The following is a 54,319-nucleotide window of genomic DNA, read 5'->3' on the forward strand; positions in this document are numbered from 1 at the left end:
ACGACACCTTGATTCGGGATAAGGCGGTGCCTGACGGCGTGATACTGCCAGTGTCGGCCACCATCACCAGTTCGATCGACTTCAGGGCCGGCTACGATCGTACGCTCGAAGCGTTCTCGCGGCCGTTCATGCGACGTTACGCAACGGACTACCGGTTCGGCGAACTCGTGACCTACGAGGACGGCACTCCCAGCAACTTCATCTTCGATGAATACGAGGACGCGTGCTTTGCCTGGCGGTATCCCGATCTGACCGAACACGTCCTGTACACCGCACGCGTCGTCGAGCACACGATTCGAAAGGAAATGGCGGATGAAGCCCGAGTACTGGTGATTTTTCAGCGAGCGCAGGAGCAGCTGAAAGAGGTACTGGAGATGCCAGACCAGGATGCAAACCGCATCATCCGCTCCATCAAGGAGAATGGCTGGACGGTATCTGGCAAGCTAAAGAAAGGGTATCCGCAGCTTGAAGATGAGGGCACGGCGAAACGCGTCGTCGAGGCCGTGCGTTCCGCGTTTGAGAATCGGGAGATGGGGGCTGGCGAAGAGTGATTTCCGGCGAATCCGGATAAGGTGCTCTCGAGCCTCCAGCCCTGCCCGCGCTCTTCGACGCGAAGAATCCTCACGCTTCCAGCCGCCGATAAATGCGGGAGCAGATCAGCGCGAAGATGCCGCCAGATCCTCTTCGACGAAGCGCAGCATCGCCTCCGCCAGTGCCTCCCGCGGATAGGCATTCTGTGTCACCAATAGTGAACCTAGGGTGGAATGCGTTCGGGCGATCGGCACTGCCAGTGCCCAATGATCGGCGTTGATATAGCCCATCAGTCGGCTGCCGGGCACAACCTGATCGTAGAAGATCACTTGGCTGTCGTTGCGGGCATCGATGCGCGCCAGCTTGTTGTAACTCGATTTCAGCACGGCCGAGATGTGATCCGGCTGCGGGAAGGTCACGAGCGAATAGTAGTTCAGTTCGGACGGCAGCCGGTTCTGCGCCAGCCAGTTCTTGCGCGTTGCGGGTCGAAGGCTGTTGATCGCGCCACCGTCGCCCGAATCGCAGGTCGCACCGGGAAAGTGCCGCAACAGGTCCGCCTGGTACTGCTCGGCATCGTTGGCCAGCGCCGAGCCGCCGACCGAGCCAGCTGCGCTGATCACTGCCGCCACGCGGCCGCGGACTTCCGGGTAAGCGACCATCGCTTCGAGGATGTCGGGCGCGCCCTTTGAATAGCCGATGAGGACGAGGCGCGGCGGTCCGGCGTCGGCTGGCATCGCCATGATCGCGTCGCGTATTTGCCGAGCGTTCTTTGCGGAGCTCGATAAGGCGTCGACCTTGATCTGCACCAGGTCATATCCGAACTGGCGCAGATGAACCGCTACGCTGCCCGGCGCTTGCAGCCATTGCTCGAAGCATTCGTAGCCGACGCCGGCCACCACAGCGCCAACCAGACGGCGTTTCGATTGACCGAGATCGACGGGTTTGCCGGTGCCACCCGGTTCGCTACCGACGCGCGTCAATGCCTCCTCGCAAGGGCGGCTATCGGGCAGGACGCTTGCTCGCGTGTCGAGGATCGAGCAGAAAATCTCGCGAAAGCGCGCCCGCTGGTCCTTCACGCCGGCCTGCGACGCAGGGACCAGTACCAGCGGCGGGGTGTCCGCCGAGTAGGCAATCAGCGGCGCGGGTGTGCAGGCGGTGAGCGCATGGCAGCCAGCGATCATCAGCCATGCCATGCCAGCGCTGCACAACAATGGGTGGGTACCGCACAAACGGCCGGCCGAGTCATCCGGCCTGCCGAACAGGTCACTTGCGGGCATCATCGACCTCCTTTTGTGCAGGCGAGTCGCGCCGGTCCAGATACGGTTCCCAATCGAGCAGCTTCACCTGCGACAGGCTGAGCGGCCGCGTCGCAAAGAACATGACCGCACGCAGACCGTCGCTGAAGTAATGGGCGCCGCTGAACGTCGTTCGCGAGTGTGCCTGGGACGCGGGACCGACGCCGGTGACGAACCCGAGCTTGTCCAGACCGGCCGAATACATCATGTCCTGGATCAGGAGATTTCTCGCCTCATCGACATCTGCATGCAAGACGAGGTTTTGCGAATCGCGCGGTGCAAAGCGTCCGCCGGTCGGTCTTGCGACCTGCGCGAGATAGACGGATTGACCTTCGAAGCGCATTGGCGTGTTCCACACGCGCACCCAGGTCGCCGGCGCTCCGGCTTGCGATCGCTTGCGAACCACGGCATCGGGCATGCGGCCGAACAGACGTTCGGCCGCATCCGCGGGGTTCGCGGCACGCCGGTAGCCGCGACGCACAAATGCGGCGGCGATATCGGCGAACTCGCCGACGAGAATGGCATTGATCGGATCGCCGGGCGCCTTGCCGTTCGCGTCAGTGGCGCAGCAGGGAAGGCGCTCCAACGCGGAACGCAACGCGGCCAGATCGTCATAGTCCTTGATCTCGGAACCATGATGCTGGAACAAGCCTTCGGCAAACCATTTTTCCCCGGCATCGTCCGGCACCCGCAAGAAAAGGGAGAACGGGATCAGCGTCTTTCTCTGCAGCAGATCGATATTCAGCAGCCGCGTAACGCGCTCCGGGTTGATGAACAGCACGCCGGCTTTCGTTTCGCCTGGCAGGACGGGATTCTTGAACCCCAGTTGGTCCAAGTGTGCATTGATGCGTGCGTTCGCGGCCGGGGCGAATATCCCGTGCATGGACCAGGCGACTTCGAGTGGCGAGAAATAGTCGGGATCGGTTCCCGGTCGCAGCAACAAGAGCGGATCGGCAGTCTGGTTCTGGACTTCGACCCACACGGGCTGCACGCGTGTCTTGTCCAGCTCCACACCCAGCATGCGCTGCCTGTCTTCGGCACTGAGCACGGCGGCGCTGACGCGCACCTGATGCCTGGTGGCCGTCTGCGCACGTTCACGCAACTCGGCAGTACTTAAATCGGCGGGTGCCTGCCAGGTCGTACAAGCAACGACGAGCGCAAGAATCGCTGCACAACCCAGGGTGCACAAGCAGCGTGTTGCACACCGCAGAGTCCCCCTGGCGGGTGGCGCCGACGGCAAGCGGCTCATGGCTTGACCCGCCCCGGTGATTGTCCGTCATTCTCATAGATGCCCTTCGATAGAAAGAACTCTATTTGCGCCAGGGAGGTGTGCATGGGATCGAATACCAGGACACAGCGCAGCCCATCCGTGTAGTAAGGATCGGTCGTCAGGTTCTCGCGCGGCGCGCTCTTGGGCGCGGCCCCCACACCCTTCACGAATCCGAACTTGGCCAGCGTCACCGAATACGCCATATCCTGCGTCAGCGCACTGCGCGCTTCGTCGACATCAGGGTCGATCTTGTGCGTCGTCAGCGTCGCAGTATGCAGGGTCAACCGGCTGCCGATATCACGGCTGATCTGTCCGATCCACACCTTCTTGCCGTGATATTGCATCGGACTCAGCCACAGCCTCAGATGATTACGCTGGTGGACGTTGTCACGCGCCTTTTGCAAGGCAAGGTCCTGGGCTCGCCCGAACAGATAGAGATCGCTCACCGGCGCATAGGGATAGCGCTCGCCGGCAAGCGCCGAATGAACCATTTTCATGATCGCCCCCGACCACTTTTCCTCGGTTCCGCGCCAGCCGCGACGCGCGAATGCGGGGAAGGCATCATCGAGGCCGCCGACGATCACCAGGTTCAGCGGATCGCCGTTCCTGGAACCCTCCTCGTTGGTGACGCAGCACGGCAGCGCCTCCAGCGCCGCCTGGAAACTGGCGTCATCGGTGTAGTTCACAATGTCTTCGGGCGGATAGATGCCCTGCCTGAACACTTCGCTGATGTGGTAATCGGTGCGCAGGCCCGGCACGATGGCCAGGACAGAGAAATGCCTCGACCGCCCGTCTGCCACCAGATCGAGGTTAACGAACTTGAACCCCTCGTCGAGATGGGTCAACACGAAGCCCGAGGTTGTCGCGCCAGGTGCGACAGGGTTGCGGAAGGCCAGCCGACGGAAGTGCCGGTCGAGCGCCGTCCGCTCGTCCTGCGTGCCCCCCGGGAAAAATGCTTCGGCCGCCTCGGATGCAGGGAAGAAATTTGGATCGAGGCCCGGCGAAAGCAGATAGTAGGCGCGGTCTTCCCGGTTTTTGACTTCGACCCAGACTGGCTGTATCGATTTATTCGCCAGGGGCACGCCGTAGACCACTTCGCTTTCTGCGGCCGACAATACGGCGGTCGACACCCCCAGGCCGCCATCGCTGCGCGTCACCGCGCGGCTTTTGTAGTCAAGGCTCGTCGTTGACTGAGGCTGGGAGGCGCAGCCGACGAGCGCGGCTGCGATGGCCATTGCTGCGAGCGCGTGTCTCACCATGCGATGCATCGCGTAACCTCATCAACTGAGCTTCGCTGCCCTGCCTGGGTAATCCGTGGCGACTGCGCACATCGGTTTCCATGTCTCAGCCTTTCATTATGAACCGCCCCGGGAATTGCGCAGGTTTTTTGTATCTGTAGCAGGGACGCTGTCATCTACGCTGAAATTTGTTAGCGTTTTTTTCACATATCACGGATTCAGTATCAAATTTCATCCAGCATTAGCGTTTTCACACCGACGAAAATTATCGTTTTCGCATAAAACTGCTGTTCTGTTAGCGTTTTTCTTGCCCCAGTAAAGGATTTCGTCAATGCAAGTCGGTTTCAGGCACCTTGCAAACCGTTACGACATCGCACTGGCACAACCTCTGCGCGTCGAGTCAATGATTGGCACTGTTCCACCCAACCGCTGCACTCACTGCTCAGCACCGCCCGTTACAGAATTGGTGCGGTGACACAGGTCCTGGAAAACCTCGCGATGCGCGGTGACATCACCACGGATTCGGTGATTCTCAGCGACTTCGCGTTGCTTTGCTGCATCCCCCTGCGTGATGGCTGTGATGTTCTGGAGGTCATTGGGCGACGTATGGATGCGCAACCGTCTTGACGTCACCAAGCAACGATTGATCCGATCAAACTCCAAATAAAAAAGACACCTGACCTTTAGCGGCACCTGTTCTTTTTGGCATCAGCGAGTCGTGACGGTAAACAACCTCGGGAACGGCAGCAGCACCAAGACCGGCTGCTGCGCCGTGTCGCCTCTGGTAACAAGTTCCTTTTGTGAGGGCCTGCAGCAGTTTTGAGCATCGGGCATCACCCGTTAAAAACTTCTGGAGAACGATGCTCAGACTGAATTTCTGAGCGTTGGAATGAGAACAGGTTTTTTAGCGGGGGAAACCAAACCGGTCCATTGTGGCCGGTTTTTTGTGGGGGTAAAAACCTGAAATACACAAATGTCCTCTTTGGCAGTCCTTGCCTTTTCAGCGCTTCAAGCCCTCCTAGACTACCTTCAAGCGAATGCGAGCCTGAATTTGGTGGTTATAGTGTTGATAACAATTTTTCAGTAGGTATAGTAACCACCTAAGCACACCACAGGGAGGTGTTGTGAATAGCCGATTTTTGATAAACCAAATCATGGCGGACGGTTGGTATCTGGTGCGGATCAGGGGTAGTCATCATCATTTCAAGCACCCTACCAAGCCTGGCCTTGTGACCGTTCCACACCCTAAAAAAGATCTGCTCAAAAAAACAGCTATCAGTATTTTGCAACAAGCACTGCTCTGATAAGCCTGTTGCGCAGGGTCCGCGGAGGATTAAACGAACATGCTTTACCCTATTGCGATATCGATGGGCGACGACGAACACGCCTGGGGCGTAGAAGTACCGGATATTCCCGGCTGTTTCTCGGCCGGTGAAGATTTGGACGACGCCATGGCCATGGCCCGCGAAGCCATTGAAGGTCACTTCGAGATCCTGGCCGAGGATGGCGCGCCGATTCCATCAGCCAACAAAGTCACTCTGCATGCGGCCAATCCTAAATACGCCGGATGTACGTGGGCATTGGTGGATATAGATGTCACCAAATACCTGGGCAAAGCCCAGAAGCTCAACATTACCCTGCCCGGCTATCTACTGACCCGGATTGACGAGTACGTGTTGCATCATCCGGAAGAGAAAAGCCGCTCCGGATTTCTGGCCTCGGCTGCACTCAAGGTGTTGCAGCAGGGCTGAGAACGGGAACGGCCGATGATGAGGCGGGTTAAGGTTCAGCGCTGAATAGAGACCCGCTGGGCAAATTAGACGGATGACGTTCAGCGTCACCTGTACATTTTTGCATCAACGGGTCGCAACAATAAACAACCGCGGGAACGGCAGCAGCACCGAGCCATCGGCCAACGGCGGATAAGCACGCTCGATGGCTGCCTGATATTGCTTGAGGAACTGCCCCCGCTCCGCTTCATCCAGCGGCTCGAGAAACGGTCGCAATCCACTGCCCTTGAACCACTCGACCACACCAGCCGCGCCGTCCGCGAGCGGATGGTGATAAGTCGTGCGCCACACATCAACCCGGGAACAGTGGGGGCGCAGCATCGAGTAGTAACCGCTGGCACTGTCCATTTCCGTCCGCTGCCCGGCGACGCCTGCCAGTTTGCCGACCCACGGCCCATCGGCCGCGACTTCGCGCATCAAGCGGTGCGAGGGCTCGTTGAGGTTATCCGGCATCTGGACGGCCAGACTGCCGCCGGGCGCCAGCTTGTTCACCAATGCCGGCAGCAAGTTCGCGTGATCCGGCAGCCACTGCAGCACCGCATTGGCAAAGATCACATCGAACGGGCCGCTTTCGTTCCAGGTATCGATGTCAGCGGTATCGAATTGCACCTGCGGCAAACGCCGGCGGGCGGCGTCGATCATGTCGGTCGAACTGTCCAGCCCTCGCACCGCGGCGTTGGCGAAGCGGTCCACCAGCAACTTGGTCGAGTTTCCGGGGCCGCAACCGATGTCGATGGCCGAGCGCACGTCAGTGCCGGGAATGGCCGCCAGCAGGTCACGGGCCGGGCGCGTGCGTTCATCTTCAAAAGCGACGTATTGTTTGGCGGACCAACTCATTGCGTTCTCCTGTCTGTGCGTTTCTGCAAAACGGGTCACCAAGATACAGCGCCCCTGTCGATCTGACCTCCCCTGAAGGATCCATCTGTCAACATCATGAAAGGATGTCCATTATGACTTCCGAACCGAGATCCCCTTCAGCCAGTACCGCGACAGCCAACAATGCATTGCTGATCGTCGACGCCGAATCGCTGCTTTCACGTAATCAGCAGTCCGGCATGGATTCGCAAAGTCCGACCGTAAATGAACAAGGCCTGATTTTTTAATCAGTCGCGGCTCAACATCACCAACCACTGAAAATGACAGCCTGACAACACTTGGCACCAGCAACGGAAAGCATTTCCACATCCGCAACAGGACCATTCGCTTGCTCGCCGAACACAGCGTGGTGTTCTACGGATACTCAAAAAAAACCGGCCTCCAGGGCCGGTTTGTGGTCGCCGATCAGTCATCGTGGTTAGTCGTAATACCCTACAGTTTTCTTCAAGTGGTCCGAATAATCGTAGATTTCATCAATTGAGCCAATCGGATGCCGCGTCTCGTTTTTTCCTTCGTCAAAGATTCCGATGTACTTCTGTGAGCGATTGAAGTGCAGACGGCAAATTGGTTTGCGGTTGTTATCGTCGAGTAGAATGCCGAAATAACTCTGGGTGTCGCGCTGAACAATTCGCTTTGCATCGACTACAGATCGAACCACGGCACGGACGATGTGATAGCCCTCTAATTCTTCCAACGTCGTCAGAACCTTGTCCTCTGATTCATCCCGCGCATCTGGCTGTGCAGCACCACTGGAAGAAGCTGGCAAAGAAGCTAACGCTGGTTGAATGGCACCACTCATAGCCGACTTGAGCCGGTCATTGATTTGGTCGTTCAGAAACTGCACGACCGCTTTTCTCGTCAGTTCATGAAACTGCTCTCGGACTTTCTGCGTGATGACACCGTCGTACACTCGAGAAGCGAAGACTTTCACAAAGTCGTCATCGGGCTTGCTGACCTGCGAAGCAATGACCTTTTTGATTTGACTGACGTACTTCAACTCCCCTGCAGCGCTGATGATCGAATCCACATCGAATGCAGATTTGGTGAGCTTGACCAGTTCAGGGACGGAGTACTCGTCAATGTCCAACAAATCGAGTTCAAGGAAGGGTTTCTCATCCATCTTGTTGGGCGCATCCAGGTCAGTGAAAAACTTGTATACCTGGCCGTTGGTAAGAATGGAGATTCGGGCGCTGGTGACATGGAAATAACGGAAAAGCTGCGAGGCGTGATTGATGTGCAACGACTCGCCTATTTTTTTGCACTCGATGAGGATCTGAACCTCTCCTCCTTTCATGATCGCGTAGTCAATTTTTTCCCCTTTTTTCGTTCCAATATCGCAAACGAATTCTGGAGTCACCTCAGTCGGATCGAACACATCGTAGCCCAGTACCGTACTGATAAAGGGCATGACAAACGCGTTCTTCGTCGCTTCTTCCGTTTGAATTGCGGCGCCTTGCAAACGAACTTTGGCGGCTAAACTTGCTAACTTTTCGAAAAATTCCATAAGCGGCTTCTTCCTGGTTCGATCCGTGTGTTTGCATGCTGGCAAATTGACTTCCCTTGATACTAGTCACAAACCGTCACAAAGAAAGATTCAGGGGGAAACATTCAGCAATCAGAAAGCGTCTCCTCAAAGGGGACACCGCAAAGACGTGGATGCTGCTTTTCGAAAACCGATTTTGGCCGAATAGAAATGTAAGCAGAATTTTCAGCATGCCGGCGCTGTCACAAAATCAGGCGCATCCCAATAAGGAACAAGGCAATGAAATTCGCAAAAATCTCGCAGAAACTCGCTCTGTGGGCCGGTAGCCCCAAGACCTTCATGGGCGCGCTGATCCTGATTGGTCTGTGGGGTCTGAGCGGTCCGATTTTCGATTACAACGACACCTGGCAGCTGATCATCAACACCTCCACCACCATCATCACCTTCCTCATGGTGTTCTTGATCCAGAACACGCAGAACCGCGATACCGACATTCTGCACCTGAAGATCGATGAATTGCTGCGGGTCAACAAGGAGGCGCGCAACGCGATGCTGGGGCTCGAATTGCTCGATCTCAAGCAGCTGGAAGCCTTGCGCAAACACTATCGCGCCATGGGCGAAAATGAGGTGTTCGACCTCGAAGGCCTCGTCTCCAAGGGCAAGCAAAAACCCAAGTGGGACGAGTGCTGAGCAAAAAAAAGGCGCCTGACCTGAGTCATGCGCCGTGCGTTTAACACTGCCCACTCCTAGCGACTGGCTTGCAGCGCCTTGGCCATCTGCAGATGGTTTTGCAGTTTGGGCAGGGTTTCTTCAGCGAAGGCTTTGATTTGCGGCACATCGGTGGTCTGCGCGGCCTGCTGCAGCTGCTCGATGGCTTCCTGGGTGGTTTTCACCTGGCTGGCCGCGTAGGTCTGGTCGAAGCTTGCGTCAGCTTTCACTTCCGGCATCAGGGCCTTGGCCTTGTCGACCACTTCTTCGCGCGGGGCGACTGGCAAATCCAGTTGCTTGGCGATTTTCGCCAGATGCTGGTTGGCGGTGGTGCGGTCGTTGATGACGACGATGGTGTAATCCTTGACCTGTTTGGACTCGGACAATTGGTGCGCCAGGCGACTGGCTTCGATGTCGGCCATGCCTTTGGCCGAGGCATCATTGATGAATTCGGCAGGGGACTGGGCAAAGGCACTGCTGGCACACAGGCCCAGTAACGTGGCAAAACTGGCATTGCGTAATCGGGTGGCCATCCGGCTCATGGTCGCGCCCTCCTTCTCGTAAAATTCAAGCGGGAGCTTGCGCCCCCGCCTCTCAATCAAAACTACCTCAGCGACTATTTCGATTTCTGACCGCCTTTGCGGCCCATATCGGGTTTCGCAGGGTCTTTTTCGACAGTCGTAGTGGTAGTTTTCCCACCTTTGCGACCCGCTTCAGACGCCTTCGTTCGATCGTTGGCGAAGTTTCCCGAGTTCGAGTTTCTTGAGTTAGGCATGATTTTCTACCTCTTTTGATGAGCGCAGCGAGCATAAGCCCGCATAGAATCAGAATTTCGAACACCGCAAAGGTTTAGAAAAACATCGGGTCGACGCGACGAACGGTGGCGGCTTTTCAGGCATCCGGTGGCAGATGCCGCTGGCGTTTGGCGCTGTACATCGCCTCGTCGGCATGCCTGAACAACTGATGTTCCTCGGTGCCATGCTCGGGGTAATGCGCAACGCCGATGCTCGGCTGGATGTTCACGCTGTGCCCGTCCAGGCGCAAAGGCTGGGAGAGGACCTGGCGGACTTTTTCCGCCACGTTGCCGGCGTCGTCGCAGGCGTGGATGCTGTGCAGCAATACGACAAACTCGTCACCGCCGATGCGCGCCACCGTGTCCGTTTCGCGCACGCAGTGCGTGAGCCGATTGGCGACCGCTTGCAGCAACATGTCGCCCACCGCGTGGCCGTGGGTGTCGTTGACCTCCTTGAAGCGGTCGAGATCGATGTACAGCAAGGCCATTCGGCCGCCGTCTGCCCGGGCCAGTACCAATGACGCTTTGAGTCGCTCACGGAGCAACTCGCGATTGGGCAACTGGGTGAGTTGATCGTACTGGGCCATGCGCTGCAGCCGGGCATGCAATTGCTTGCGTTCGATCGCCGTCGCGACCTGGGCGCAAACGTACTGCAACAGCTCCTTGTCCTGCTCCGTGTAGCGCTCGCCACCGGGCACGCTTTTGACGATCAGCGCACCGATGGTGCCGTTTTGAGAACTCAACGGCACGCCCAGCCAACAGGACGATTGCTGGTTCGCGACCAGCGCCTCATACCCTTCAGGCACATTGGCCAGTTCCGGGGTCAGCAGGATCGGCTGGCCGCTGCGAATGACCTCGGCGCACAGACGCCCGGTGATCGTTCCGGGCTGTTCGGGTTGCAGTTCATGGTCGTCGACGTGATACGGAAAATCCAGCTGCCCGCAATGTTCGTCATACAAGGCGACGGAGAAATTCAGCGCCGGCAGCCATTCGCCGATGAGCAAATGGATGCGCTGGAACAGCGCGAGCAAATCTTCCGTGACGTGAGCGGCTTCGGAAATTGCGTACAGCGCCGCTTGCCGGGCCTCGGCCTCCTTGCGCTCGGTAATGTCGCGGGCCACGGCGATGCGCAGTTGGTCGACTTCCGACCAGCGGGCCGACCAGAGGATGTGCACCACCCGGCCATCCTTGCGCAGGTAGCGATTCTCAAAGTTGAGCTTGGGCTCGCCGCCCATGATTTCCCGGGCGGCGTCGAGGGTGCGCTGCCGATCGGCGGGATGCACCAGATCGATCATCGGCTGGCCGATCAACTCGTCGGGGGTGTAGCCGAAAATGCGCTCGCAGGCTGCGCTGACAAAGACGAAGCGACCTTGTTTATCGACCGCACAGACAGCGTCCAGCAAGAGATCGAGGTAGCTTGCCTGAGGCGCTGAATTTCTGGTTGCCATGGTGCGTTGGGCGCTTCCCGAGAATGCAGCAAAAAAAAACCATCCCGACCGATCAGTGCCGCTGACGCGTCCGTGCCATCAGCCTCACGCCTTGTTCGGCATCAGCCCCGGCAATGCATGCACCAGGGCGTTGATGGCGAAACCGATGAACATCACCCCGCACAACCGGGTGATCGCCAGTTCATGCCGCTGATACAGGCTGCGCACCCGCCGCGCACCGACGATGCCAATGAGGATAGCGTAGGCCATGAGGCCGCCGACGAAGCTCAGAACAATCAACCACGGCAACATTGACCAATTCAGCAGTTCTGCGCGGCTCGAGAGCAGCGCGGTAAACGTCGCGACCGCCACCGGATAAGCCTTCGGATTGGTCAGGCCAAACAGAATGCCGTGCCAGAACGGCTGCCGCGCCGGGCCTTGAGGCGCCTCGACACTGCTGCGACGAGCACGCACCGCCCGCACACCGAGCCAGAACAGATAGAGCCCGCTGAGCACGCCCAACACATCGAAGGCTGTACTGCCGATTTCCCGCGCACCGACAATCGCGATCAATGCGGTGCTGCACCAGACCACATCCCCCAGCAAGTGCCCGCAGAGAAACCCCGCCCCGGCCCGCCGGCCATGCGCCGCGCCGATGCCGAACACCGCCAGCACCCCCGGCCCCGGCGTGATGCCGTAGATAAAGCCCGAGGCGAGAACGGCCAAAAGTAGCGATGGGGTCATGGGAAGTCCTTGTCGAGCCTGGATGAATGCGCGCCAGTTTATCGCAGGTCTCCGGGACGGTGGGGCGTTCCTCAAGGTCGGTCTTGACCTGGGGATGCCGCTGGTTGAACCGAGGGAGATCGGAGGTGTGGGCGGCGGAGGGGTTACAGCGGGGATACGTGCGGTCGAGCGGTCAGGTCGATGCAAAGGGCTCGCATAACGACCAACATGGCAACATCACGAGCAATCGTCCTACACATAAATCTCTCGTAACACTCAAGCTTCTCGGAAACGGCCGATTCAACGCCTCAGGCGCAGTCTGTAAAGTCTGGGTACACAAACAGTTGGCAACACTACTCAAGGACAGATACGTCAAATGGACTCAGTAAATACCTTCACCAACTATAGAAAACTGATTCACTGCGGTGAAGCGGCGCAGGCCAACTGCATCGCCGTAGAACTGGCCAACCTCGGTTTTTTCACTTCGGCAGTCTTTTTTCCGGTGGTGGCACAAGGTAATGCCGCCATCAGAATTACTCTGCGTGCCGATATGGATCCGTCGCTTATCTGCCACTTCTGCGAACTCCTCACCGAGCTTTTACGCACACACGTTGGGAGCCTCAGCGACTGAAATCCTGGGAAGACTCCATGAATACCACCCTCCTCGTCACCTGCAGCACAGTTTTTCTCGCTCAATTGGGCATGAGCATTTATCTGCCCGCCCTGCCGGAGATGGCTGGAAGCCTTTCCGCCGACGCCTCGCAGCTTTCATGGGGACTGGCGGTGTACCTGATCGGCATGGCCCTGCCGATGCTGTTCTGGGGCAGCCTGGGCCAGCGCATTGGCCGAAAGCCCGTGTTGCTCGCCGCACTCGGTACCTATGGAGCGGGCAATCTGGCGCTTCCACTGGCCGAGTCGCTTGAATCGTTCCTGGTGCTACGACTGGTTTGATGGCGGGGGTTGTAGTGCGAGTTACGTTCCCGCTACTGACCGAGGACAACGTTCGATCGTCCGCCTGGCCGAGCTACTGGCGCATTCTGTGTGATCGGGCCTTTCTGTTGCCGGCCCTCGCCGGCGGTCTCGGTTATGGCGTGATCATCGCGTTCAACACAGCCGCACCGCTGATTCTGCAAGGACCGTTCAATTGGTCGGCCGTCGAGTACGGGTTGTTGGGCTGGCCCATCAGTGCGGCGTATTTTCTGGGGGCGCTGGGGGTCAATGCCTTTGTGCTGCGTACCGGTCAACGCAGGCTGATGACAGCTGGCGCAGGGCTGGTGCTGGCTGGCAGCGCAGCGATGTTGCTGGGGAGTATCGCGGGCACTTCAGTGGCCTTGCTGTTCTGGCTGCCGTATTGCCTTGCCGTATTCGGCCAGTCGTTGAATTACCCGATCAGCCTGTCGCTGGCCAACGCCGGTTCGCCGGTCGGCGGCGCTTATGCGATGGCGTTGGGCGGTTTCATTCACCAACTGATGGCTGCCGCCATCGGCGGGGTCGCCAGCCTGATCGCCAGTCCGCAGGCCTGGCCACTGTCGCTGTTATGCACCTTGCTGGCGGTGGGCGCGATGCTTTGCGTGATGCTCGCGCCCAAGGGTAAATCCATTTAGAACGCGCTGCGGAACATTTCCTCGATCTGCCGCTGATCCGCCACCCGCGGATTGGTCAGGCCACAGGCATCTTTCAAGGCATTGCTGGCAAGCATCGGGATGTCGTTGAGTTTGGCACCGAGCTCACGCAAACCGGCGGGGATGTCCACGTCCCTGGACAGGCTGCGGATGGCCGCGATGGCAGCTTGAGCAGCTTTTTCCGGGCTGAACCCATGAGTGTCGACGCCCATTGCCACGGCAACATCGGCCAGGCGATCGGCGCACTGCAGCGCGTTGAAGCTTTGCACATGGGGCAACAGCACGGCGTTGCATACGCCATGGGGCAAGTCGTAGAACCCGCCCAGCTGATGAGCCATGGCGTGGACGTAGCCCAGCGACGCGTTGTTGAACGCCATGCCGGCGAGGAACTGTGCATACGCCATGTTTTCCCGTGCCGCCAGGTCGCTGCCGTCGCTGACGGCCAGGCGCAGGTTGTTGCTGATCAAGGTGATGGCCTTGAGTGCGCAGGCATCGGTGATCGGGTTGGCGGCGGTGGAGACGTAGGCTTCGATCGCATGGGTCAATGCATCCATGCCGGTGGCCGCGGTCAGGCCTTTGGGCATGGCGACCATCAGCGCCGGGTCGTTGACCGACATCAGCGGCGTGACGTTGCGGTCGACGATGGCCATTTTCACATGGCGGGATTCGTCGGTGATGATGCAGAAGCGGGTCATTTCGCTGGCCGTGCCGGCGGTGGTGTTGATGGCGATCAACGGCAGTTGCGGTCGGGTGGACTGATCCACGCCTTCATAGTCGCGGATCTGTCCGCCGTTGGTCGCGCACAAGGCGATGCCTTTGGCGCAGTCATGGGGCGAACCGCCACCGAGGGACACCACGAAATCACAGCGGCTTTCCTTGAGCAGTCCCAGGCCAAGCTCGACGTTGGCGATGCTCGGGTTAGGCTTGGCGCCGTCAAAGATCACCGAGTCGATGTCCAGCACCGCCAGCTTCTGGGCAATCATCTTCGCCACGCCGGCCTTGGCCAGCCCGGTGTCGGTGACGATCAACGCCTTGCGAAAGCCGTATTTGCCAATGGCGACCATGGCTTCGTCGAGGCAGTCGATGCCCATGATGTTCACGGCGGGGATGAAAAACGTGCTGCTCATGAGCGAATTTCCAATCTGGGGCCGAATCGGAGGGCGGATCCAGCGGGCGCCCACAGGATCGGCCCTTCGGTTGCGCAGTAACTTGATCTGGCTCAAGTCCCGGTCGTGATAAAGTCGCCGCCCATCAGACCTTTTGCTTTGAGACGCCGACTGCAATGACCGATTTCCAGGATGTCGATGCCCAGCTTGAAGACTGGAACGCCTTGCGCGCCACCGCCTCTTTCAGCGGCCTGCTGGTGGGCAATGGCGCCAGTCGCGCAGTGTGGGATGACTTCGGTTACGACTCGCTGTTTGAGAACGCCCGCACCGTCGAAGAAAAACCCTTGGGCCAGTCCGAGCTGAGCGTGTTCGACGCCCTGCAGACTCGCAGCTTCGAACAGGTGCTCAGCGCGCTGAAAACCACCAGCCGGGTCAACAAGGCCCTCGCCGTCAGCTCCGCCGCACCGCGCAACCGCTACTACGCGATCAAGGAAGCGCTGATCAACACGGTGCACGCGGTGCACATCCCGTGGCGGCTGGTGGTGCCTTCGACCCTGGCGACGATCAATCAGGAACTGGGCCGCTACCGGACGGTGTTCACCACCAACTACGATTTGCTCAACTACTGGGCGACCCAGCACCAGCCTGACTCGATCACGGATCTGTTCCAGGGTGCCGAGCCAGGCTTCGACCTGAGCGCCACGGCCACCGATAAAACCCGGCTGCTGTACCTGCACGGTGGCTTGCATCTGGTGCGCAACCAGGACGGCACGGCGCGCAAGCTGATGTCGACCGCGGGTACCTTGCTTGGCAGTTTCGCCATCAACAACTCGATCAAGACCCTCGACAATGTGCCGCTGTTCGTCAACGAAGGGCCGGCTCAGGACAAGCTCAAGACCATCCGCAGCTCGGATTATCTGTCGTTCTGCTATGACCAGTTACTGGGGCATGGCGATGGGTTGTGCATCTTCGGTCATGCCTTGGGCGAGCAGGACAGTCATATCGTCCATGCGTTGCGCCACGCGAAACCGACGGTGGTGGCAATCTCGATCAATCCACGCAGCAAGGCGTTCATCCAGCATCAGAAGCGCCATTACGCGAAGGTGTTTGAGGGGACGGGGAGTGAGTTGCGGTTTTTTGACTCGAAGACCCATGCGCTGGGTAGCCCGAAGCTGACCGTGCCGGTCGAGGTTTAGCCGCGACGCGGCTACCCCTGCAGGAGCTGGCTTGCCAGAGAAGAGGCCGTCACATCCGATAATGATGTTGCCTGACACGCCGCCTTCGCTGGCAAGCCAGCTCCTACAGGGGTGTGGTTAGAGCACCGGCAGGGTCTTGTCCTTGATCACCTTGGTCGGACCATTGGCCTTGACGCTGGCGATGCCTTTTTCCAGCGCCGCAGCGGACGCGTATGACTCGCTGCTGCCGATAACCTCGTGGTTACCGGCCTTGAGGTTGAAGTAAGGATGGCCATCCCGGGTGGTTTTCTTTTCGTAGCGTTCATCCAGCGGGCTGTTGGCCTGAACGGATGCGATGCCTTTGTCGGCGGCCGCACGGGTGGCGTACAGCTCGCTGGTCAGAATGGTTTCGGCGTTGGCGGCCTTCAGGACAAATTTGAACTGACCATTGCTGCTTTTGCTGACTTCGTACCATCCAGACATGTTCGTTCTCCTTGGCGATTGAGAGGTTTCGCGCTTCAGAGTAAAGCCTATTTCACCCCCGCCCGCACCACCGACAACGCCGGCGCCTGCCCCCGTCGCTGACTCAGGTATCGCGTACAGCTCACCCGCAAAAACGAAGCGAAATTGACCACCTCACCGCGATAGTCCATCACCTCTTCATACAGCTTGGCGATCAACTGATTGGTGGTCATGCCGTCGACTTCGGCGATTTCGCCGAGGATGTCCCAGAACTGATTTTCCAGGCGCAAGGTGGTGACCACCCCGCAGATTCGCAGCGAGCGGGAGCGCGATTCGTAGAGAATCGGATCGGCTTTGACGTAGAGCTCGCACATGCACAGGTCCCTCGTTACAGCGTAATTTTGGTGCCCAGCAAGCCGAGGAAACCGGCCAGCCAGCTCGGATGGGCGGGCCAGGCCGGGGCAGTGGCCAGATTGCCTTGAACGTGACCTTGCGTCACCGGGATATCGATGAACGTACCGCCCGCCAGCCGCACTTCCGGGGCACACGCCGGGTAGGCGCTGCACTCGCGACCTTCCAGAATGCCCGCCGCCGCCAGCAACTGCGCGCCGTGACACACGGCAGCGATCGGTTTGCCGGCCTTGTCGAATGCTCGCACCAGGTCCAGGACTTTGTCGTTCAGGCGCAGGTACTCCGGCGCACGACCGCCCGGCACCAGCAGTGCGTCGTAATCCGTTTCGGCCACCTTGGCAAAATCGAAGTTCAGGGCAAACAGGTGGCCGGGTTTTTCACTGTAGGTCTGGTCGCCTTCGAAGTCATGGATCGCCGTGCGCACGGTCTGGCCGGCGGTTTTGTCGGGGCAAACGGCGTGCACCGTATGACCGACCATCAGCAGTGCCTGGAAGGGCACCATCACTTCATAGTCCTCGACGTAATCGCCGACCAGCATCAGAATTTTCTTGGCAGCCATGGGGTGGACTCCTCTGGGGAACAGGTGGGCTCGCAGGAGTATTCAAGGTAGTCCTTAATCAGCAAGACAGGTAATACCCGACTACTACGCCGATCACTTGTAGAGCTGGCTTGTCGGATCGCCGCACCGCAGCGAAAGCGGTGGGTCAGTCGACATCAATGTTGAATGTCAGGCCGCCTTCGCTGGCAAGCCAGCTCCTACTTTGGGGGATTACCCCCAACTGTACGCCTAACTCTGCACCTAGCTGTAACAGCGCAGACGCCACGGTTTATGGCTAGATGAGGGCTCTTCCCGCCACCTTCGATTCCGGTTGCCATCATGTCCTCGCGCGAAAACACCGGCATGGCCCTCGGCCTGCTCGGCGTTGTGATCTTCAGCCTCACCCTGCCCTTCACGCGGATCGTCGTGCAGGAACTCCATCCGTTGCTCAACGGCCTGGGCCGTACAATGTTCGCGGCGGTTCCGGCGGCGCTGTTGTTGCTGTGGCGCCGGGAACGATGGCCCACGTGGAAACAGGTCAAAGGCCTGAGCCTGGTGATTGCCGGGGTGATCCTCGGCTTCCCGGTACTCTCGGCCTGGGCCATGCAAACCTTGCCGGCGTCCCACGGTGCGCTGGTCAATGGCCTGCAACCGCTGTGCGTGGCGCTGTACGCCGCCTGGTTGTCCCATGAACGACCGTCGAAAGCCTTCTGGGCCTGCGCGGCACTGGGCAGCGCGCTGGTGCTCGGGTATGCGTTGATCAGCGGTGCCGGCAGCATTCAGACCGGTGATTTGCTGATGCTTGGGGCGATCGCCGCGGGTGGCCTGGGTTATGCCGAAGGCGGCCGGCTGGCCAGGGAAATGGGTGGCTGGCAGGTCATCTGCTGGGCGCTGGTGCTGTCGACACCGCTGCTGATCGGACCGGTGCTGTACCTGGCGCAGCAACATCAAGGCGAGATTTCGGCCAGGACCTGGTGGGCGTTCGGTTACGTCTCGCTGTTTTCGCAGTTCATCGGCTTCTTTGCCTGGTACGCCGGGCTGGCCATGGGCGGCATTGCCCGGGTCAGTCAGATCCAGCTGTTGCAGATCTTCTTCACCATCGCGTTTTCGGCATTGTTCTTCGGTGAACACGTCGAGCCGATCACCTGGCTATTTGCCGCCGGAGTGATCGTGACGGTGATGCTGGGGCGCAAGACCGCAGTCAAGCCCCCTGTGGGAGCGAGCCTGCTCGCGAAGGGTCCGTAACTACCAACATCTTTATTGACTGCCTGTCCGCCTTCGCCGGCAAGCCGGTCTCGCTCCCACAGGGGTCAGAGGTAGCCGTCGGCTCGCAGCAGGGTTTCGAGGCAATGCTCGCTGATGTGGTAAAAATCCTTCAGTTCCTGAATCTTCACCAACAGCTGCGCCGGGTCCACCGGTTCGGCGCGCTTGACCGCCAGGATCATCTTGTTCTTGTTGGTGTGCTCCAGCGAAATGAACTCGAAGACCTTGGTCTCGTAGCCGCAGGCTTCCAGAAACAAGGCGCGCAAACTGTCGGTGACCATTTCCGCCTGTTGGCCCAGGTGCAGGCCGTATTGCAGCATCGGCTTGAGCAGCGCCGGGCTCTGGATCTGCAGGCGGATCTGCTTGTGGCAGCACGGCGAGCACATGATGATCGAGGCCCCGGAACGAATGCCGGTGTGAATCGCATAGTCGGTCGCGATATCGCAGGCATGCAGCGCGATCATCACGTCCAGTTCACTCGGTGCGACGCTGCGCACATCACCGCATTTGAACACCAGCCCCGGATGCTCCAGCGTTGCCGCCGCGGTGTTGCACAAGGTGACCATGTCTTCACGCAGCTCGACCCCGGTCACCTCGCCTTCGGCGTTCAAGGTATTGCGCAGATAGTCGTGGATCGCGAACGTCAAATACCCCTTGCCCGAACCGAAATCCGCGACGCGTACCGGCTTGTCCAGCGCCAGGGGTGAGGAGGTCAACGCGTGGCTGAAGACTTCGATGAACTTGTTGATCTGCTTCCACTTGCGCGACATCGCCGGGATCAGTTCATGTTGCCGGTTGGTCACGCCGAGGTCGGCGAGGAATGGCCGGCTCAGGTCGAGAAAGCGGTTTTTCTCGCGGTTGTGTTCGGCGGACGGCACTTCGCGTAATTGCTGAGGTTTGCTCTTGAACAACGAGGACTTGCCCTTTTTGCTGTATTCGAGCTGGACTTCATCAGTCAACGCCAGCAAATGCGCATTTTTGAACGAGGCCGGTAGCAACCCGGCGATGGTCGCGATGCCCTCGGCAAGCGCCAGATTCTTGGTGATGTCGCGGGTCTTGTAACGGTAGACGAAGGACAGGCAGGGCTGATCCTTGACCGTCAGCAGCTTGATGTTCAGCCGCTGCAGGTCGGTCTCTGTGCCAACGTACTTGGCCAGCACCAGCTTGATGAAAGCGTTCTGCTTCAGACTGGATGTCAACAGGTCGATAAACTGCGCGTGATGATCCGGCGTGAGGCTGGCGGTAACGGACATGTAGAAAACGTCTCGGCGTGGAAATCGGGGAATGACCGGCATTTTAAGGGGGATAGGGGGTTTCGGCACGGGGTTATTTTTTCCACAGGTCCCGGCCACGCCGCCAGGACCTGAATACGCCCGTTGAACCCTCAGGGTTCCACCAACCGCAGTTTACGGTGGATGGGCGAGTTGATGACGTATTTGACAATCAACCCCACCGGCACCGCCCAGGTCAGGCCGTTGGCCGGATCAGTGACCACGGCGACGGTTTCGGAGCTGGCCGAGACATCCAGACGCCGGCGATCCTGGCTGGACTTGAGCGCTCCATAGGCATGGCTGACCAGTCGCTCCGCCAGAGGCATCGGCACATCGATACGCTCCAGGTGCTTCACCGCACGACAGAACAACACCTGATCATCGATCGATCCGTCGCCCTCATGGCGGGCCAGGAATGCCTGGGCGACGGCTAGCAACTCAGCATTCATTGCCTGGCATTCATCGCCGTCCTTCATGTCAATGACTCCTGTGGCGTTTCCGCCAACGAGGTCGTCACCGCAACGGGCCGAGCGGCGCGACGCAGGTCGGGCCCCGCACAGGGCAAGTGCACGGCCGGGTTGGGCATGCCACTGGGCGAAAGCTCATGGGTCATTTCAAACTCGGCCCGAACCGCCCAACCGCACGCCTCCGACGTACATTGCAGATACGCCACCCGCAGGAAAATATGACGACCCTCGCTGGTACGAATACGCATCCGGTTCAGGCAATGCGGACACACCATTTTGTAAGTACTCATGCTTGACTCCTGGCAGTGATCGGGTGGCAATCAATAGGATCAAACGCAATACTGCTTGAAACATTGATCACCCCGGGTCGGTTTTGCAAATAGCGTTTGCCAGACAACGGGAAGTGCAATGGGCAACTCCGTAATATGCACGAGTCAAGCTCGTAGGAAATCACCCTGCTACCATTAGGAAGTTTCGACATCGTAGTGTTCTGATTCATAGTTGACGATTGATCACTCACAAGAAAAAAGTACGCGATATGCGTAATTTAGACACTCAAAATGCACGTGTCAAAAGGAAGAGGCTCAAATTGAGTAGCAAAAAATCACAAGATGTCCTGACTCGCTTAAAGCTGATAACAGGCACAAAAACTGATGCTTCGTTATCAAGCGCGCTGCAGATCAGCCCTCAAACACTGAGCAGCTGGAAAGGACGCGACAGCACGCCATACTCATTATGCGTAGACATAGCACAAACGCGGGGCATCTCGCTCGACTGGCTACTGCTGGGTGAAGGCCCTGTCCTGCGCCATACACTGGCCGCGCCCCCCGCTGACACTGAAGAAAGCAACTCACGGGAAAACACCATGCTCGCGCTCTGGCGACTGCTCGGCGAAGAGGATCGCTGTTCCATACAACACGCACTGGAAGAAAAATGGCGACTGCGCGATATGGAACTCAAGCTGTCGGAAATGGCCTCTACCCTCGCGGCACTGCAACATTCAGACGACAGATAAAGTTCATGTAAGCCGACATTCCGTTACTTCAAGGCATGCCACAACAACATAATGTTGCCGCTGCTGCGCATAATCAGTGCGCATGACAAAACGCTCGTCACTGCATGCCATGGACTTACCGGAGCAAATGTCAGCAGTACATCCATACCGGCAAGGCAGAACACCCCTCCGCACACACTGCTCAACAGTCCGTCACGCCAGCAATGACGTTGTTAGCTGCGCTGATAACAGGCAAGCCTGAACGCACTCAGCAAATGAGCAACAGCCGTGACGAACACCAACGCCATCATTTCACCCCCATCATCCCCGCCCCCGCAGGTGCCGAATGATTTCGCCGATACCGGCACCGTCAATCCACTGCATCAGCTTGATGCTGATGGGGATAACGATCAGTGCGCAGAAAAAGGCGGTCACGCCGCCGGTCAGGAACGGGGCCAGCCGCAACGCAACCGGGGTAAACAGATAGCCGACGCCCGCGGACAGCAACCAGGAACCGATACGCTGCCAGGCCTTGAAATTGCTCCCGGTCGTGGTCACGAGCCACGCGCCCAGCGCCGCACCGAACAAGGCCTCGCCATCGATCGAGGGCAGCGTCGCGATGCCCAGGCCCAGCATCAGCCCACTGAGGCTGTTGTAGATCGAGTCAGTCAGGCTCATGGGTGCCTCTCGGATCGATCATTTCCCACAGCAATGAGGCCCGTCTCAATGGCCTTGAGCAAAGCGGCACGGCGCGAGCTGACGGCAAACTTGCGGCGGATATTGGAGAAGTGGAAATTGATCGTGGAGACCGAGCAATTCTGAATCCTGGCGATCTCCCAGGAGGTTTTTCCTTGGTAGCACCAGATCAGAGCTTGTTTTTCTTTCGCCGTCAGTCGGGCCGATGGGGCATTTGCGGCGCCACCGGGCACTGCATAAGCAAAAGAGTCGAGCGGTTGATGCATTGACATGACAAGAACTCCCTCTATGTCAGAACACCCTTGACCGGGCGCTCACTGTTAGAGAGAGATGTTGAAGACAGGCCTGCACTCAGACAACGCGTGGAGGTTGTAGCGACGCGAGCTACATAAACAGACCCAGTCCTCAGCCAAGCACCACCAACCGGTTGGGCAACTCATTGCGCACATGGGTCACCGGCACATGCACCTTGAGCAATTCGCCGCAGGCTTCGACGCAGGTGACAAACCCCTGCAAGGTCTGCCCCTGTTTCACCTGTTGAGTGAACGCCGTCACGATCGAGTCCCAGTTTTCGTTACCCAGGCGCTGCGAAATCCCTTCATCCACCAGGATTTCCACATAGCGCTCGGCTTCCGAGACGAAAATCAGCATGCCGGTGCTGCCCATGGTGTGGTGCAGGTTTTGCTCCAGGAACTGCCGACGGGCCAGGTTCGAGGCGCGCCAGTGGCGCACCGAGCGCGGGATCAGGTGCGTGGTGACCTGCGGAATCCGGAACACCAGGCACAGCACGATAAAGCTGACCCATTGCACCAGCAGCAGGCTGTGCAGAGTCAGCCAGCCGGTCAGGTAGTGCACGACACCCGGCACCACCAGCGCCAGCAGACTGGCCCAGAGCAACGGGATGTAGGCATAGTCGTCGGCACGGGCCGCGAGCACTGTCACCAGTTCGGCGTCGGTATCGCGCTCGACCCGGGCAATCGCCTCGGCGACTTTGCGTTGTTCGTGTTCAGTCAGTAATGCCATGTTCAAAGATGCCTGTTCGCTATTGTTTTACCGCTGTCATCACCAGCCGCCCGACGAACCGCCGCCCCCGAAACTGCCCCCGCCGCCACTGAAGCCCCCGCCGCCGCCACCACCAAAACCGCCTCCGCCAAACCCGCCTCCCGAGCGGCCCCGGCCGCCACCGCCCCCGCTTGGCAGGATACCGAGCACCTGGCAGACGAACATCGTCAGGATGAACAGCATCACCAGAAACACCAGCAACCCCGGATGCCGCGAAACGAAGTCGCTTTGCTGATCGCCTCGGGACTCGTACACCGTGGACGGTTCATCCAGCGGGTTTCCTCCCAGCACCACCAGCATCGCCGCGACCCCGTCGCTGATGCCCTTGCTGAAGTTGCCGGCCTTGAACGCCGGGGTGATCACCTGATTGATGATCACCGAACTCTGCGCATCGGTCAGGCGCTCTTCCAGGCCATAACCGACTTCGATGCGCAACCTGCGCTCATCGCGAGCGACGATCAGCAACGCGCCGTTGTTCTTGTCCTTCTGGCCGATGCCCCAGTGGCGCCCGAGCTGATAACCGAAGTCCGCGATGTCAGTGCCCTGCAGATCCGGCAACGTGACCACCACCAACTGTTCACCGGTGGCCTTTTCATGGGCGTCTAGCTGCTGGGTGAGCTGCTCGCGCACCGACGGCTCGATCATTGCGGCGTTGTCCACCACCCGCCCGGTCAGTTGCGGAAACTTCAATTCGGCCTGGACCGTCAGGGCCAACACCCAGAGCAACAGCACCAGGCCAACTTTCAACACGCGCATTGGCAACCTCATCCATGGTGACGCATCTAACCTGAACCGGCGCTTACTTGAACTTCACTTCAGGCGCTTTCTGCGCATCGGGGCTGGTGGCCTCGAAGGTTTCGCGCACGGGCAGATCGCTGTACATCACCGTGTGCCACAGGCGACCGGGGAAGGTGCGGATTTCGGTGTTGTACTTTTGCACCGCCAGAATGAAATCCCGTCGCGCCACGGCGATGCGGTTCTCGGTGCCTTCAAGCTGCGACTGCAACGCGAGGAAGTTCTGGTTGGCCTTGAGATCCGGATAGCGCTCGACGACCACCATCAACCGGCTCAATGCGCCGGTCAGCTGATCCTGGGCCTGCTGGAACTGTTTGAGTTTCTCCGGGTTGTCCAGGGTGTTGGCATCGACCTGAATCGAAGTGGCCTTGGCCCGGGCTTCGACCACCGCGGTCAAGGTCTCCTGTTCATGCTGCGCGTAGCCCTTGACGGTTTCCACCAGGTTGGGGATCAGGTCGGCGCGGCGCTGGTACTGGTTCTGCACCTGGCCCCAGGCGGCCTTGGCCTGTTCGTCGAGGGTCGGAATGTTGTTGATGCCGCAGCCGGCCAGCAAGCTGGTCAGTAACATCAAGGCTGCGACCCGCAGACTGTATCGATAGTGGTGTCGTACGTTCATCTGGTTGACGCTCCCTTGCACATTCCGTTGAAAAACAACCTGCGAACTTTGAGACGGCTCTTGGGGCATAATCTATGCCGCCACTGGCATGCATCGAGCCAATGGGCTAAAAGATGCCCCAGCGCTAAAACACGATAGAAGTGTGCTGCATTTACCTGAACAACAATAGTCGCTCCCTAAATTTTGGCTGACCGGCGCGTATTCACTGCCGTTTAGGCTTTAGAGAAAACCATTCATGAAGAAGCTGTGTTTGCTGGGCCTGTTCGTCAGCCTGGCCAGTCATACCGTATTGGCCGCCACGACGCCCGCACCTCTGGAGAACAAGGACGCCTTCGTCAGCAACCTGATGAAGCAAATGACCCTCGATGAAAAAATCGGCCAGCTGCGCCTGATCAGCATCGGCCCGGAAATGCCTCGGGAGCTGATCCGCAAGGAAATCGCCGCCGGCAACATCGGCGGCACGTTCAACTCGATCACCCGCCCGGAAAACCGTCCGATGCAGGACGCGGCCATGCGCAGCCGGCTGAAGATCCCGATGTTCTTCGCCTATGACGTGATCCACGGCCACCGCACGATTTTCCCGATTCCGATAGCCTTGGCTTCGAGCTGGGACATGGACGCCATCGGCCTGTCCGGGCGCATCGCCGCCAAGGAAGCCGCGGCGGACAGCCTCGACATCACTTTCGCGCCGATGGTCGATATCTCCCGCGACCCACGCTGGGGCCGCACCTCCGAAGGCTTCGGCGAAGACACTTACCTGGTGTCGCGCATCGCCGGTGTCATGGTCAAAGCCTTCCAGGGCGCGGGCGCAAACGCGGCCGACAGCATCATGGCCAGCGTCAAGCACTTTGCCTTGTACGGCGCGGTCGAGGGCGGTCGCGACTACAACATCGTCGACATGAGCCCGGTCAAGATGTACCAGGACTACCTGCCGCCGTACCGCGCCGCGATCGACGCCGGTGCCGGTGGGGTGATGGTTGCGCTGAACTCGATCAACGGCGTGCCGGCCACCGCCGACACCTGGCTGATGAATGACCTGTTGCGCCAGCAATGGGGCTTCAAGGGCCTGGCCGTCAGCGACCACGGGGCGATTTTCGAACTGATCAAGCACGGCGTCGCCCGTGACGGTCGCGAAGCCGCGAAGCTCGCCATCAAGGCCGGCATCCACATGAGCATGAACGACACGCTCTATGGCAAGGAACTGCCAGGACTGCTCAAGGCCGGCGAGATCCAGCAGAGCGACATCGACAATGCCGTGCGTGCCGTGCTGGGCGCCAAATACGACATGGGCCTGTTCAAGGACCCGTACCTGCGCATCGGCAAGGCTGAGGATGACCCGGTCGACACCTACGCCGACAGCCGCCTGCACCGCAGCGAGGCCCGCGATGTCGCGCGCCGCAGCCTGGTGTTGCTGAAAAACCAGGGCGACACCCTGCCGCTGAAGAAAACTGCGAAAATCGCCCTGGTCGGCCCGCTGGCCAAGGCGCCGATCGACATGATGGGCAGCTGGGCCGCGGCGGGCCGGCCGGCTCAATCGGTGACCCTGTTCGATGGTATGACCCATGCGTTGGGCGCACAGTCGACGCTGATCTACGCCCGTGGCGCCAACATCACCGGCGACAAGAAAGTCCTCGATTACCTGAACTTCCTCAACTTCGATGCCCCGGAAGTGGTGGACGACCCGCGCTCGGCCCAAGTGCTGATCGACGAGGCTGTGAAGGCCGCCAAGGATGCCGATGTCGTCGTCGCAGCCGTGGGCGAGTCCCGTGGCATGTCCCATGAGTCGTCGAGCCGTACCGACCTGAATATTCCGGTCAACCAGCGCGAGCTGATCAAGGCACTGAAAGCCACCGGCAAACCGCTGGTGCTGGTGTTGATGAACGGCCGCCCGCTATCGATTCTCGAAGAGAAGGAACAGGCTGACGCGATCCTGGAAACCTGGTTCAGCGGCACCGAAGGCGGCAACGCCATCGCCGACGTACTGTTCGGCGACTACAACCCGTCGGGCAAACTGCCAATCACCTTCCCGCGCTCGGTGGGGCAGATTCCGACCTACTACAACCACCTGAGCATCGGCCGGCCGTTCACGCCGGGCAAACCGGGCAACTACACCTCGCAGTATTTCGATGACACCACAGGTCCCCTGTTCCCGTTCGGTTTTGGCTTGAGCTACACCGATTTCAGCCTGACCGACATGGCCTTGTCCTCGACCACGCTGAACAAGACCGGCAAGCTCGACGCCAGCGTCATGCTGAAAAACACCGGCAAGCGCGACGGCGAAACCGTGGTCCAGTTGTACATCCAGGACGTGACCGGCTCGATGATCCGACCGGTCAAGGAACTGAAGAACTTCCAGAAAATCATGCTCAAGGCCGGCGAACAAAAAGTCGTGCACTTCACCATCACCGAGGACGATCTGAAGTTCTTCAACGGCCAGCTCAAGTACGTGGCGGAACCGGGCAAGTTCAATGTGCAGATCGGCCTGGATTCACAGGACGTGACGCAGCAGAGTTTTGAATTGCTGTAATCCCTGACACACCGCACCCCTGTAGGAGCTGGCTTGCCAGCGAAGGCGGCTTAACTTCCAACGAAGATGTTGAATGTTATGGCCCCTTCGCTGGCAAGCCAGCTCCTACAGAGGGGCGATGTCAACCCTGCCGACCCAACAGATTCAGGGCCGATGTCAGCCCCGCCGATCCAGCAGATTCACCACCAGCCGGTCCACCCATCCCCACACCCGTTGATTCACCCGTCGCCACAGCGGCCGGCGTTGCCACGCCTCGAGGCTGACCTCCTGGCTCAGGGCAAAGTCCTTCTCGAAACTCGCCGCCACCGCACGTGTCAGCCCCGCATCCAGCGCTTCAAGGTTGGCTTCCAGGTTGAACCGCAGGTTCCAGTGATCGAAGTTGCACGAGCCGATACTCACCCAGTCGTCGATCAGCACCATTTTCAGGTGCAGGAAACACGGCTGGTATTCGAAGATTTTCACCCCGGACTTGAGCAGTCGCGGGTAGTAGCGATGCCCGGCGTAGCGCACCGATGGGTGGTCGGTGCGGGGCCCGGTCAGCAGCAGGCGCACATCGATGCCGCGGGCGGCCGCCCGGCGCAGTGAGCGCCGGACTTTCCAGGTCGGCAAGAAATACGGGGTGGCCAGCCAGATCCGCCGCTGGCCACTGTTCAGCGCGCGAACCAGCGATTGCAGGATGTCCCGGTGCTGACGGGCGTCGGCATACGCGACCCGGCCCATGCCCTCGCCCATGGACGGCACGCGCGGCAGACGCGGCAAACCGAAGTTCGACGCCGGTTTCCAGGCACGGCGATGGCGGTTGGCGATCCATTGGCGATCGAACAGCAACTGCCAGTCGATGACCAGCGGACCGCTGATTTCCACCATCACTTCGTGCCATTCGCTGATGTCTTCGCCCGGCGTCCAGAATTCATCGGTCACGCCCGTGCCGCCGACCACAGCCAGACACTGGTCGACCAGCAACAGCTTGCGGTGATCGCGGTAGAAATTGCCCACCCAGCGCCGCCAGCTCAGGCGATTGTAGAATCGCAGCTCGACACCCGCGGTTATCAGCCGCTGTCGCAGGGTCAGCGTGAACGCCAGACTGCCGTAATCGTCAAACAGGCACCGCACCCGCACACCGCGCTCGGCGGCCTGGACCAGCGCCTGGACCATGGCTTCGGCACAGGCGCCCGCCTCCACCAGGTACAGCTCCAGCTCCACCTGTTCTTCGGCGCGGGCAATCGCGACCAGCATCCGCGGAAAAAACTGCGGGCCGTCGATCAGCAGCTCAAACGCATTGCCTTCACGCCAGGGGAAAATTGCGCCGGCCATGTCAGCGCGCCGTGAAAATCAGTACCGCACCCACCGGCACCGACAGACTGATGGCCGACAAGCCGGCGACCTTGCGCAAGCTTTCCAGGCCTGGTGCCAGGTCGAAATCTTCGGCATTGATCACCAGCGGTTCGAGGGTCACCACCTGAAAACGTCGATCATCGAGGCGCGTCGCCAGCAGTTCGGCGTTGTATTGGTGTTGCTTGCCATGCAGGTCGACCGTCAACGGCAACCGCAATTCCAATTGTGCACCCGGCGCGAGGTCATTGATCGGGCGCAGATCGATTTGCGTGGTGATCAACGCTGCGGGGAATGTCTGGATCTGGAACAGCTCCTTGCGCATGCGCTCATCGCGCAAGGGGATGCCGCTGTTCACCGACTCCAGCTCGACTTCCACCTCGGCCAGGCCCGTGGGGCTGACCTTGCCGTGCAGTACCAGAAAGCGTTGCACTTCGGAAATGTTGGCGTTTTTGGTGCTGATGAACGATAGCCGCGAGGACTCGCCGTCCAGGTACCAATTGGCCCGGGCCGATAACGAGGCGCCGGCCAGGAGCAGGAAAGCGAGGGTTTTGAACAGGGAGCGGTTGAACATAGAGACTCGTGGGGGCAAATAAACCTGAGCGAACCTTAACCGCCCTGAGGCGGGTTGCAAACCGCGAAGATCCAAAGATCGCCCCTGTAGGAGCTGGCTTGCCAGCGAAGGCACCATTGAGATCGCCATCGCCGGTAATCCATGCTCCTACAAAAACCAATCTGTTCAGGGCAGCAACCGACATCCCTGCCGCTCACCAACCCACACCGCGCTGTTGCTGCGCCCCAGGCCGCTGACCGTCACACGCTTGCTCGCCGCGTCATCGGTAAACCCGCTGATGGGCAACCACTGCTTTACATAGCCACGGCAATACCCGGCGTCGTTAGCCATCACGTACCGGCATGAGCAATATTCCTTGGCGGTGTAGGCGCTGATGATGTCCGGGAATGCCCACAGCGCCACCCGCTCCTGCCAGATCCAGCCGAGCAAGACGATCGACAGGATCAACCACAACGTGTTGAACGGATGGCGACGAACAAAACCGCGGCGGTTCATGGTTGCTCCTTCGCGACAAAGGCCTTGAGCGCGAGCTTGAGCAGTTCGTTGTGTCGGTAGCTGCCGTCGCGATCATCGCCGTAGCGCACGATCACCAAGTGTTCGCCGGGCATCACGTACATCGCCTGCCCCCAATGACCCAGTGCGGCGAACGTGTCGGCGGGAGCATCGGGCCAGGGGGTTGCCCCCCTCTCTATCGGGCGATTGAGCCACCAATGGCCGCCGGGCACTGCTTCGTCCTGATTGGCCTGGTAGCGGGCGAATGGTGTGCGGCTGAAGGCGACCCAGTCTTTGGGCACCCGTTGTCGATCGCCCCAGCGTCCGTCGCGGGCCATCAGCAGGCCGACCCGTGCCAGGTCCCGGGCGGTGAGGTAGGCATAGGACGAGGCGACGAAGGTGCCGCTGGCATCGGTTTCCCAGACCGCATGGTCAATCCCCAAAGGTTCGAACAGCGCGGTCCACGGGTAGTCCGTGTACCGCGTCGGACCGACAATGGTTTTCAACGCCGCCGACAGCAGATTGGTGTCACCACTGGAATAACGGAAGGCCTGGCCGGGCTGGGCGTAGCCGTCGTGGCCAGCGGTGAACGCGGCAATATCCTGGCGACCACGGGTATAGAGCATGGCCACCACCGACGACTTCAACGGTGCGTATTCATAGTCTTCCTGCCAGTCCAGCCCCGACGCCCAGTGCAGCAGATCGGCCATGGTCATGGTCGGGTGCTTTTGCATCGCTGGATAGAACTTCAGCACCGGGTCATCGAGCTTGAACAGACCCTCGCCATAGGCCACGCCGAGGACCGTGGCCATCAGGCTTTTGCTGATGGACCAGGTCAGGTGCGGGGTGTCGGCAGTGGTCGGGCCGGCGTAGCGCTCATAGATCAGTTGACCGTCGCGGATCACCAGCAAGGCATCGGTGCGGATGCCTTGGCGGGTGGTGTCGTCGCGGGGTGGGAAGGCGTAAGCCTCCAGGGCCTGCAGTGCCGGGCCGGTGACTGCCGGGGCGGTTGACCATTGAGCGCCAGGCCAGTTTTCGGCGCGGGCCGGGAGGCTGAGCAGCAGCAGGAACAGCAGGGGCAAGCCTTTGAACATGGTGGGGGCTCGGGGGGATTGGCCTGCTGAGCCTAGTCGAGGTTGATGACAGTTCTGGAGTTTGTGTGGGGCCTAAGGCCGCCTTCGCTGGCAAGCCAGCTCCTACAGGGGTCTGTGAACAATACAAAACCAGTGTAGGAGCTGGCTTGCCAGCGAAGAGGCCCGTCAGAACACCGCCAACGCCTTGGCCAGTCGCTTCCCTCGCGCAACCGCCGCCAAATCCATCACCGCCCGATCCCGCTGCCACATCGCCGCCCAATGAGGCGGGCCATCGGTCAGTGCCTGATCCATCTCCGTCTTGAGCCCATCGAACTGCGCAAACAACCCCCCGAGCAACACATGCCCGGCCAGGTTGTTCGGTGCCTGGCGGCTGGCTTCCGCGCACCCGGCCAACAGCGCCAGCAAGCGCAATTGCAGCGATTGCGGCCAGTCGCTGTCGTGGCCGACGCCATACAGCCAGGCCGTCATCGCGCTCAATACGTAGATGTCTTCGAGGGTGCGGAACGGTTTGACGTAAGCCTCCCAGCCATCCCCCGCCAGCAATTCGCAGGACGCGCCATCGAGCATCAACCGGCTGTGGCTGATGTCGGGCATCAGCGCAATCGCCGGCAGTTTTTCCAGGCGCACGCCCGGTTCATCGGGATAGACCACCGCCAGGCTCAGGCGCGGGGCTTGGCCGAGGTCTTCACTGCGGGCGGCGACCAGCAACCAGTCGGCCGCGTCGCCGGCGGTGACGAAATCCTTGCGCCCGCTCACGCGCAATCCACCCAGGCGGGTCTGCATGTCCGCCACCCGCAGGCTGCGCTGTTCCGTCGCGCATAACGCGCCGAGGCTCGGCGGCGCGCTGGGCCAGAGCATGCGCAACGCGGCCTGATACCCCACCAGAAAGGCCAGCCCCGGCGTAGCCATCAGGCGCCCGCCAAGCACTGCCAACTCAAACGGCGTCACCGTTCCAAGGCAGTGCTGCAAGTGCGCGAATCCTTCGCCCAAGTCCGGATTGGCGAGCAAGCGATCGCGGCGGTGCAACAGGGTTTGCCAGGGCATAAGGGGCTCCTTGTGGGCTGTCATATAAGCATCACCAAAGCTTAATGGCGATGACACCGGGGCTACATAGCCTGACTTTGCACAACACGGCTGCATAAAGAAAGTCGATCGGCTGCAACCCACGACGGGTGAACAGCCCGTACGGAGACTCGCAATGACTCAGATCGCCCGCATCAGCGACACCGGCAATGAACGCCGCCTGCAAGCCGAACGCCTGGTGGGCGTCGAGGCCATGCAGGAAGCCCAGGCCTTGCGCTTCAACGTGTTCAGCGGCGAATTCAACGCCAAACTCAAAGGCGCGGAGCTGGGCCTGGACATGGATGACTATGATGTTCACTGCGCCCACATCGGCGTGCGTGACCTGAACAGCGGGCGTCTGGTGGCGACCACCCGCTTGCTCGACCATACGGCCGCCAGCAGCCTCGGCAAGTTCTACAGCGAAGAAGAATTCAGCCTGCATGGCCTGGTTCACTTGAAAGGCCCGATCCTGGAAATCGGCCGTACCTGCGTCGACCCGGCTTATCGCAACGGCGGCACCATCGCCGTGCTCTGGGGCGAACTGGCCGAAGTGCTGAACCAGGGCGGCTACAGCTATCTGATGGGTTGCGCGAGCATCCCGATGCAGGACGGTGGCATCCAGGCTCACGCAATCATGCAGCGCCTGCGCGAACGCTACCTGTGCACCGAACACCTGCGGGCCGAACCGAAAAAACCGCTGCCGGCCCTGGACATCCCGTCCAACGTCATCGCCGAAATGCCACCATTGCTCAAGGCCTACATGCGCCTGGGCGCGAAAATCTGCGGTGAGCCGTGCTGGGACGAAGACTTCCAGGTCGCCGACGTGTTCATCCTGCTCAAGCGCGACGAACTCTGCCCGCGTTACGCCAAGCACTTCAAGGCGGCCGTGTGATGAGCCGGTTGCGGGTGTACGCGCGGATTGCGCGAGTGTTGGTGGTGGTGGCGCTGGGGTTGACCATGGCCGGCCTGTTCGGCTTGCTCGAGCGCCTGGGGATCGCCCATTCGATGGTCCGCCGCCAGCGATGGTCGCGGTTCTTCATGGCGCGCCTGGCCAATGCCCTGCCCTTTCGCGTCACCGTGCACGGGGCATTGCCAAAAGCGCCGATGCTCTGGATCAGCAACCATGTGTCCTGGACCGACATCCCGCTGCTGGGCATGCTCACGCCGCTGTCATTCCTGTCCAAGGCCGAAGTGCGTACCTGGCCCGTGGCGGGCTGGTTGGCGGCCAAGGCCGGCAGCCTGTTCATCCGTCGCGGGTCGGGCGACAGCCAGTTGATTCGTAAACAGATGACCCGCCATCTGGAGCAGGAACATCCGCTGCTGATGTTCCCGGAAGGCACCACCACCGATGGCCGTTCGTTGCGCACCTTTCACGGTCGATTGCTGTCGGCGGCGATCGATTCCGAAGTGAAACTGCAACCGGTGGCGATTCGTTATCTGCGCGATGGAGAGCTCGATTCACTGGCACCGTTCATTGGCGATGATGATTTGCTCTCGCACTTGATGCGCTTGTTTGCCAATGATCGGGGTGAGGTGGAGATTCATCTGCTCAAGCCGATCGCTTGTGAAGGTCGCGAGCGTGCCGCGCTGGCGTTTGAAGCGCAGCAGGCGGTGCAGAAGGCGTTGTTTGGTGAAGTGGCGAAACCAGCAGAGCCGCGGCGTACCGGCGAACTGATCGCGGCGTGACACCGCCCTCCTGTAGGAGCTGGCTTGCCAGCGAAAACGGTCTGTCAGCCAATACATGTGTTGACTGACAGACCGCTTTCGCTGGCAAGCCAGCTCCTACAGGGGTTTATGTCGCTGGATGGTTCTGAGCGAAATCCTGCAACTGCGGATAGAACAACCGGAAATCCTCACTCAACGGCTCATACAACAGCCGCAACTCCTGCATCGCCCCGGCCAGCTCTTCCGGCCGGCTCAAGCGCCGCGAGATCCCCCGCAACACCTGCTCCAACACCGCGAACTCCCGGTAAGACCCCAACCAGTCATGGGCCACCATGTGCGGCGCGATCATTGCCAGGCGCTCCGGCAATTGCGGCTCGGTGGACAACACTCGGTACACGTCCGACGTGAATTGCTCCAGCGGCTGGTCGGCATACAGCGTCCAGTCCCGGGCCAGGCAATGGTCGAAGAACACGTCGAGCACGATCCCGGCATAACGCCGGCGGGTGATGGAAAACCGCGACAGCGAGATATCCACCAACGGATGGCGGTCGGTAAATACGTCGATACGCCGATGCAACTGGATGGCGGCCTCGATCTCCGGATCGAACTGCCCTAGCAGCCGTCCTTTGACGAAATCGCCATACAGGCTGCCGAGCAATTGACCGGGGCGCTGGCCACCGAGGTGCAGATGTGCGAGATAATTCATGGACGCAGCTTAGCACTGCGGCTTTACATCTGGACAACCCACATATCGTTATAACCCGATATACCGATTTTCGCGCTCATCAGAGCAAAATCATATTTGTATATCGCGAAATACCGATTTAAAGTTCGCCTCATCGCGATATAGCGTTTTACTCATCACGAGCCCCTACCCATGACTATCGACCTCGACGAAATAATAAAAGCGCTGGCACACCCAGTACGCCGAGACATCCTTACCTGGCTGAAAGACCCCAAGACGCAGTTTCCGGAACAGCTGCACAACCACGAGTACGGCATTTGCGCCGGACAGATCGACCAACGCTGCGGCCTGTCGCAGTCGACCGTGTCCGCTCATTTGGCGAACTTGCAGCGTGCGGGGCTGATCAGCAGCCAGAAAGCCGGTCAATGGCACTTCTTCAAACGCAACGAGGACGTGATTCAGGCGTTCCTCGACGCCATCGTCAAAGAGCTCAGTGCTCCGACAAGGAATTAACAATGCCCCTCTCGCTCCTCATCCTGGCCTTGAGCGCCTTCGCCATCGGCACCACCGAGTTCGTCATCATGGGTCTGCTGCCCGATGTGGCGGCCGACCTCGGTGTGTCGATCCCCGGCGCCGGCTGGCTGGTGACTGGTTACGCCCTGGGCGTGGCCATCGGTGCGCCGTTCATGGCACTGGCCACCTCCCGGCTGCCACGCAAGGCGGCCCTGGTAGCGTTGATGGGCATCTTCATCGTTGGCAACCTGCTGTGTGCCGTGGCCAGTGACTACAACGTGCTGATGTTCGCCAGGGTGGTGACTGCCCTGTGTCACGGTGCGTTCTTCGGCATCGGTTCGGTGGTGGCAGCAGGCCTGGTGCCGGCGAACAAGCGTGCGTCGGCCGTGGCCTTGATGTTTACCGGCCTGACCCTGGCCAACGTGCTGGGCGTGCCACTGGGCACGGCGCTCGGTCAGGAAGCCGGCTGGCGCTCGACGTTCTGGGCCGTGACCGTGATCGGTGTGATTGCGCTGATCGGCTTGATCCGCTTCCTGCCGGCCAAGCGCGATGAAGAGAAACTCGACATGCGCGCCGAACTGCGCGCCCTCAAGGGTGCCGGGATCTGGCTGTCCCTGAGCATGACCGCATTGTTCGCGGCGTCCGTATTCACCCTGTTCACCTACGTCGCCCCGCTGCTCGGCGATGTCACCGGCATCTCGCCCAATGGCGTGACCTGGACCCTGATGCTCATCGGCCTTGGCCTGACCGTCGGCAACATCATCGGCGGCAAGCTGGCGGACAAAAGCATGGCTGCAACGCTGATTGGCGTCTTCATCTCGATGGCCGTGATCTCTACCGTGCTGACCTGGACCAGCGTCGCGCTGATCCCGACCGAAATCACCCTGTTCCTCTGGGCCACCGCGTGCTTTGCCGCCGTACCCGCCCTGCAAGTGAACGTCGTGACCTACGGCAAGGCCGCACCCAACCTGGTGTCAACCCTGAACATCGGCGCCTTCAACATCGGCAACGCCCTCGGCGCCTGGGTCGGCGGCAGCGTCATCGCCCACGGCTTCGGCCTGACCAGCGTGCCGCTCGCGGCAGCCGCACTGGCGGTACTCGCCCTGCTGGTGACCCTGATTACGTTCCGTCAGCGCGGCAATCCCGAACTGGCCCCTGCTACCAACTGATCTCTACAAGAGAACTAATTTCATGACGACTATTTTCGATCCGATCAAACTGGGCGACCTCGAGTTGGCCAACCGCATCATCATGGCGCCGCTGACCCGCTGCCGTGCCGACGAAGGCCGGGTGCCGAACGCGCTGATGGCCGAGTACTACGTGCAACGCGCCTCGGCCGGCCTGATCCTCAGCGAGGCCACTTCCGTCACGCCGATGGGCGTCGGCTATCCGGACACCCCGGGCATCTGGTCCAACGACCAGGTGCGTGGCTGGACCAACGTCACCAAAGCGATCCACGGCGCGGGCGGCAAGATCTTCCTGCAACTGTGGCACGTCGGCCGGGTGTCCCACACCTCGTACCTGAACGGCGAAGCGCCGGTCGCACCGAGTGCCATCCAGCCCAAGGGTCACGTCAGCCTGGTTCGTCCACTGGCCGACTACCCGACCCCGCGCGCCCTGGAAACCGCTGAAATCGCCGACATCGTCGACGCCTACCGTGTGGGTGCCGAAAATGCCAAGGCCGCCGGTTTCGACGGCGTGGAAATCCACGGCGCCAACGGTTACCTGCTCGACCAGTTCCTGCAAAGCAGCACCAACCAGCGCACCGACCACTACGGTGGCTCCCTGGAAAACCGGGCGCGCCTGTTGCTGGAAGTGACCGATGCCGCGATCGAAGTCTGGGGCGCCGGCCGCGTCGGAGTGCACCTGGCCCCGCGCGCCGACTCCCATGACATGGGCGACGATAACCTCGCCGAAACCTTCACCTACGTCGCTCGCGAACTGGGCAAACGCGGCATCGCCTTCATCTGTTCCCGCGAAAAAGAAGCCGGCGACAGCCTTGGCCCGCAACTGAAAGAAGCCTTCGGCGGCCCGTACATCGCCAACGAACGCTTTACCAAGGACAGCGCCAACGCCTGGCTGGCCAGCGGCAAGGCGGATGCGGTCGCCTTCGGAGTGCCGTTCATTGCCAACCCTGACTTGCCAGCACGCTTGAAAGCGGATGCGCCGTTGAACGAGGCCCGTCCTGAACTGTTCTACGCCAAGGGGCCGGTTGGCTACATCGACTATCCTACGTTGTAAGTTTCACCCCTGAAACGCAAAAGCCCCGACTTGAAAGAGCCGGGGTTTTTTATTGCATGCGACAACTCAATACTAACGGCATAACAAGTTCCGCATCCACCAACAACAGCTGGCCACATGCAATAAATCATTACACATCTGATAAGCGAGATCACTAAAACCTCACTATCTTTATAATCACACACCTAACTAACAAGAGCAAAACATCATGGACGATACCGATATCTCCAATCTCGAAATCGAGTTCAAGGAAATCATCAAAGAAGCCAAGGAAGAAGAACCAGGCGTCTGGAATAACGTTAGACGTGTCACCTCGCATAGCCACGTCATGTTGTACTTTTACAATGGTACGGCTGAAACTTTCAAACTGACTGCTGCCAGCTGGAACGCAGGCGCAGAGCTGGAAAAATATGTCATCGCCCCTTGGGACTATCTCTCGTTCGTCCTGCGCGAAGAAATCCCTTTCTTTGCCAGAGGGCGAACTTCGACACAAGCAAGACACAGCTTTACTTATAAAAGCGACAACCAGGCATTTGAATTTTCAACGGGACTGAAGGTAAGGAAAGATTATGAGGCTTTATCCTTTTCGCCGAACACCGTCGCGCAAAGAGAACATACTATCAAATCCGTCGGCAACGCCCCGCTACGGTGCTCCTCCCGGATCACCCGAACCATGGCCAATAAACCTTATCACTACGGTGTTGTGATAAGTTTGGGAGGCGATTACTGAGCTTTCTTCCACAAAGAGCTTGCCTGCCTGAAACACAAAGCCCGACTCGAAAGAGCGGGCTTTTCATGTGGGCGCTCGCCGCTTCAATCAGAGCTCCAACACCATCTCATGCCACGCCATCCCGCCATGATCGGAGGCGGAAGGCTTGATGTAGGCGAAGCCAAAACCCGCGTAGAGCGCAATATGCCGCTCCTTGCACATCAGGTGGATGCTGGCCTTGTTCACCGCGCGCATCCGCTCGATGAACTCAGCCATCAAACGTTTTGCCAGGCCTTGTCCCTGAAAATCCGGATGCACCACCACCGACATGATGACCACATGCGGGCCGGCCGGGTCGTGGCCGATCAGTTCCTTGAACGCCTCGTCCGACATTTCCACTTCAAACGCCGCGCCGGAGTTGATGAAACCGGCGACGACGCCGTCCACTTCGGCCACGATAAAGCCCTCGGGCCAGGTGGCGATGCGGGTCGCTATTTTTTCCCGGGTCGCGGCTTCGTCACCTTCGTAGGCAAGGGTTTCGATGGCGTAGCAGCGGTCCAGGTCAGCGGGGGTGACGTGGCGAATGACGGAGTTCATGTCGGCTCGAATCAGCGGGGGAAAGACAGGGGATCATAAAGCAGCGTCTGCTCGACATCGAGAGGCGAATCCCTGATCCGCCTCTCGATCCAGCCATTACGCCTTGAGCGGCAACCAGATTTCCAGCACGCCGGTGTTGAGCTTCGGGTTGAAGTCTTCGCTGTAGCGTTCGAACTCCGGGGCATCCGCCGCGTGATAACCGGACTGCGGCAGCCAGGTTTTCCAGATGTACTGAAAGGTCTGGGGCAAGGCATCCAGAGCGCCCTTGTGTTCGAACACGGCGTAGTGCTGAGGCTGGACCTCCACCCAACGATATTTGTCAGGCAGGTCGTCGAGTTTGCTGATTTCAACGCCGGCGATATATTCAAAACCGCCCTTGCCATCCGGGTTGCAACAAATGCCGTAGGTCACTTCGCTTTTTTGACCGGGAATGTTGCCAATCTCGGGAATGAATTTCTCCCAGAGGTCGGGGATCGCTTTAGTGGTTTGCGCAGTAAATCGTCCGCCCAGCCCTGCAATGAGCAGGAAGTGGCCGTTTTCAAAGCGTGGCCCGGCCGGTTTGACGCCTGTTTGCTCATCCATGACTCGACTCCTGGTACGAAAAAGTGGGTTCGGCTGGGAGTATAGAAGCCAATCCCGATTCGCCCAATTACAGTGCGTGAAGCTGCTCGACGGCGCCAGGACCGATGAACTCGTTATACCCCGATAGGATCACGTAGACTGCGAAATAGCAGAAGATCGCCGCCGATGCCAGGTATGAATAACGCAGCAGTTTGTCGCCCAGCAGCTTGCCGCCATGGCTCGCCGCGAAACACAGGCCAACACACCAGAGCACCCCGGCACATAGAAAGCCGCCCAGAAACAGCGCAGAACCGAGCGCGCCACTGCCGCCGGAACGCGCGATCAGCGTGCCGCCCACCGCCGCGAACCAGAGAATGGCGCTGGGTGATGACATGGCGAGGAAGATGCCGCGGAAAAACTTCCTGCGGTATGAGTTCTGCCCCGCCTCCCCTGCCTGGGCCAGCACCGCCTCATGGTGAATCGCCGAATGGATCATCTTCGCCGCGAAATACACGAGCAACGCCGAACCACCGATCCACAACACCCAGCGCACGGTTTCGAACTGCAGCAAAACAGTCATGCCCGCCAGTGCCAGCACCGCATAGATCAGGTCCCCGACGCAGGTCCCCAACCCCAGCGCGAAGCCTTGAAAATAGCCGCGTTGCATCGCCAGGGTGATCATCGCGATATTGGCCACGCCTATGTCCAGGCACAGCGAAAGGCTCAGCAAGAAGCCACTGCTAAATTCCATCGACCCGCTTCCTTCACAAAATTTTGTTTACTAAAGTGGCTGGACAGTTTGCCACAACAGCCCGTACATTCCGCCACAGGCCACCGCAGTGGCCAGCGTCGCTCGGACGGTTCCGGGCGCTCACGTTATCCGAGGCAACAATGGCTAACCCAGGTTCGCCGCGCCGCTTTGCGCGCATAGATCGACTCCCCCCTTACGTATTCAACATCACGGCCGAGCTGAAGATGGCTGCCCGTCGTCGTGGCGAAGACATCATCGACTTCAGCATGGGCAACCCTGACGGCCCTACTCCGCCGCACATCGTCGACAAACTCGTCACCGTCGCCCAGCGCGAAGATACCCACGGCTACTCCACGTCCAAGGGCATTCCGCGCCTGCGCCGGGCGATTTCCAACTGGTACAAGGATCGCTACGCGGTCGACATCGACCCGGAAAGCGAAGCCATTGTCACCATCGGCTCCAAGGAAGGCCTGGCGCACTTGATGCTGGCGACCCTCGACCAGGGCGATACCGTGCTGGTGCCGAACCCGAGCTACCCGATCCATATCTACGGTGCCGTGATTGCCGGCGCCCAGGTGCGGTCGGTGCCACTGATACCGGGCGTGGACTTTTTCGCCGAGCTGGAAAGCGCGATTCGCGGTTCGATCCCGAAACCGAAAATGATGATCCTCGGCTTTCCGTCCAACCCCACCGCCCAGTGCGTGGAGCTGGATTTCTTCGAGCGGGTGATCGCCCTCGCCAAGCAGTACGATGTGCTGGTGGTGCACGACCTGGCCTACGCCGACATCGTCTACGACGGCTGGAAAGCGCCGTCGATCATGCAAGTGCCTGGCGCCAAGGACATCGCGGTGGAGTTTTTCACCCTGTCCAAGAGCTACAACATGGCCGGCTGGCGCATCGGCTTCATGGTCGGTAACGCCGAACTGGTCAACGCCCTGGCGCGGATCAAGAGCTACCACGACTACGGCACTTTCACTCCGCTGCAAGTCGCCGCCATTGCTGCACTGGAAGGCGATCAGCAGTGTGTCAAAGACATTGCCGAGCAATACCGCCAGCGGCGCAATGTGCTGGTCAAAGGCCTGCATGAATTGGGCTGGATGGTGGAAAACCCGAAAGCTTCGATGTATGTCTGGGCCAAGATCCCCGAGGCTTATGCACACCTGGGCTCGCTGGAATTCGCCAAGAAAATGCTCGCCGAGGCCAAAGTCTGCGTCTCGCCGGGTGTGGGGTTTGGTGAATACGGGGATGATCATGTGCGCTTTGCGCTGATCGAAAACCAGGACCGGATTCGCCAGGCCGTGCGCGGGATTCGCGGGATGTTCCGGGCGGATGGGTTAGCCACCAAATCCAACGCCTGACGTAGAGCCCCTGCAGGAGCTGGCTTGCCAGCGAAAGCGGACGGACAGTCAACATCAATGTTGAATGTCAGGCCCTCTTCGCTGGCAAGCCAGCTCCTACATTTGGTTTACGGTGTTGCTTAGACGAACATCGACAACAGCAGGATGAAGCCCAGCGCGACGATAGACAGGATGGTTTCCATCGCCGTCCAGGTCTTGAAGGTTTCCGCCACGGTCATGTTGAAGTACTGCTTCACCAGCCAGAAGCCGGCGTCGTTGACGTGGGACAGGATCAACGAACCCGCACCGGTCGCCAGTACCAGCAACTCACGGTTCACACCCGGAATCATCCCGACCACCGGCACCACGATGCCCGCGCCGGTGATGGTCGCCACGGTCGCCGAACCGGTCGCGATACGAATCACCGCCGCCACGAGCCAGGCCAGCAGGATCGGCGAGATCTGTGCGTTCACTGCCATATGGCCGATCACGTCACCCACGCCGCTGGTCACCAGCATCTGCTTGAAACCACCACCGGCACCGATGATCAGAATGATCGCGGCGGTCGGCGCGAGGCTGGCGTCGAGCAACTTCAGGATCTTGTTCGAACCCATGCCTTGCTTGTGGCCGAAGGTGTACAGCGACAGCAGCAACGCCAGCAACAGCGCCGAGATCGGGTGGCCGACCAGGTCCATGAAGGAGCGCGCGAAATTGCCTTCCGGCAGGACCACGTCGGCAAAGGTCTTGAGCAACATCAGGAACACCGGCAGCAGCACGGTGATCAGGGTGATGCTGAAGCTCGGCAGTTCGGCCGAGTCCGGTTCGCGCGCCAGTTGATCCACCAGCTCCTGGTTAGGGTGGCCGGGGATGTACTTGGCAATGAAGGTACCGTAGATCGGGCCGGCGATGATGGCCGTCGGCAGCGCAACGATCAGGCCGTACAAAATGGTTTTACCGATGTCGGCGCCAAATACGCCGATCGCCAGCAACGGCCCCGGGTGTGGCGGAACCAGACCGTGTACCGCAGACAGACCGGCCAGCAACGGGATACCGATCTTGATGATCGATACGCCGGTACGCCGGGCAACGATGAACACCAGCGGGATCAACAGCACGAAGCCGATTTCGAAGAACAGCGGAATGCCGACCAGGAAGGCGGCGAACATCATCGCCCACTGCACCTTGTCCTTGCCGAACGCACGGATCAGCGTCTGGGCAATCTGATCCGCCCCGCCCGATTCGGCCATCATTTTGCCGAGCATGGTCCCCAGCGCCAGGATGATACCGACGAAACCGAGCACCCCACCGAAGCCGTCCTGGAACGCCTTGATGATGGTGCCGATCGGCATGCCGGAGGTCAGCCCGAGGAAAGCTGCGGCGATGATCAGGGCAATGAAGGGGTGGAACTTGAACTTGGTGATCAGGACGATAAGCCCGATTACCGTAACCACTGCGTCGAGCAGCAGGAACGTCTCGTGGGACATGCCAAACATTAGGGGTGTCTCCTGGTTGTTGTTGTTATTAAAGCGGGTAATTCGCGAGCCATCAGGACAGCGCTACCTTTTCGAGGCAAATTCATACGGCGCGTTTCAGGCCATGCGCCTGCCACCAGTCATGTGCTTGTTTCGCCAATTGGTCGACGCTGTAGTTCGAAGCGTCCAGAGCCAGGGTCAGGGGCTCACCAACGGGTGACTCAAGGGTGGCGAACTGGCTGTCGATCAACGTTGACGGCATGAAGTGGCCCGGACGATGGGAGACACGATCGGCGGCGACTTCAGGCGTCAGCTCCAGGAATACGAAGCCCAGGCCCGGCAAGGCGCTGCGCAGACGTTCACGGTAAATGTGTTTGAGCGCCGAACAGGTCAGCACCGGGCGTTGACCCGTGGCGTCGATGCGGCGCAGCTCATCGCACAGGCTGTCGAGCCAGCCGGCACGGTCTTCGTCGTTCAGGGGGATACCTGCGCTCATCTTTTCGATATTGGCGGCAGGGTGAAAGGAGTCGCCTTCAATGGCGGTCGCGCCGCTGAGTTGGCACAAGGCCTCGCTGACGCACGTCTTGCCGCAACCGGCAACGCCCATGATGACCAGGGCGGTGATGGAATGATTCATGTAACACCTCAGCGCGCAGACAGCGCTACCTTTGCTGGTTATGACACTGGAGCAAAAGCAGAAGTTGCCGACGCCTTCTTGTCATTTTTGTGGGTTGCAGCGTGTTCGTTCCCAATACCAAAAAGCGGGAATCAGGCAGACCCCGCTCAAGCATTTGCAGCTGCATCGAGACAGCGCTACCTTAGTGCCTTGAATTTTGTTTGGCAAGCCGCCCGATGACCTCTCCTAAAAACGATAAGAATACTCGCACCACTGGCCGCCCTACCCTGAATGAAGTGGCGCGCCTGGCCGGTGTCAGCCCGATCACCGCGTCCCGGGCCTTGCGCGGCGTCAGTACGGTCGCCACCGAACTGGTGGAAAAAGTCCAGAAAGCCGCCCTCGAACTCAACTACGTGGTCAACCCCGCTGCCCGCGCATTAGCCTCGGCCCAGAGCCATTCCGTGGTGGTTTTGGTGCCGTCGCTGTCCAATTTGCTGTTCATCGACACATTGGAAGCCATTCATCAGGTTTTGCGCCCCAAGGGCTTCGAAGTGCTGATCGGCAACTTCCACTACTCGCGCGATGAAGAAGAAAACCTGCTGCGCAACTACATGGCCTATCAACCTCGCGGCTTGCTGCTGACCGGTTTCGACCGCACCGAAAGTTCGCGCCGGATGATCGAGGCGAGCAACATTCCATGCGTCTACATGATGGAGCTGGACAGTGCGGCCGGGCTCAACTGCGTCGGTTTTTCGCAACTTGCCGCCGGTGAAACGGCGGCGGAACATTTGCTCTCCCGCGGCCGCAAGCGCCTGGCCTACATCGGCGCGCAGCTGGATCAACGCACGTTGCTGCGTGGCGAAGGTTTTCGCAAAGCGCTGCAAAAGGCCGGTTTGTATGACCCGGACCTGGAAGTCCTGACCCCGCGCGCCTCCTCCGTCGGTTTGGGCGGTGAACTGTTCCTGCAACTGATGGCCAGCCATCCTGATGTCGATGCGATCTTCTTCGGCAACGACGACCTGGCCCAGGGCGCCCTGCTCGAAGCCATGCGCTGCGGGATCAAGATTCCCCAGCAGGTCGCGATCCTCGGCTTCAACGATCTGCCGGCCTCGGCCCACATGGTTCCGCGGCTGAGCAGCATCAGCACGCCGCGCGAAGCCATTGGTCGGCGTTCGGCGGAATTGATGTTGACCTTGCTGGCTGGCAACGCGGTGGCCAAACCGGTGCAGGACATGGGGTTTGAGTTGAAAGTACGCGAGAGTACCTGACAGTTTCTGACTTGATGTCTCCCTTCAGCAGGCACACTATTAAATCCCCGAAGCCTTGATCCGCTAACGGAGTAGCCCGATGGAACATTCACTGAAAATCCTGGGTAAAGCTTCATCAATCAACGTCAGAAAAGTCCTGTGGACCTGTGAGGAACTGGGCGTTGCCTACGAACGCGAGGATTGGGGCGGCGGGTATGCCTCGACGCACACGCCGGAGTTTCTCCGGCTCAATCCCAATGCACTGGTGCCCGTGATCATCGATGAGGCCGGCGTGCTGTGGGAGTCCAACACCATCTGCCGTTATCTGGCCAGCAAACACCAGAACACCGATCTGCTGCCGCACGAACCGGCGGCACGTGCCCGGGTGGAGCAGTGGATGGATTGGCAAGCCACCGAACTCAACGCGGCCTGGAGCTATGCCTTCACGGCATTGGTGCGCAAGGATCCGGAGTTCCAGGACCCGCATCACATTGCCGCCGGTGTGCGCGGCTGGAATCAGAAGATGGGCATCCTCGAGCATCAGCTCGCGGCCACCAAGGCGTATGTCGCCGGGCCACGGTTCACCCTGGCCGATATTGTCATCGGGCTGTCGGTCAACCGCTGGCTGATGACGCCCATGGATCGGCCTGACTACCCCGCCATCGACGAGTATTTTCAGCGCCTGGCCCAACGCCCGGGATTCTTGAAGCATGGCTGCAACGGCCTGCCTTGATGCCATGCCTGGGGTCGACCGCTCCCGCCCAGCGGCAAAAGGTTTCCCGCAAACCGGCAGCGACCGCCTGCCAGTTAAAACATAACTGATTTCCCAGTTCGCCAATGCCCCCTTGGCCCCGTTTCGTAAACGCGCTTTACAACATCCTTTCTTAATTGCCCGGGACCCTTTTCATAAGTACTCAAGCCTCATGCGCGTCAATAACGTCTGACTCAAATGCCAACTGTTACTTCTGCCAGTAGATATCTTCCGAGCCTTGGGCGATTCTTTGCTTAGCTTCATGTTTTTCAATACGCGCGTGGTGTGTGTTTCATGTCATTTCAGACAATCGTTCCAGAACGATGAAGAGGCATCGCTTGCCATTTATTTATCGCATTTCAATTCAAAAAAGGCCGGAGCAGTATATGAAAAGAGTATCAATGGTTTGTAAAATTGCATCGAGCGTCATGGCCATCACCAGCATGGTCATGCCCCTGATCGGTTTAGCGCAAGAGTCCAAAGCATCAGGCAAGTACACTTTATTTACTCCATCGATGAACAAGCAGCAGAAAATCGACATTCGGAAGAAAATCGACAAACAGTTACTTCTCAAAACTGGCGGCCAGCAAATCAGCCCAACTCAGGTTGCCTATGACAAAGGCGACGCCGTGATCACGTTTTCTGTACCAAGCACCCCAAACACGACCTGCGACTTTGGTTATGTGTGTTTCTGGGAGCATAATAATTACGTGGGAAAAAAATTGTCACTTAGAAGCCAGCCGCCTCAAAGTGCACTCACCGTGAACCTCGCGCAATACGACATGAGCAACAAAATTTCATCTTGGAAACATAATAACAATTTTTTCTACGTAGCCATCGGTGGAGCATCGCAAGCAAATGGCGGAGGTCAAATGGTCATGGCCAACACCATGGATGACCATATTGGAGGCGGGTGCTGCCCATTTTCTATCGAGCACTCAACCCCGCATGCACCACCTCCGGAGTTTAATTTTCAATCGTCTTTGAAATACGACAATTCAATGGTAAGCGTCGTCTTTAAACCCTATCCATGGTAGTCAGTCGGTTTCATTGATCGGTGCGGACATCAAAAGGCCAGCTACTGGGCAACCAAAATAAACAAGGGCGAAAAAGCGACGCTGACCATCCTGTCGTTGTGCTCGACCAGCCTGCTCTGGGCATAGAGTTCGGTCCAGGTGCCTTTGGTGCTGGCCTGTTCGGGAATGTTGAACGGACAGCAGCCCCTCCCGAGAACGATTTCCTTGATATTGCTCATGACCATGTTGCCCTTCGCGCCAGGCCCTTCTACCCCGAACACCTTCATGGAGTGAGCTTTATTATTATGCTGCCAGGATGACACCTGGCGGCTCATGTCGAAGTCCGCCAGGTTAACGGGACGGCTGATCGGTGTGCTGGCCAGCGACAATTTCTTGCCTGTGTAATCCCAGCCCTCCCAGACACAAAAATAGCCATAGTCACAGATGGGGTCAGTCGGATTGGCGTCACCGGGCACCGGGAATGTCATCACGACGGCACCGTTGTCATAAACCACTTGAGTGGCACTGACCTGGCGTCCGGCGGGTTTTCGACTGAGTTGTTGATCGATCTGCAGCTGAATAGTCGCTGTTTGTTCGGCAGTCATCGCGGGAATGAACAATGCGTACCCGCTCTGCTTGCCCGACGCCTGATTGGCATAAAAATAGAACAGCGCACCCAGGCCGAGGCATAACGCAATGCAGTCAACGAACCCTATGGCTTTCATGAAAAAAACTCCGTTCCTGAAAGCGCTGAGAAGACCCAGCGCGAGCACGAACAGAGTTCAGTTTTTGCCATGGTCTGTCTACTGACAGAAATGACAGGTTCGACCATCGGCGCAGTCAGGCTTGCCCTTCGGTGCAATGGCGCAGGAAAATCTTGCAGCTTATTTTCGGTTAGATCATCGCCCTGTTGGAGCTGCGGTGCGGCAATCCGACTTGCCAGCGAAGGCGACCTCGACCATTGCATCGCCCATGGATACGCCTTCGCCAGCAAGCTGGCTCCTACAGGGGCGACGGGGGGGCCAGGACTATCGCGTTAGCTGTGTAGCCTGCATATCAGTGCCCGAACACATCCACCTTCTTGGCCTTCTTGTCCGCGCGCTTTTCATCGGCGGTTTTCGCCGGTTTCTTCTTTGCCGCTTTTTTTGAATCCATGCCTTTGGCCATGATACGTACTCCACTCATACGGGATGTGAGATCAGGTATACACCTATCCTCGCGCCCGCGTTCTTTTATAATCGCCCGCTTTGCGCACCGACAGTCGAAGATCATGCCTAGCATCCAGTACACCTTGCTCGACGAGCCATTATGGCCGTTGATGAACAAGTTCTATCGCGCCCATCAATCGTCGATGAAAGCGGTCCGCGATGCTCGACTGTGGGTCGCCAGGCGCGACGATATCGTGGGTGCGCTGTGTTTGCGGCCGGTCTCGGGCGGGCATTGGTTGACGGGGTTGTTCATTGATCCGGCCTGCCGGGAACAGGGTATTGCCGCTGCGTTGATTGCCGAAGCGGTCAAAGGACTCGACAGCCCGGTCTGGTTGTTCTGCCATCCGGACTTGCGTGGCTTTTACGAGCGGCGTGGCTTTGTCTTCGATCCGCCAATGCCTTACGCCCTGGTCGAACGGTTGAGCCGTTACGCGCGCAGCAAACCGATGATTGCCATGGGTCTGGAGGCGAATAAAAGTTAATGGCTGATGAAGATCCCACTGTGTGGTTTTGTGGTGGTCTCGGTTTAATCGTCCGCAGCCGGATCCAGCTCCGGAAACATCACTTCGGTAAACCCGAACTTGCTGAAATCGGTAATGCGCGATGGATACAACCGCCCGATCAGGTGATCGCATTCATGCTGCACCACTCGCGCATGGAAGCCCTCGGCGATGCGCAAGATCGGCTGCCCCTTGGGATCGACTCCTTCGTAGCGAATCTGCCGGTAACGATCCACCGCGCCGCGCATGCCGGGTACCGACAGGCAGCCTTCGAATCCCTCTTCGAGGAATGGGCTCAACGGCGTGATCAGCGGATTGATCAGAATGGTCTGCGGTACCGCTTCGGCGTCCGGGTAGCGCTCGCTGTGCTCGAAACCGAAGATCACCAGTTGCAGGTCGACGCCGATCTGCGGCGCGGCCAGGCCAACACCGCCGACGCTTTCCATGGTTTGGAACATGTCGTCGATCAGTTGCCACAGCTCGGGGCTGTCGAACATTTCAGCCGGGACCGGCGGGGCAATGCGCAGCAGGCGTTCATCGCCCATTTTCAGGATTTCACGGATCATTTGGTGACTTCGTCAGTGGTGGGCTTGATCGAGTGATCCCGACCCAGTCCCGAAACGTGGTGTTTGGGTTCGTGGTCGAGTTCGCCGGGGACTTTTTCGCCATCATTCTTGCCCTCGGTCGACATGTGCTCGATCACTGCATTCATCTCGGCGCCCAGCAACAGCACCGCGGCGGAAATATAGAAGTACAGCAATAGCACGATGATCGCACCGATACTGCCATACATGGCGTTGTAGTTGGCGAACTCCTTGACGTACAGCCCGAAGCCCAAGGAGGCGAGGATCCACACCACCACTGCCAGCACCGATCCCGGCGTGATAAAGCGAAACTCCTGCTTGACGTCGGGCATGACGTAATAAATCAGCGCCACCGCCACCATCAGCAGGACCACTACCACCGGCCAGCGGGCGATGGTCCAGAGGATGACGATGAAGTCTTCAAGGCCGACTTGCGACGCGATCCAGCCCATCACCTGCGGCCCGAGCACCATCAGCGCGGCGGCGATCAACAGCATGCCGGCGATGCCGATGGTGTAGATGATCGACAGCGGGAAACGTTTCCACGCCGGACGGCCTTCGACCACGTCGTAGGCGGCGTTCATCGCGCTCATCATCAGCCGTACACCGGCAGACGCCGTCCACAGGGCAATCACGATACCCACCGACAGCAAACCACCCTTGGATTGCTGGAGTTGGTCGATCACCGGATTCACCTGTTCCAATGCCTGGGGCGGCAGGACCAGCTCCGATTGCAGGCGCAGCCAGGAGAAGAAGTCCGGCAGGTGCAGGAAACCGATCAGGGCGATCAGGAACAGGATGAAGGGGAACAGCGAGAACAGCATTTGATAGGCCAGCGCCGAGGCATAGGTCGACATCTCGTCGTCGACGAACTCGGTGACGGTGCGCACCATCACGCGGTGGATGGGCAGACCTTTCATGTCCGGGAAAATCATAAGCGTCTCCATTCGCCGCTCAATGGGTGAAGTCGTGGCGACTCAGGGGCCGTTTTTCTAGATCAAAGTAGCCTAATTGGCGACTTTGAAACAATTTTCCGGCGCAAGTTCAGGCTGACACAAAAACGGCCATCCGTAGATGGCCGTTCCTGATCATCGTCAAAGGCCCATTCAAGCCTTGTCGATACCTTTCTTGAGCGCGTCCTTGGCTTTGCCCACCGCTTGCTGAGCTTCGCCTTTCTTTTCCTGCACCACGCCTTCGGCGCGCATTTTGTCGTTACCGGTGGCCTTGCCGACGCCTTGCTTGACGTTGCCGGCGGCTTCGTTGGCCATGCCTTTTACTTTATCGCCAGTGCTGCCCATGGTGTTTCTCCTGTGAACAATCGAACGGGAAAGTAGTTACACAAAGATTGACCGGAGGCGTTTACGCGGAGTTTCATTTATTTTCACCGCGACATTTCATCGTTCAGTGCAGGTTGGGCTTTATGTTTGCCGATCAACCCCCGAGAATGCGCAACGTATTCAGGCCTTGGCGCTGAAGATCCAATCCCGTAGGAATGTTATGAAACTCGATAAAAAGCAGGCCATTGCCCGCAGAAACCAGGAACTCGGCGGTGCTGTGCTTGGCGTCAACAACTGCCACTTCACCGAATTGAACCGCAATCGCAACATCTGGTGGTTCGATATCCCGGTCGCGCGCCTGGCCGTCGGTCAGTACGAATGGATTCACCTGCTGATGCACACCCCGGATACCGACGAACTGTTGCATTTGAAAGTGCCGACGGTGTTCCTGCGCGAGAAGCTCGAAGGCCTGGTGGTGCGCAACCAGGGCAAGCGCAAGGCTGCGTTGAGCCTGGAACTGAGTGCAGACAAGGATTCGTACTTGCAGGACATGCGCCCGGCGGGCACCAACGTCAATTTCGCGCAGTTCCGCCTCTAAGAGCAAAAACAAAAGCTTCGCGAGCAAGCCCGCTCCCACAGGTGACCGCATTCCTACTGAAGGAACCCGGTCAAACATGTGGGAGCGGGCTTGCTCGCGAAGGCGACCTGACAGGCGCTGAAGTTTTCCGGCCAGATAAAAAAAACCCCGCATTTGCGGGGCTTTTTGTTTTTACGCGCTGACCTTCTTCGCAGCCAGCTTCTTCAGCTCTTCATCGCGCAACTCGCGACGCAGGATCTTGCCGACGTTGGTGGTCGGCAGCGCATCGCGGAACTCGACAGACCGTGGAACCTTGTAGCCAGTGACATTGGCGCGCATGTGCTCCATCACCTGTTCCTTGGTCAGGGTCACGCCCGGCTTGGCGACGATGAAAATCTTGATCGCCTCGCCCGACTTCTCGTCCGGCACGCCGATGGCCGCGCATTGCAGCACACCCGGCAAGGTCGCCAGCACGTCTTCGAGCTCGTTCGGGTACACGTTGAAACCGGACACCAGGATCATGTCTTTCTTGCGATCGACGATACGCATGTAGCCATCAGGCTGGATCACCGCGATGTCCCCGGTCTTCAACCAGCCATCGCTGTCGAGGATTTCATCGGTGGCTTCCTGACGCTGCCAGTAGCCTTTCATGACCTGCGGCCCCTTCACGCACAGTTCGCCGATTTCGCCCAACGGCCGTTCAACGCCAGCGTCATCGATGATTTTGCACAAGGTCGACGGCACCGGAATGCCGATGGTGCCGATCTGGATGTTCTGGATCGGATTGACCGTGGCCACCGGGCTGGTTTCGGTCATGCCGTACCCTTCGCAGATGGCACAACCGGTGACCGCTTTCCAGCGCTCGGCCGCCGCCAGCTGCAGGGCCATGCCGCCCGACAGGGTGATTTTCAGCGCCGAGAAATCCAGCTTGCGGAAGCCTTCGTTGTTGCACAGGGCGACGAACAGGGTGTTCAGGCCGACGAAGCCGCTGAATTTCCACTTCGACAGTTCCTTGACCATCGCCGTCAGGTCGCGCGGGTTGCTGATCAGGATGTTGTGGTTGCCGATCAGCATCATCGCCATGCAATGAAAGGTGAAGGCATAGATGTGGTACAGCGGCAGCGGCGTGATCAGGATCTCGCAGCCTTCGTTGAGGTTGGACCCCATCAGCGCCTTGCACTGCAGCATGTTCGCCACCAGGTTGCGATGGGTCAGCATCGCACCCTTGGCGATGCCGGTGGTGCCGCCGGTGTATTGCAGCACCGCAACGTCGCTGCTCGCCGGGTTGGCTTCAGCCACTGGCTGGCCGTGGCCCTTGCTCAGCACGTCGTTGAACTTGATGGCCTTGGGCAAGTGATACGCCGGGACCATCTTCTTCACGTACTTGATGACGCTGTTGACCAGCAGGCGCTTGAGCGGCGGCAGCAGGTCGGCCACTTCGGTGACGATCACGTGCCTGACGCCGGTTTTCGGCACGACGGCCTGGGCCAGGTGCGCCATGTTGGCCAGGCAGACCAGGGCCTTGGCACCGGAGTCGTTGAATTGGTGTTCCATCTCCCGCGCGGTGTACAGCGGGTTGGTATTGACCACGATCAGCCCGGCGCGGATGGCGCCGAAGACAGCGACCGGGTACTGCAGGAGGTTGGGCAATTGCACGGCGATTCGATCGCCAGGCTGCAAGTCGGTATGCTGTTGCAGGTAAGCGGCAAAGGCACCCGACAGTTCGTACAGTTCACCGTAGGTGATTGTCTTGCCCAGGTTGCTGAACGCCGGTTTGTCGGCAAAGCGTTGGCAGGACCGCTTCAATACCGCCTGAATATTCGGATACTCGTCTGGATTGATTTCGACAGCAATCCCGGCAGGGTACTTATCCTTCCAAAAGTCTTCGATCATGGAAGCCCACTCCTCAGCAACGCGAATTCATCACCGCATTTGATGCGATTATTATTGGTGTATGTTTTTGGTGTCTATTTTGTTGGTGAGTCTGGCTTTTTTCTTAGGCCGAGAGGTCACAAAGCGGGCCGAGAGTAGCAGCTTTGCCAAGGGTCGACTAGAGCCAAAAGCGGGCTCTACGGTCACATTAATGACTCAAGAGCATCAAGCAGTCATTTTAGAGCAAAAAACCTATAAGTCGCTGAAAGCCCTGTAAATATTGGCTTCAGGCAAAGACTGTAGGAGCGAGCTTGCTCGCGAAAAACTCGAGACCACCGCTGGGCATCTGGTTTTACGCGTTATCGTTCACGACCTTCGCGAGCAAGCTCGCTCCTGCAGCGACCCGCGCAATGCGCGGCCATTCAATGATCAGGCGATATCCCGCAACTCCCGCCGCAGGATCTTGCCCACCGGCGTCATCGGCAACGACTCACGCAACACAATGTGCTTGGGCACTTTGTACGCCGTGAAGTTTTCCTTGCAGTAGGCCTTGAGTTCTTCAAGGCTGACACCTGATTCCCGGGCGACCACGAACAGCTTCACCGCCTCCCCCGACCGCTCGTCCGGCACGCCGATCACCGCGCAGTTGGCAACTTTCGGGTGGGCCATCATCACGTCCTCGATCTCGTTGGGGTACACGTTGAAACCCGAGACGATGATCATGTCTTTCTTGCGGTCGACGATGCGCACGAAACCATCCGGGTCGATCACCGCGATGTCACCCGACTTGAACCAGCCTTCGGCATCCAGCACTTCGGCGGTGGCTTCGGGCTTCTGCCAATAACCCTTCATGATCTGCGGGCCCTTGATACACAGTTCGCCGCGCTCGCCCAAGGCCTGCTCGACGCCTTCATCGTTGATCACCTTCAGCGTGGTACCCGGCACCGGCAGGCCGACCGTGCCGATGCGCGACTGGGTGCCGTACGGATTGGTGCAGGCCACCGGCGAGGTTTCGGTCAGGCCGTAACCTTCGGTGATGCGGCAACCGGTCAACTGCTCCCAGCGCTCGGCGGTGGCCTTGACCAGCGCGGTACCGCCGGAGTTGGTGAGTTTGAGGCTGGAGAAATCCAGGGTCTTGAAGTCGGGATGGTCCATCAGCGCGACAAACAGCGTGTTGAGCCCCAGCAGCGCCGAAAACCGCCAGTTCTTCAACTCCTTGATGAAGCCGCCGATGTCCCGCGGATTGGTGATCAGTACGTTATGGTTGCCGGTCACCATCATGCACATGCAGTTCGCCGTAAAGGCATAGATATGGTACAGCGGCAATGGCGCGATCATCACCTCCTGCCCTTCGCGCAGCAGGGGTTGACCATCGGTGCCGAACTGCCCCAGGCAGGCCCGCGCCTGCTGCATGTTGGCGACCAGGTTGCCATGGGTCAGCATCGCGCCCTTGGCCAGGCCGGTAGTGCCGCCGGTGTATTGCAGCACGGCGATGTCGTCCAGACCGGCATTCAGCGGCTTGATGCCCAGGCCCCGGCCCAGGCGCAGCGCGCTCTTGAAGGAAACGGCCTGGGGCAAGGAATAGGCCGGGACCATTTTCTTCACCTTGCTCACCAGGGTATTGACCAGCCAGCCCTTGGCGGCGGGCATCAGGTCGCCCATCTTCGCTTCGATCAGGTACTGGATGTCGGTGTCGGCCAGCACTTCCTGGACCTTCTGCCCGAACATGTTCAGGTACACCAGCGCCCGGGCGCCGGAGTCCTTGAATTGATGACGCATCTCCCGCGCGGTGTACAGCGGGTTGGTGTTGACCACGATGAGCCCGGCGCGCAAGGCGCCGAACACGGCAATCGGGTAATGCAGGACGTTGGGCATCTGCACCGCGATGCGGTCCCCCGGCACCAGGTCGGTGTGGGCTTGCAGGTAACCGGCGAACGCTGCGCTGTAGCGTTCCAGTTCGGCGTAGGTCAGGGTGATCCCCATATTGCTGAAGGCCGGGCGGTCGGCAAATTTCTTGCAGGAACGCTCGAACACCTCGATCACCGACTTATAGACCCCCAGGTCGATGTCCAGGGGCACGCCGGCCGGGCGTTTGTCATTCCAGAAATCAGGTTGCATTGTTCTTGTCCTCTTTACCTGAGCCTATCCGGGAGCGCTTTTGTGTCCTTCCTGTAAACAGCAGCGAAAAACAAAAAGCGAAAAGCGAAGCTTCACGGACACTAGCAGCTATGACGAATCAGGCAAATATGCCAATAGCCGTCATTGACTGTATGAATCTTCCTCCCGTGGTGTGGGCTGTTCAGACGGCACGCTACGGATGCGCTATACAATGCAGCGACGCCCATGCCACCTGCAGCGCAAAGGAATCGCCATGATCCACGACACATTCTGGCTGACCGCGAGTGACCGCAGCCGCCTCTTCGTCAATCAGTGGCTGCCTGCTGCGC

The 54,319-nt window shown here is 59.3% G+C and carries 60 protein-coding genes and 3 pseudogenes (2 of these 63 cut by a window edge); 25 read left to right on the forward strand and 38 right to left on the reverse strand.

Annotation, left to right across the window (positions count from 1 at the left end):
- Positions 1 to 551 carry the end of a Fic family protein gene (locus ELQ88_RS27135; protein WP_138968865.1) on the forward strand. Its footprint begins 994 nt before the window's first position, so only the last 551 of its 1,545 coding nucleotides appear in the window; the start codon falls outside the window, past its left edge; it ends in the stop codon at positions 549 to 551.
- Between the two features lie 105 nt (positions 552 to 656).
- Here the strand turns inward: ELQ88_RS27135 and ELQ88_RS27140 are convergent, their stop codons facing one another.
- Genes ELQ88_RS27140 through ELQ88_RS27150 form a run of 3 tightly spaced genes read right to left on the reverse strand, consistent with a single transcriptional unit; the run spans position 657 to position 4,331 of the window.
- Positions 657 to 1,808, reverse strand: coding sequence for a hypothetical protein (locus ELQ88_RS27140; protein WP_218190503.1), 1,152 nt, complete (start codon positions 1,806 to 1,808; stop codon positions 657 to 659).
- Positions 1,795 to 3,015 carry an LssY C-terminal domain-containing protein gene (locus ELQ88_RS27145; RefSeq protein ID WP_228761572.1) on the reverse strand — a complete coding sequence of 407 codons (1,221 nt, stop codon included), beginning with the start codon at positions 3,013 to 3,015 and terminating at the stop codon, positions 1,795 to 1,797. Before ELQ88_RS27145 ends, ELQ88_RS27140 begins: the two co-directional genes overlap by 14 nt.
- A 56-nt stretch (positions 3,016 to 3,071) precedes the next feature.
- On the reverse strand, positions 3,072 to 4,331 hold the full coding sequence (locus tag ELQ88_RS27150) for an LssY C-terminal domain-containing protein (protein ID WP_224790895.1): 1,260 nt from the start codon (positions 4,329 to 4,331) through the stop codon (positions 3,072 to 3,074).
- Positions 4,332 to 4,751: 420 nt separating this feature from the next.
- Here ELQ88_RS27150 and ELQ88_RS34845 point away from each other — a divergent pair.
- The 3 genes and pseudogenes from ELQ88_RS34845 to ELQ88_RS27165 form a co-directional block, all read left to right on the forward strand.
- Positions 4,752 to 4,961: pseudogene (locus ELQ88_RS34845) on the forward strand (short-chain dehydrogenase); the annotation flags it as partial.
- A gap of 497 nt (positions 4,962 to 5,458) precedes the next feature.
- Positions 5,459 to 5,638, forward strand: a complete 180-nt coding sequence (locus ELQ88_RS27160) for a type II toxin-antitoxin system HicA family toxin (protein ID WP_138968871.1) — start codon at positions 5,459 to 5,461, stop codon at positions 5,636 to 5,638.
- A gap of 39 nt (positions 5,639 to 5,677) precedes the next feature.
- Entirely contained in the window at positions 5,678 to 6,085 is a 408-nt protein-coding gene (locus tag ELQ88_RS27165; RefSeq protein ID WP_138968873.1) for a type II toxin-antitoxin system HicB family antitoxin, read from the forward strand.
- Between the two features lie 105 nt (positions 6,086 to 6,190).
- On the opposite strand, the gene tam is transcribed toward ELQ88_RS27165, so the two are convergent.
- Positions 6,191 to 6,961 (reverse strand): trans-aconitate 2-methyltransferase, encoded by a 771-nt coding sequence (tam, locus tag ELQ88_RS27170; protein ID WP_138968875.1) that lies wholly within the window; start codon positions 6,959 to 6,961, stop codon positions 6,191 to 6,193.
- 113 nt (positions 6,962 to 7,074) lie between these two features.
- Between tam and ELQ88_RS34200 the strand changes: the two genes are divergently transcribed.
- A complete protein-coding gene (locus ELQ88_RS34200; RefSeq protein ID WP_161599987.1) occupies positions 7,075 to 7,227 on the forward strand; it encodes a hypothetical protein in 153 nt (50 codons plus the stop codon).
- A 191-nt stretch (positions 7,228 to 7,418) separates the two neighbouring features.
- Here ELQ88_RS34200 and ELQ88_RS27175 read toward each other — a convergent pair whose 3' ends face one another.
- A complete protein-coding gene (locus tag ELQ88_RS27175) occupies positions 7,419 to 8,504 on the reverse strand; it encodes a type I restriction endonuclease (protein ID WP_138968877.1) in 1,086 nt (361 codons plus the stop codon).
- A 258-nt stretch (positions 8,505 to 8,762) separates the two neighbouring features.
- Between ELQ88_RS27175 and ELQ88_RS27180 the strand changes: the two genes are divergently transcribed.
- Positions 8,763 to 9,173: a low affinity iron permease family protein gene (locus ELQ88_RS27180; RefSeq protein ID WP_128870727.1), complete on the forward strand. Its 411-nt coding sequence runs from the start codon at positions 8,763 to 8,765 to the stop codon at positions 9,171 to 9,173.
- 56 nt (positions 9,174 to 9,229) lie between these two features.
- Here ELQ88_RS27180 and ELQ88_RS27185 read toward each other — a convergent pair whose 3' ends face one another.
- The 4 genes from ELQ88_RS27185 to ELQ88_RS27200 all read right to left on the reverse strand — a co-directional run bounded on the left by ELQ88_RS27185 (position 9,230) and on the right by ELQ88_RS27200 (position 12,155).
- Positions 9,230 to 9,733, reverse strand: a complete 504-nt coding sequence (locus ELQ88_RS27185) for a DUF4142 domain-containing protein (RefSeq protein ID WP_128870726.1) — start codon at positions 9,731 to 9,733, stop codon at positions 9,230 to 9,232.
- Positions 9,734 to 9,807: 74 nt separating this feature from the next.
- The gene (locus tag ELQ88_RS27190) at positions 9,808 to 9,966 is read right to left on the reverse strand and encodes a KGG domain-containing protein (protein ID WP_082930399.1); all 159 of its coding nucleotides are present in this window, start codon (positions 9,964 to 9,966) and stop codon (positions 9,808 to 9,810) included.
- A gap of 116 nt (positions 9,967 to 10,082) precedes the next feature.
- Positions 10,083 to 11,432 (reverse strand): diguanylate cyclase, encoded by a 1,350-nt coding sequence (locus ELQ88_RS27195; RefSeq protein ID WP_138968878.1) that lies wholly within the window; start codon positions 11,430 to 11,432, stop codon positions 10,083 to 10,085.
- A gap of 84 nt (positions 11,433 to 11,516) precedes the next feature.
- Entirely contained in the window at positions 11,517 to 12,155 is a 639-nt protein-coding gene (locus ELQ88_RS27200; protein ID WP_138968879.1) for a LysE family translocator, read from the reverse strand.
- A 388-nt stretch (positions 12,156 to 12,543) separates the two neighbouring features.
- Here ELQ88_RS27200 and ELQ88_RS27205 point away from each other — a divergent pair.
- A pseudogene (locus ELQ88_RS27205) lies at positions 12,544 to 12,765 on the forward strand (2-amino-3-ketobutyrate CoA ligase); the annotation flags it as partial.
- A 17-nt stretch (positions 12,766 to 12,782) separates the two neighbouring features.
- A pseudogene (locus ELQ88_RS27210) lies at positions 12,783 to 13,738 on the forward strand (MFS transporter).
- On the opposite strand, the gene yiaY reads toward ELQ88_RS27210, so the two are convergent.
- The gene (yiaY, locus tag ELQ88_RS27215) at positions 13,735 to 14,883 is read right to left on the reverse strand and encodes an L-threonine dehydrogenase (protein WP_128870721.1); all 1,149 of its coding nucleotides are present in this window, start codon (positions 14,881 to 14,883) and stop codon (positions 13,735 to 13,737) included. The pseudogene ELQ88_RS27210 and the gene yiaY overlap by 4 nt on opposite strands.
- Before the next feature lie 155 nt (positions 14,884 to 15,038).
- Here yiaY and ELQ88_RS27220 point away from each other — a divergent pair, with 155 nt between their 5' ends.
- Positions 15,039 to 16,058 carry a DUF4917 family protein gene (locus ELQ88_RS27220; RefSeq protein ID WP_138968880.1) on the forward strand — a complete coding sequence of 340 codons (1,020 nt, stop codon included), beginning with the start codon at positions 15,039 to 15,041 and terminating at the stop codon, positions 16,056 to 16,058.
- A gap of 117 nt (positions 16,059 to 16,175) precedes the next feature.
- Here ELQ88_RS27220 and ELQ88_RS27225 read toward each other — a convergent pair whose 3' ends face one another.
- The 3 genes from ELQ88_RS27225 to ELQ88_RS27235 are packed head-to-tail and all read right to left on the reverse strand — an operon-like array spanning position 16,176 to position 17,469.
- Complete coding sequence (locus ELQ88_RS27225; protein WP_138968881.1) at positions 16,176 to 16,520, reverse strand: YegP family protein; 345 nt, start codon at positions 16,518 to 16,520, stop codon at positions 16,176 to 16,178.
- Positions 16,521 to 16,567: 47 nt separating this feature from the next.
- Positions 16,568 to 16,873 (reverse strand): ribbon-helix-helix domain-containing protein, encoded by a 306-nt coding sequence (locus ELQ88_RS27230; protein WP_128870718.1) that lies wholly within the window; start codon positions 16,871 to 16,873, stop codon positions 16,568 to 16,570.
- Between the two features lie 14 nt (positions 16,874 to 16,887).
- A complete protein-coding gene (locus ELQ88_RS27235; RefSeq protein WP_128870717.1) occupies positions 16,888 to 17,469 on the reverse strand; it encodes a DJ-1/PfpI family protein in 582 nt (193 codons plus the stop codon).
- 318 nt (positions 17,470 to 17,787) lie between these two features.
- Between ELQ88_RS27235 and ELQ88_RS27240 the strand changes: the two genes are divergently transcribed.
- Entirely contained in the window at positions 17,788 to 18,693 is a 906-nt protein-coding gene (locus tag ELQ88_RS27240) for a DMT family transporter (RefSeq protein WP_138968882.1), read from the forward strand.
- A gap of 65 nt (positions 18,694 to 18,758) precedes the next feature.
- On the opposite strand, the gene ELQ88_RS27245 is transcribed toward ELQ88_RS27240, so the two are convergent.
- The 3 genes from ELQ88_RS27245 to ELQ88_RS27255 form a co-directional block, all read right to left on the reverse strand.
- Entirely contained in the window at positions 18,759 to 19,964 is a 1,206-nt protein-coding gene (locus ELQ88_RS27245; RefSeq protein WP_138968883.1) for an SAM-dependent methyltransferase, read from the reverse strand.
- A gap of 131 nt (positions 19,965 to 20,095) precedes the next feature.
- A complete protein-coding gene (locus ELQ88_RS27250; RefSeq protein ID WP_138968884.1) occupies positions 20,096 to 20,458 on the reverse strand; it encodes a hypothetical protein in 363 nt (120 codons plus the stop codon).
- Complete coding sequence (locus ELQ88_RS27255; protein WP_128870713.1) at positions 20,455 to 20,739, reverse strand: ogr/Delta-like zinc finger family protein; 285 nt, start codon at positions 20,737 to 20,739, stop codon at positions 20,455 to 20,457. The genes ELQ88_RS27250 and ELQ88_RS27255 overlap by 4 nt, the downstream gene beginning before the upstream one ends.
- A gap of 248 nt (positions 20,740 to 20,987) precedes the next feature.
- Between ELQ88_RS27255 and ELQ88_RS27260 the strand changes: the two genes are divergently transcribed.
- Positions 20,988 to 21,464, forward strand: coding sequence for a helix-turn-helix domain-containing protein (locus ELQ88_RS27260; RefSeq protein ID WP_138968885.1), 477 nt, complete (start codon positions 20,988 to 20,990; stop codon positions 21,462 to 21,464).
- Between the two features lie 300 nt (positions 21,465 to 21,764).
- On the opposite strand, the gene ELQ88_RS27270 is transcribed toward ELQ88_RS27260, so the two are convergent.
- The 5 genes from ELQ88_RS27270 to ELQ88_RS27290 form a co-directional block, all read right to left on the reverse strand.
- On the reverse strand, positions 21,765 to 22,121 hold the full coding sequence (locus tag ELQ88_RS27270) for a putative holin (RefSeq protein ID WP_128870710.1): 357 nt from the start codon (positions 22,119 to 22,121) through the stop codon (positions 21,765 to 21,767).
- Complete coding sequence (locus ELQ88_RS27275; RefSeq protein WP_224790894.1) at positions 22,118 to 22,411, reverse strand: helix-turn-helix domain-containing protein; 294 nt, start codon at positions 22,409 to 22,411, stop codon at positions 22,118 to 22,120. The genes ELQ88_RS27270 and ELQ88_RS27275 overlap by 4 nt, the downstream gene beginning before the upstream one ends.
- A gap of 133 nt (positions 22,412 to 22,544) precedes the next feature.
- Complete coding sequence (locus ELQ88_RS27280) at positions 22,545 to 23,162, reverse strand: TPM domain-containing protein (protein ID WP_138968886.1); 618 nt, start codon at positions 23,160 to 23,162, stop codon at positions 22,545 to 22,547.
- A gap of 39 nt (positions 23,163 to 23,201) precedes the next feature.
- Positions 23,202 to 23,957: a TPM domain-containing protein gene (locus tag ELQ88_RS27285; protein WP_138968887.1), complete on the reverse strand. Its 756-nt coding sequence runs from the start codon at positions 23,955 to 23,957 to the stop codon at positions 23,202 to 23,204.
- Positions 23,958 to 24,000: 43 nt separating this feature from the next.
- On the reverse strand, positions 24,001 to 24,612 hold the full coding sequence (locus ELQ88_RS27290; RefSeq protein WP_128869354.1) for a LemA family protein: 612 nt from the start codon (positions 24,610 to 24,612) through the stop codon (positions 24,001 to 24,003).
- A gap of 235 nt (positions 24,613 to 24,847) precedes the next feature.
- On the opposite strand from ELQ88_RS27290, the gene bglX reads away from it, so the two are divergent.
- The gene (bglX, locus tag ELQ88_RS27295; RefSeq protein WP_138968888.1) at positions 24,848 to 27,139 is read left to right on the forward strand and encodes a beta-glucosidase BglX; all 2,292 of its coding nucleotides are present in this window, start codon (positions 24,848 to 24,850) and stop codon (positions 27,137 to 27,139) included.
- A gap of 156 nt (positions 27,140 to 27,295) precedes the next feature.
- Here bglX and ELQ88_RS27300 read toward each other — a convergent pair whose 3' ends face one another.
- From ELQ88_RS27300 to ELQ88_RS27320, 5 genes are all read right to left on the reverse strand, one after another.
- A complete protein-coding gene (locus tag ELQ88_RS27300) occupies positions 27,296 to 28,453 on the reverse strand; it encodes a phosphatidylserine/phosphatidylglycerophosphate/cardiolipin synthase family protein (RefSeq protein ID WP_138968889.1) in 1,158 nt (385 codons plus the stop codon).
- A gap of 1 nt (position 28,454) precedes the next feature.
- The gene (locus ELQ88_RS27305) at positions 28,455 to 29,045 is read right to left on the reverse strand and encodes a YceI family protein (protein WP_138968890.1); all 591 of its coding nucleotides are present in this window, start codon (positions 29,043 to 29,045) and stop codon (positions 28,455 to 28,457) included.
- 165 nt (positions 29,046 to 29,210) lie between these two features.
- Positions 29,211 to 29,540, reverse strand: a complete 330-nt coding sequence (locus ELQ88_RS27310; RefSeq protein WP_138968891.1) for an amidase — start codon at positions 29,538 to 29,540, stop codon at positions 29,211 to 29,213.
- Complete coding sequence (locus tag ELQ88_RS27315) at positions 29,537 to 30,631, reverse strand: serine hydrolase (protein ID WP_138968892.1); 1,095 nt, start codon at positions 30,629 to 30,631, stop codon at positions 29,537 to 29,539. The genes ELQ88_RS27310 and ELQ88_RS27315 overlap by 4 nt, the downstream gene beginning before the upstream one ends.
- A gap of 165 nt (positions 30,632 to 30,796) precedes the next feature.
- The gene (locus ELQ88_RS27320; RefSeq protein WP_138968893.1) at positions 30,797 to 31,675 is read right to left on the reverse strand and encodes an acyl-CoA dehydrogenase family protein; all 879 of its coding nucleotides are present in this window, start codon (positions 31,673 to 31,675) and stop codon (positions 30,797 to 30,799) included.
- Positions 31,676 to 31,829: 154 nt separating this feature from the next.
- On the opposite strand from ELQ88_RS27320, the gene olsB reads away from it, so the two are divergent.
- Positions 31,830 to 32,585, forward strand: coding sequence for an L-ornithine N(alpha)-acyltransferase (gene olsB, locus ELQ88_RS27325; protein WP_128870193.1), 756 nt, complete (start codon positions 31,830 to 31,832; stop codon positions 32,583 to 32,585).
- Positions 32,585 to 33,379 (forward strand): lysophospholipid acyltransferase family protein, encoded by a 795-nt coding sequence (locus tag ELQ88_RS27330; protein ID WP_128870194.1) that lies wholly within the window; start codon positions 32,585 to 32,587, stop codon positions 33,377 to 33,379. Before olsB ends, ELQ88_RS27330 begins: the two co-directional genes overlap by 1 nt.
- A gap of 106 nt (positions 33,380 to 33,485) precedes the next feature.
- Here the strand turns inward: ELQ88_RS27330 and ELQ88_RS27335 are convergent, their stop codons facing one another.
- Entirely contained in the window at positions 33,486 to 34,064 is a 579-nt protein-coding gene (locus ELQ88_RS27335; RefSeq protein WP_138968894.1) for an ACP phosphodiesterase, read from the reverse strand.
- A 171-nt stretch (positions 34,065 to 34,235) separates the two neighbouring features.
- Between ELQ88_RS27335 and ELQ88_RS27340 the strand changes: the two genes are divergently transcribed.
- From ELQ88_RS27340 to ELQ88_RS27355, 4 genes are all read left to right on the forward strand, one after another.
- Entirely contained in the window at positions 34,236 to 34,556 is a 321-nt protein-coding gene (locus tag ELQ88_RS27340) for a helix-turn-helix transcriptional regulator (RefSeq protein WP_128870196.1), read from the forward strand.
- Positions 34,557 to 34,558: 2 nt separating this feature from the next.
- A complete protein-coding gene (locus ELQ88_RS27345) occupies positions 34,559 to 35,725 on the forward strand; it encodes an MFS transporter (protein WP_128870197.1) in 1,167 nt (388 codons plus the stop codon).
- A 22-nt stretch (positions 35,726 to 35,747) separates the two neighbouring features.
- Positions 35,748 to 36,797, forward strand: coding sequence for an alkene reductase (locus ELQ88_RS27350; protein WP_138968895.1), 1,050 nt, complete (start codon positions 35,748 to 35,750; stop codon positions 36,795 to 36,797).
- Positions 36,798 to 37,005: 208 nt separating this feature from the next.
- Positions 37,006 to 37,527, forward strand: a complete 522-nt coding sequence (locus ELQ88_RS27355) for a hypothetical protein (RefSeq protein WP_138968896.1) — start codon at positions 37,006 to 37,008, stop codon at positions 37,525 to 37,527.
- Between the two features lie 87 nt (positions 37,528 to 37,614).
- Here ELQ88_RS27355 and ELQ88_RS27360 read toward each other — a convergent pair whose 3' ends face one another.
- The 3 genes from ELQ88_RS27360 to ELQ88_RS27370 form a co-directional block, all read right to left on the reverse strand.
- Entirely contained in the window at positions 37,615 to 38,103 is a 489-nt protein-coding gene (locus tag ELQ88_RS27360; RefSeq protein ID WP_138968897.1) for an N-acetyltransferase, read from the reverse strand.
- 96 nt (positions 38,104 to 38,199) lie between these two features.
- On the reverse strand, positions 38,200 to 38,685 hold the full coding sequence (locus ELQ88_RS27365) for a GyrI-like domain-containing protein (protein ID WP_128870200.1): 486 nt from the start codon (positions 38,683 to 38,685) through the stop codon (positions 38,200 to 38,202).
- 67 nt (positions 38,686 to 38,752) lie between these two features.
- Positions 38,753 to 39,415, reverse strand: coding sequence for a LysE family transporter (locus ELQ88_RS27370; protein ID WP_138968898.1), 663 nt, complete (start codon positions 39,413 to 39,415; stop codon positions 38,753 to 38,755).
- A 140-nt stretch (positions 39,416 to 39,555) separates the two neighbouring features.
- On the opposite strand from ELQ88_RS27370, the gene alaC reads away from it, so the two are divergent.
- On the forward strand, positions 39,556 to 40,773 hold the full coding sequence (alaC, locus tag ELQ88_RS27375) for an alanine transaminase (protein WP_128870202.1): 1,218 nt from the start codon (positions 39,556 to 39,558) through the stop codon (positions 40,771 to 40,773).
- A gap of 119 nt (positions 40,774 to 40,892) precedes the next feature.
- Here the strand turns inward: alaC and ELQ88_RS27385 are convergent, their stop codons facing one another.
- Positions 40,893 to 42,245, reverse strand: coding sequence for a GntP family permease (locus tag ELQ88_RS27385; RefSeq protein ID WP_128870203.1), 1,353 nt, complete (start codon positions 42,243 to 42,245; stop codon positions 40,893 to 40,895).
- A gap of 82 nt (positions 42,246 to 42,327) precedes the next feature.
- Positions 42,328 to 42,861 carry a gluconokinase gene (locus ELQ88_RS27390; RefSeq protein ID WP_138968899.1) on the reverse strand — a complete coding sequence of 178 codons (534 nt, stop codon included), beginning with the start codon at positions 42,859 to 42,861 and terminating at the stop codon, positions 42,328 to 42,330.
- 215 nt (positions 42,862 to 43,076) lie between these two features.
- Between ELQ88_RS27390 and ELQ88_RS27395 the strand changes: the two genes are divergently transcribed.
- The 3 genes from ELQ88_RS27395 to ELQ88_RS27405 all read left to right on the forward strand — a co-directional run bounded on the left by ELQ88_RS27395 (position 43,077) and on the right by ELQ88_RS27405 (position 45,875).
- Entirely contained in the window at positions 43,077 to 44,108 is a 1,032-nt protein-coding gene (locus ELQ88_RS27395; RefSeq protein ID WP_128870205.1) for a LacI family DNA-binding transcriptional regulator, read from the forward strand.
- A 79-nt stretch (positions 44,109 to 44,187) separates the two neighbouring features.
- Positions 44,188 to 44,820 carry a glutathione S-transferase gene (locus ELQ88_RS27400; RefSeq protein WP_128870206.1) on the forward strand — a complete coding sequence of 211 codons (633 nt, stop codon included), beginning with the start codon at positions 44,188 to 44,190 and terminating at the stop codon, positions 44,818 to 44,820.
- Positions 44,821 to 45,224: 404 nt separating this feature from the next.
- The gene (locus ELQ88_RS27405) at positions 45,225 to 45,875 is read left to right on the forward strand and encodes a peptidase inhibitor family I36 protein (protein WP_161599988.1); all 651 of its coding nucleotides are present in this window, start codon (positions 45,225 to 45,227) and stop codon (positions 45,873 to 45,875) included.
- A 41-nt stretch (positions 45,876 to 45,916) separates the two neighbouring features.
- On the opposite strand, the gene ELQ88_RS27410 is transcribed toward ELQ88_RS27405, so the two are convergent.
- Entirely contained in the window at positions 45,917 to 46,627 is a 711-nt protein-coding gene (locus ELQ88_RS27410) for a peptidase inhibitor family I36 protein (protein ID WP_178084713.1), read from the reverse strand.
- Positions 46,628 to 47,124: 497 nt separating this feature from the next.
- Here ELQ88_RS27410 and ELQ88_RS27415 point away from each other — a divergent pair, with 497 nt between their 5' ends.
- Positions 47,125 to 47,544 (forward strand): GNAT family N-acetyltransferase, encoded by a 420-nt coding sequence (locus ELQ88_RS27415; RefSeq protein ID WP_128870208.1) that lies wholly within the window; start codon positions 47,125 to 47,127, stop codon positions 47,542 to 47,544.
- Between the two features lie 44 nt (positions 47,545 to 47,588).
- Here ELQ88_RS27415 and def read toward each other — a convergent pair whose 3' ends face one another.
- From def to ELQ88_RS27430, 3 genes are all read right to left on the reverse strand, one after another.
- A complete protein-coding gene (gene def / locus ELQ88_RS27420) occupies positions 47,589 to 48,128 on the reverse strand; it encodes a peptide deformylase (RefSeq protein WP_128870209.1) in 540 nt (179 codons plus the stop codon).
- On the reverse strand, positions 48,125 to 49,081 hold the full coding sequence (locus ELQ88_RS27425; protein WP_128870222.1) for a YihY/virulence factor BrkB family protein: 957 nt from the start codon (positions 49,079 to 49,081) through the stop codon (positions 48,125 to 48,127). The genes def and ELQ88_RS27425 overlap by 4 nt, the downstream gene beginning before the upstream one ends.
- A gap of 171 nt (positions 49,082 to 49,252) precedes the next feature.
- Complete coding sequence (locus ELQ88_RS27430; RefSeq protein ID WP_128870210.1) at positions 49,253 to 49,444, reverse strand: CsbD family protein; 192 nt, start codon at positions 49,442 to 49,444, stop codon at positions 49,253 to 49,255.
- Between the two features lie 199 nt (positions 49,445 to 49,643).
- On the opposite strand from ELQ88_RS27430, the gene ELQ88_RS27435 reads away from it, so the two are divergent.
- Positions 49,644 to 50,021, forward strand: coding sequence for a hypothetical protein (locus tag ELQ88_RS27435; protein WP_128870211.1), 378 nt, complete (start codon positions 49,644 to 49,646; stop codon positions 50,019 to 50,021).
- Between the two features lie 171 nt (positions 50,022 to 50,192).
- Here the strand turns inward: ELQ88_RS27435 and fadD1 are convergent, their stop codons facing one another.
- Both fadD1 and fadD2 read right to left on the reverse strand, forming a co-directional pair.
- Positions 50,193 to 51,893, reverse strand: a complete 1,701-nt coding sequence (fadD1, locus tag ELQ88_RS27440; protein ID WP_138968901.1) for a long-chain-fatty-acid--CoA ligase FadD1 — start codon at positions 51,891 to 51,893, stop codon at positions 50,193 to 50,195.
- 408 nt (positions 51,894 to 52,301) lie between these two features.
- Entirely contained in the window at positions 52,302 to 53,990 is a 1,689-nt protein-coding gene (gene fadD2, locus ELQ88_RS27450; protein WP_138968902.1) for a long-chain-fatty-acid--CoA ligase FadD2, read from the reverse strand.
- 253 nt (positions 53,991 to 54,243) lie between these two features.
- Here fadD2 and ELQ88_RS27455 point away from each other — a divergent pair, with 253 nt between their 5' ends.
- Positions 54,244 to 54,319, forward strand: partial view of an alpha/beta hydrolase gene (locus ELQ88_RS27455; RefSeq protein ID WP_128870214.1) — the beginning only. Its footprint extends 869 nt past the window's final position; 76 of the gene's 945 nt are visible here — the first part of the coding sequence; its start codon is at positions 54,244 to 54,246; its stop codon lies beyond the right edge, outside the window.

It is taken from the genome of Pseudomonas sp. MPC6 (assembly GCF_006094435.1).
GTDB lineage: Bacteria > Pseudomonadota > Gammaproteobacteria > Pseudomonadales > Pseudomonadaceae > Aquipseudomonas.

Coding starts and splice junctions, on each gene's coding strand:
- ELQ88_RS27140 (WP_218190503.1), bottom strand. CDS start 1,808: ATGCCCGCAAGTGACCTGTTCGGCAGGCCGGATGACTCGGCCGGCCGT.
- ELQ88_RS27150 (WP_224790895.1), bottom strand. CDS start 4,331: ATGGCCATCGCAGCCGCGCTCGTCGGCTGCGCCTCCCAGCCTCAGTCA.
- ELQ88_RS27165 (WP_138968873.1), top strand. CDS start 5,678: ATGCTTTACCCTATTGCGATATCGATGGGCGACGACGAACACGCCTGG.
- tam (WP_138968875.1), bottom strand. CDS start 6,961: ATGAGTTGGTCCGCCAAACAATACGTCGCTTTTGAAGATGAACGCACG.
- ELQ88_RS34200 (WP_161599987.1), top strand. CDS start 7,075: ATGACTTCCGAACCGAGATCCCCTTCAGCCAGTACCGCGACAGCCAAC.
- ELQ88_RS27175 (WP_138968877.1), bottom strand. CDS start 8,504: ATGGAATTTTTCGAAAAGTTAGCAAGTTTAGCCGCCAAAGTTCGTTTG.
- ELQ88_RS27180 (WP_128870727.1), top strand. CDS start 8,763: ATGAAATTCGCAAAAATCTCGCAGAAACTCGCTCTGTGGGCCGGTAGC.
- ELQ88_RS27185 (WP_128870726.1), bottom strand. CDS start 9,733: ATGAGCCGGATGGCCACCCGATTACGCAATGCCAGTTTTGCCACGTTA.
- ELQ88_RS27190 (WP_082930399.1), bottom strand. CDS start 9,966: ATGCCTAACTCAAGAAACTCGAACTCGGGAAACTTCGCCAACGATCGA.
- ELQ88_RS27195 (WP_138968878.1), bottom strand. CDS start 11,432: ATGGCAACCAGAAATTCAGCGCCTCAGGCAAGCTACCTCGATCTCTTG.
- ELQ88_RS27200 (WP_138968879.1), bottom strand. CDS start 12,155: ATGACCCCATCGCTACTTTTGGCCGTTCTCGCCTCGGGCTTTATCTAC.
- yiaY (WP_128870721.1), bottom strand. CDS start 14,883: ATGAGCAGCACGTTTTTCATCCCCGCCGTGAACATCATGGGCATCGAC.
- ELQ88_RS27220 (WP_138968880.1), top strand. CDS start 15,039: ATGACCGATTTCCAGGATGTCGATGCCCAGCTTGAAGACTGGAACGCC.
- ELQ88_RS27225 (WP_138968881.1), bottom strand. CDS start 16,520: ATGTCTGGATGGTACGAAGTCAGCAAAAGCAGCAATGGTCAGTTCAAA.
- ELQ88_RS27230 (WP_128870718.1), bottom strand. CDS start 16,873: ATGTGCGAGCTCTACGTCAAAGCCGATCCGATTCTCTACGAATCGCGC.
- ELQ88_RS27235 (WP_128870717.1), bottom strand. CDS start 17,469: ATGGCTGCCAAGAAAATTCTGATGCTGGTCGGCGATTACGTCGAGGAC.
- ELQ88_RS27240 (WP_138968882.1), top strand. CDS start 17,788: ATGTCCTCGCGCGAAAACACCGGCATGGCCCTCGGCCTGCTCGGCGTT.
- ELQ88_RS27245 (WP_138968883.1), bottom strand. CDS start 19,964: ATGTCCGTTACCGCCAGCCTCACGCCGGATCATCACGCGCAGTTTATC.
- ELQ88_RS27250 (WP_138968884.1), bottom strand. CDS start 20,458: ATGAAGGACGGCGATGAATGCCAGGCAATGAATGCTGAGTTGCTAGCC.
- ELQ88_RS27255 (WP_128870713.1), bottom strand. CDS start 20,739: ATGAGTACTTACAAAATGGTGTGTCCGCATTGCCTGAACCGGATGCGT.
- ELQ88_RS27260 (WP_138968885.1), top strand. CDS start 20,988: ATGCGTAATTTAGACACTCAAAATGCACGTGTCAAAAGGAAGAGGCTC.
- ELQ88_RS27270 (WP_128870710.1), bottom strand. CDS start 22,121: ATGAGCCTGACTGACTCGATCTACAACAGCCTCAGTGGGCTGATGCTG.
- ELQ88_RS27275 (WP_224790894.1), bottom strand. CDS start 22,411: ATGTCAATGCATCAACCGCTCGACTCTTTTGCTTATGCAGTGCCCGGT.
- ELQ88_RS27280 (WP_138968886.1), bottom strand. CDS start 23,162: ATGGCATTACTGACTGAACACGAACAACGCAAAGTCGCCGAGGCGATT.
- ELQ88_RS27285 (WP_138968887.1), bottom strand. CDS start 23,957: ATGCGCGTGTTGAAAGTTGGCCTGGTGCTGTTGCTCTGGGTGTTGGCC.
- ELQ88_RS27290 (WP_128869354.1), bottom strand. CDS start 24,612: ATGAACGTACGACACCACTATCGATACAGTCTGCGGGTCGCAGCCTTG.
- bglX (WP_138968888.1), top strand. CDS start 24,848: ATGAAGAAGCTGTGTTTGCTGGGCCTGTTCGTCAGCCTGGCCAGTCAT.
- ELQ88_RS27300 (WP_138968889.1), bottom strand. CDS start 28,453: ATGGCCGGCGCAATTTTCCCCTGGCGTGAAGGCAATGCGTTTGAGCTG.
- ELQ88_RS27305 (WP_138968890.1), bottom strand. CDS start 29,045: ATGTTCAACCGCTCCCTGTTCAAAACCCTCGCTTTCCTGCTCCTGGCC.
- ELQ88_RS27310 (WP_138968891.1), bottom strand. CDS start 29,540: ATGAACCGCCGCGGTTTTGTTCGTCGCCATCCGTTCAACACGTTGTGG.
- ELQ88_RS27315 (WP_138968892.1), bottom strand. CDS start 30,631: ATGTTCAAAGGCTTGCCCCTGCTGTTCCTGCTGCTGCTCAGCCTCCCG.
- ELQ88_RS27320 (WP_138968893.1), bottom strand. CDS start 31,675: ATGCCCTGGCAAACCCTGTTGCACCGCCGCGATCGCTTGCTCGCCAAT.
- olsB (WP_128870193.1), top strand. CDS start 31,830: ATGACTCAGATCGCCCGCATCAGCGACACCGGCAATGAACGCCGCCTG.
- ELQ88_RS27330 (WP_128870194.1), top strand. CDS start 32,585: ATGAGCCGGTTGCGGGTGTACGCGCGGATTGCGCGAGTGTTGGTGGTG.
- ELQ88_RS27335 (WP_138968894.1), bottom strand. CDS start 34,064: ATGAATTATCTCGCACATCTGCACCTCGGTGGCCAGCGCCCCGGTCAA.
- ELQ88_RS27340 (WP_128870196.1), top strand. CDS start 34,236: ATGACTATCGACCTCGACGAAATAATAAAAGCGCTGGCACACCCAGTA.
- ELQ88_RS27345 (WP_128870197.1), top strand. CDS start 34,559: ATGCCCCTCTCGCTCCTCATCCTGGCCTTGAGCGCCTTCGCCATCGGC.
- ELQ88_RS27350 (WP_138968895.1), top strand. CDS start 35,748: ATGACGACTATTTTCGATCCGATCAAACTGGGCGACCTCGAGTTGGCC.
- ELQ88_RS27355 (WP_138968896.1), top strand. CDS start 37,006: ATGGACGATACCGATATCTCCAATCTCGAAATCGAGTTCAAGGAAATC.
- ELQ88_RS27360 (WP_138968897.1), bottom strand. CDS start 38,103: ATGAACTCCGTCATTCGCCACGTCACCCCCGCTGACCTGGACCGCTGC.
- ELQ88_RS27365 (WP_128870200.1), bottom strand. CDS start 38,685: ATGGATGAGCAAACAGGCGTCAAACCGGCCGGGCCACGCTTTGAAAAC.
- ELQ88_RS27370 (WP_138968898.1), bottom strand. CDS start 39,415: ATGGAATTTAGCAGTGGCTTCTTGCTGAGCCTTTCGCTGTGCCTGGAC.
- alaC (WP_128870202.1), top strand. CDS start 39,556: ATGGCTAACCCAGGTTCGCCGCGCCGCTTTGCGCGCATAGATCGACTC.
- ELQ88_RS27385 (WP_128870203.1), bottom strand. CDS start 42,245: ATGTTTGGCATGTCCCACGAGACGTTCCTGCTGCTCGACGCAGTGGTT.
- ELQ88_RS27390 (WP_138968899.1), bottom strand. CDS start 42,861: ATGAATCATTCCATCACCGCCCTGGTCATCATGGGCGTTGCCGGTTGC.
- ELQ88_RS27395 (WP_128870205.1), top strand. CDS start 43,077: ATGACCTCTCCTAAAAACGATAAGAATACTCGCACCACTGGCCGCCCT.
- ELQ88_RS27400 (WP_128870206.1), top strand. CDS start 44,188: ATGGAACATTCACTGAAAATCCTGGGTAAAGCTTCATCAATCAACGTC.
- ELQ88_RS27405 (WP_161599988.1), top strand. CDS start 45,225: ATGAAAAGAGTATCAATGGTTTGTAAAATTGCATCGAGCGTCATGGCC.
- ELQ88_RS27415 (WP_128870208.1), top strand. CDS start 47,125: ATGCCTAGCATCCAGTACACCTTGCTCGACGAGCCATTATGGCCGTTG.
- def (WP_128870209.1), bottom strand. CDS start 48,128: ATGATCCGTGAAATCCTGAAAATGGGCGATGAACGCCTGCTGCGCATT.
- ELQ88_RS27425 (WP_128870222.1), bottom strand. CDS start 49,081: ATGATTTTCCCGGACATGAAAGGTCTGCCCATCCACCGCGTGATGGTG.
- ELQ88_RS27430 (WP_128870210.1), bottom strand. CDS start 49,444: ATGGGCAGCACTGGCGATAAAGTAAAAGGCATGGCCAACGAAGCCGCC.
- ELQ88_RS27435 (WP_128870211.1), top strand. CDS start 49,644: ATGAAACTCGATAAAAAGCAGGCCATTGCCCGCAGAAACCAGGAACTC.
- fadD1 (WP_138968901.1), bottom strand. CDS start 51,893: ATGATCGAAGACTTTTGGAAGGATAAGTACCCTGCCGGGATTGCTGTC.
- fadD2 (WP_138968902.1), bottom strand. CDS start 53,990: ATGCAACCTGATTTCTGGAATGACAAACGCCCGGCCGGCGTGCCCCTG.